The 57,671-nt window shown below is 68.6% G+C and carries 50 protein-coding genes (2 of these 50 cut by a window edge); 22 read left to right on the top strand and 28 right to left on the bottom strand.

Going from position 1 to position 57,671, the window contains the following annotated elements; translation table 11 throughout:
• Together MLGJGCBP_RS21075 and MLGJGCBP_RS21070 are read left to right on the top strand one after the other, a co-directional pair.
• Window positions 1-378, top strand: the 3' portion of a protein-coding gene (locus tag MLGJGCBP_RS21075) for an ATP-binding protein (protein ID WP_160097864.1). 1,917 nt of this gene lie to the left of the window's left edge; only the last 378 of its 2,295 coding nucleotides appear in the window; its start codon lies off the left edge, out of view; the stop codon is at window positions 376-378.
• 111 nt (window positions 379-489) lie between these two features.
• Window positions 490-777, top strand: a complete 288-nt coding sequence (locus MLGJGCBP_RS21070; RefSeq protein WP_160097863.1) for a CD225/dispanin family protein — start codon at window positions 490-492, stop codon at window positions 775-777.
• On the opposite strand, the gene MLGJGCBP_RS21065 is transcribed toward MLGJGCBP_RS21070, so the two are convergent.
• The 3 genes from MLGJGCBP_RS21065 to MLGJGCBP_RS21055 form a co-directional block, all read right to left on the bottom strand.
• Complete coding sequence (locus MLGJGCBP_RS21065; RefSeq protein WP_160097862.1) at window positions 774-2,387, bottom strand: glycosyltransferase family 87 protein; 1,614 nt, start codon at window positions 2,385-2,387, stop codon at window positions 774-776. The two genes, MLGJGCBP_RS21070 and MLGJGCBP_RS21065, sit on opposite strands and share 4 nt — an antisense overlap.
• A gap of 22 nt (window positions 2,388-2,409) precedes the next feature.
• Window positions 2,410-4,680, bottom strand: a complete 2,271-nt coding sequence (locus MLGJGCBP_RS21060) for a transglycosylase domain-containing protein (RefSeq protein ID WP_328799579.1) — start codon at window positions 4,678-4,680, stop codon at window positions 2,410-2,412.
• A 375-nt stretch (window positions 4,681-5,055) separates the two neighbouring features.
• Window positions 5,056-5,487 carry a DUF5318 domain-containing protein gene (locus MLGJGCBP_RS21055; protein WP_072947293.1) on the bottom strand — a complete coding sequence of 144 codons (432 nt, stop codon included), beginning with the start codon at window positions 5,485-5,487 and terminating at the stop codon, window positions 5,056-5,058.
• An 88-nt stretch (window positions 5,488-5,575) separates the two neighbouring features.
• Between MLGJGCBP_RS21055 and MLGJGCBP_RS21050 the strand changes: the two genes are divergently transcribed.
• The 6 genes from MLGJGCBP_RS21050 to MLGJGCBP_RS21025 all read left to right on the top strand — a co-directional run bounded on the left by MLGJGCBP_RS21050 (window position 5,576) and on the right by MLGJGCBP_RS21025 (window position 11,300).
• Window positions 5,576-6,430: a DUF1707 SHOCT-like domain-containing protein gene (locus MLGJGCBP_RS21050; protein ID WP_160097861.1), complete on the top strand. Its 855-nt coding sequence runs from the start codon at window positions 5,576-5,578 to the stop codon at window positions 6,428-6,430.
• Between the two features lie 24 nt (window positions 6,431-6,454).
• On the top strand, window positions 6,455-7,279 hold the full coding sequence (locus tag MLGJGCBP_RS21045) for a DUF1707 SHOCT-like domain-containing protein (RefSeq protein ID WP_160097860.1): 825 nt from the start codon (window positions 6,455-6,457) through the stop codon (window positions 7,277-7,279).
• 7 nt (window positions 7,280-7,286) lie between these two features.
• Entirely contained in the window at window positions 7,287-8,078 is a 792-nt protein-coding gene (locus MLGJGCBP_RS21040; RefSeq protein WP_160097859.1) for a DUF1707 SHOCT-like domain-containing protein, read from the top strand.
• 179 nt (window positions 8,079-8,257) lie between these two features.
• Window positions 8,258-8,815, top strand: coding sequence for a PadR family transcriptional regulator (locus tag MLGJGCBP_RS21035; protein ID WP_012690437.1), 558 nt, complete (start codon window positions 8,258-8,260; stop codon window positions 8,813-8,815).
• On the top strand, window positions 8,808-9,893 hold the full coding sequence (locus tag MLGJGCBP_RS21030; protein WP_087555593.1) for an inositol-3-phosphate synthase: 1,086 nt from the start codon (window positions 8,808-8,810) through the stop codon (window positions 9,891-9,893). The genes MLGJGCBP_RS21035 and MLGJGCBP_RS21030 overlap by 8 nt, the downstream gene beginning before the upstream one ends.
• 156 nt (window positions 9,894-10,049) lie before the next feature.
• Window positions 10,050-11,300 carry a T3SS (YopN, CesT) and YbjN peptide-binding chaperone 1 gene (locus MLGJGCBP_RS21025; protein WP_160097858.1) on the top strand — a complete coding sequence of 417 codons (1,251 nt, stop codon included), beginning with the start codon at window positions 10,050-10,052 and terminating at the stop codon, window positions 11,298-11,300.
• On the opposite strand, the gene MLGJGCBP_RS21020 is transcribed toward MLGJGCBP_RS21025, so the two are convergent.
• From MLGJGCBP_RS21020 to MLGJGCBP_RS20995, 6 genes are all read right to left on the bottom strand, one after another.
• The gene (locus tag MLGJGCBP_RS21020; protein ID WP_160097857.1) at window positions 11,297-13,519 is read right to left on the bottom strand and encodes a transglycosylase domain-containing protein; all 2,223 of its coding nucleotides are present in this window, start codon (window positions 13,517-13,519) and stop codon (window positions 11,297-11,299) included. The genes MLGJGCBP_RS21025 and MLGJGCBP_RS21020 overlap by 4 nt on opposite strands.
• A gap of 132 nt (window positions 13,520-13,651) precedes the next feature.
• A complete protein-coding gene (locus MLGJGCBP_RS21015; protein WP_087555590.1) occupies window positions 13,652-13,843 on the bottom strand; it encodes a hypothetical protein in 192 nt (63 codons plus the stop codon).
• Window positions 13,844-13,856: 13 nt separating this feature from the next.
• A complete protein-coding gene (locus MLGJGCBP_RS21010) occupies window positions 13,857-14,750 on the bottom strand; it encodes a carbohydrate ABC transporter permease (RefSeq protein WP_087555589.1) in 894 nt (297 codons plus the stop codon).
• Window positions 14,747-15,796: a carbohydrate ABC transporter permease gene (locus MLGJGCBP_RS21005; protein WP_160097856.1), complete on the bottom strand. Its 1,050-nt coding sequence runs from the start codon at window positions 15,794-15,796 to the stop codon at window positions 14,747-14,749. The genes MLGJGCBP_RS21010 and MLGJGCBP_RS21005 overlap by 4 nt, the downstream gene beginning before the upstream one ends.
• Before the next feature lie 15 nt (window positions 15,797-15,811).
• Window positions 15,812-17,086 (bottom strand): ABC transporter substrate-binding protein, encoded by a 1,275-nt coding sequence (locus MLGJGCBP_RS21000; RefSeq protein ID WP_087555587.1) that lies wholly within the window; start codon window positions 17,084-17,086, stop codon window positions 15,812-15,814.
• A gap of 148 nt (window positions 17,087-17,234) precedes the next feature.
• Window positions 17,235-18,308, bottom strand: coding sequence for an ABC transporter ATP-binding protein (locus MLGJGCBP_RS20995; protein WP_087555586.1), 1,074 nt, complete (start codon window positions 18,306-18,308; stop codon window positions 17,235-17,237).
• Between the two features lie 275 nt (window positions 18,309-18,583).
• Here MLGJGCBP_RS20995 and MLGJGCBP_RS20990 point away from each other — a divergent pair, with 275 nt between their 5' ends.
• Both MLGJGCBP_RS20990 and MLGJGCBP_RS20985 read left to right on the top strand, forming a co-directional pair.
• A complete protein-coding gene (locus tag MLGJGCBP_RS20990) occupies window positions 18,584-19,402 on the top strand; it encodes a DUF2786 domain-containing protein (RefSeq protein ID WP_160097855.1) in 819 nt (272 codons plus the stop codon).
• Window positions 19,399-19,923, top strand: a complete 525-nt coding sequence (locus MLGJGCBP_RS20985) for a TIGR04338 family metallohydrolase (RefSeq protein ID WP_160097854.1) — start codon at window positions 19,399-19,401, stop codon at window positions 19,921-19,923. Before MLGJGCBP_RS20990 ends, MLGJGCBP_RS20985 begins: the two co-directional genes overlap by 4 nt.
• A 6-nt stretch (window positions 19,924-19,929) precedes the next feature.
• On the opposite strand, the gene MLGJGCBP_RS20980 is transcribed toward MLGJGCBP_RS20985, so the two are convergent.
• On the bottom strand, window positions 19,930-20,409 hold the full coding sequence (locus MLGJGCBP_RS20980) for a nitroreductase family deazaflavin-dependent oxidoreductase (RefSeq protein ID WP_160097891.1): 480 nt from the start codon (window positions 20,407-20,409) through the stop codon (window positions 19,930-19,932).
• A 93-nt stretch (window positions 20,410-20,502) separates the two neighbouring features.
• On the opposite strand from MLGJGCBP_RS20980, the gene MLGJGCBP_RS20975 reads away from it, so the two are divergent.
• Entirely contained in the window at window positions 20,503-21,297 is a 795-nt protein-coding gene (locus tag MLGJGCBP_RS20975) for an LLM class F420-dependent oxidoreductase (protein WP_160097853.1), read from the top strand.
• 68 nt (window positions 21,298-21,365) lie between these two features.
• Here MLGJGCBP_RS20975 and MLGJGCBP_RS20970 read toward each other — a convergent pair whose 3' ends face one another.
• The gene (locus MLGJGCBP_RS20970; RefSeq protein WP_160097852.1) at window positions 21,366-22,580 is read right to left on the bottom strand and encodes an acetyl-CoA C-acetyltransferase; all 1,215 of its coding nucleotides are present in this window, start codon (window positions 22,578-22,580) and stop codon (window positions 21,366-21,368) included.
• 254 nt (window positions 22,581-22,834) lie between these two features.
• Here MLGJGCBP_RS20970 and MLGJGCBP_RS20965 point away from each other — a divergent pair, with 254 nt between their 5' ends.
• From MLGJGCBP_RS20965 to MLGJGCBP_RS20950, 4 genes are all read left to right on the top strand, one after another.
• Entirely contained in the window at window positions 22,835-24,301 is a 1,467-nt protein-coding gene (locus tag MLGJGCBP_RS20965; protein WP_160097851.1) for a class I adenylate-forming enzyme family protein, read from the top strand.
• A gap of 66 nt (window positions 24,302-24,367) precedes the next feature.
• Entirely contained in the window at window positions 24,368-26,173 is a 1,806-nt protein-coding gene (locus MLGJGCBP_RS20960; RefSeq protein WP_160097850.1) for a DUF3556 domain-containing protein, read from the top strand.
• Complete coding sequence (locus tag MLGJGCBP_RS20955) at window positions 26,170-27,603, top strand: phytoene desaturase family protein (RefSeq protein ID WP_160097849.1); 1,434 nt, start codon at window positions 26,170-26,172, stop codon at window positions 27,601-27,603. The genes MLGJGCBP_RS20960 and MLGJGCBP_RS20955 overlap by 4 nt, the downstream gene beginning before the upstream one ends.
• Window positions 27,600-28,913: a PucR family transcriptional regulator gene (locus MLGJGCBP_RS20950; RefSeq protein ID WP_442972113.1), complete on the top strand. Its 1,314-nt coding sequence runs from the start codon at window positions 27,600-27,602 to the stop codon at window positions 28,911-28,913. Before MLGJGCBP_RS20955 ends, MLGJGCBP_RS20950 begins: the two co-directional genes overlap by 4 nt.
• Window positions 28,914-28,973: 60 nt before the next feature.
• Here the strand turns inward: MLGJGCBP_RS20950 and MLGJGCBP_RS20945 are convergent, their stop codons facing one another.
• The 3 genes from MLGJGCBP_RS20945 to MLGJGCBP_RS20935 are packed head-to-tail and all read right to left on the bottom strand — an operon-like array spanning window position 28,974 to window position 32,662.
• Window positions 28,974-30,665 carry an acyl-CoA dehydrogenase family protein gene (locus MLGJGCBP_RS20945; protein WP_160097848.1) on the bottom strand — a complete coding sequence of 564 codons (1,692 nt, stop codon included), beginning with the start codon at window positions 30,663-30,665 and terminating at the stop codon, window positions 28,974-28,976.
• Between the two features lie 18 nt (window positions 30,666-30,683).
• The gene (locus tag MLGJGCBP_RS20940) at window positions 30,684-32,006 is read right to left on the bottom strand and encodes a class I adenylate-forming enzyme family protein (protein ID WP_160097847.1); all 1,323 of its coding nucleotides are present in this window, start codon (window positions 32,004-32,006) and stop codon (window positions 30,684-30,686) included.
• Between the two features lie 20 nt (window positions 32,007-32,026).
• The gene (locus MLGJGCBP_RS20935) at window positions 32,027-32,662 is read right to left on the bottom strand and encodes a TetR/AcrR family transcriptional regulator C-terminal domain-containing protein (RefSeq protein WP_160097846.1); all 636 of its coding nucleotides are present in this window, start codon (window positions 32,660-32,662) and stop codon (window positions 32,027-32,029) included.
• A gap of 134 nt (window positions 32,663-32,796) precedes the next feature.
• Between MLGJGCBP_RS20935 and MLGJGCBP_RS20930 the strand changes: the two genes are divergently transcribed.
• Complete coding sequence (locus tag MLGJGCBP_RS20930; protein ID WP_160097845.1) at window positions 32,797-34,608, top strand: ABC transporter substrate-binding protein/permease; 1,812 nt, start codon at window positions 32,797-32,799, stop codon at window positions 34,606-34,608.
• A gap of 4 nt (window positions 34,609-34,612) precedes the next feature.
• The gene (locus MLGJGCBP_RS20925) at window positions 34,613-35,338 is read left to right on the top strand and encodes an amino acid ABC transporter ATP-binding protein (protein WP_087560898.1); all 726 of its coding nucleotides are present in this window, start codon (window positions 34,613-34,615) and stop codon (window positions 35,336-35,338) included.
• Window positions 35,339-35,408: 70 nt separating this feature from the next.
• Here the strand turns inward: MLGJGCBP_RS20925 and MLGJGCBP_RS20920 are convergent, their stop codons facing one another.
• The 6 genes from MLGJGCBP_RS20920 to MLGJGCBP_RS20895 are packed head-to-tail and all read right to left on the bottom strand — an operon-like array spanning window position 35,409 to window position 43,203.
• The gene (locus MLGJGCBP_RS20920; RefSeq protein WP_160097844.1) at window positions 35,409-38,801 is read right to left on the bottom strand and encodes an NAD-glutamate dehydrogenase domain-containing protein; all 3,393 of its coding nucleotides are present in this window, start codon (window positions 38,799-38,801) and stop codon (window positions 35,409-35,411) included.
• Window positions 38,802-38,844: 43 nt separating this feature from the next.
• Window positions 38,845-39,708, bottom strand: a complete 864-nt coding sequence (locus tag MLGJGCBP_RS20915) for a biotin-dependent carboxyltransferase family protein (protein ID WP_160097843.1) — start codon at window positions 39,706-39,708, stop codon at window positions 38,845-38,847.
• Window positions 39,705-40,346: a 5-oxoprolinase subunit B family protein gene (locus tag MLGJGCBP_RS20910; protein WP_160097842.1), complete on the bottom strand. Its 642-nt coding sequence runs from the start codon at window positions 40,344-40,346 to the stop codon at window positions 39,705-39,707. The genes MLGJGCBP_RS20915 and MLGJGCBP_RS20910 overlap by 4 nt, the downstream gene beginning before the upstream one ends.
• Window positions 40,343-41,098, bottom strand: coding sequence for a LamB/YcsF family protein (locus MLGJGCBP_RS20905; protein WP_160097841.1), 756 nt, complete (start codon window positions 41,096-41,098; stop codon window positions 40,343-40,345). The genes MLGJGCBP_RS20910 and MLGJGCBP_RS20905 overlap by 4 nt, the downstream gene beginning before the upstream one ends.
• Window positions 41,088-41,876 carry a putative hydro-lyase gene (locus tag MLGJGCBP_RS20900; RefSeq protein WP_087560893.1) on the bottom strand — a complete coding sequence of 263 codons (789 nt, stop codon included), beginning with the start codon at window positions 41,874-41,876 and terminating at the stop codon, window positions 41,088-41,090. The genes MLGJGCBP_RS20905 and MLGJGCBP_RS20900 overlap by 11 nt, the downstream gene beginning before the upstream one ends.
• A complete protein-coding gene (locus MLGJGCBP_RS20895) occupies window positions 41,869-43,203 on the bottom strand; it encodes an MFS transporter (RefSeq protein WP_268960763.1) in 1,335 nt (444 codons plus the stop codon). The genes MLGJGCBP_RS20900 and MLGJGCBP_RS20895 overlap by 8 nt, the downstream gene beginning before the upstream one ends.
• 103 nt (window positions 43,204-43,306) lie before the next feature.
• Between MLGJGCBP_RS20895 and MLGJGCBP_RS20890 the strand changes: the two genes are divergently transcribed.
• On the top strand, window positions 43,307-44,005 hold the full coding sequence (locus MLGJGCBP_RS20890) for a GntR family transcriptional regulator (RefSeq protein WP_087560892.1): 699 nt from the start codon (window positions 43,307-43,309) through the stop codon (window positions 44,003-44,005).
• A gap of 67 nt (window positions 44,006-44,072) precedes the next feature.
• Here the strand turns inward: MLGJGCBP_RS20890 and MLGJGCBP_RS20885 are convergent, their stop codons facing one another.
• Window positions 44,073-44,756, bottom strand: a complete 684-nt coding sequence (locus MLGJGCBP_RS20885; RefSeq protein WP_160097840.1) for a FadR/GntR family transcriptional regulator — start codon at window positions 44,754-44,756, stop codon at window positions 44,073-44,075.
• Window positions 44,757-44,835: 79 nt separating this feature from the next.
• Here MLGJGCBP_RS20885 and MLGJGCBP_RS20880 point away from each other — a divergent pair, with 79 nt between their 5' ends.
• The 3 genes from MLGJGCBP_RS20880 to MLGJGCBP_RS20870 are packed head-to-tail and all read left to right on the top strand — an operon-like array spanning window position 44,836 to window position 47,677.
• A complete protein-coding gene (locus MLGJGCBP_RS20880) occupies window positions 44,836-45,591 on the top strand; it encodes a (Fe-S)-binding protein (protein WP_087560890.1) in 756 nt (251 codons plus the stop codon).
• Window positions 45,588-47,069, top strand: coding sequence for a LutB/LldF family L-lactate oxidation iron-sulfur protein (locus tag MLGJGCBP_RS20875; protein WP_160097839.1), 1,482 nt, complete (start codon window positions 45,588-45,590; stop codon window positions 47,067-47,069). Before MLGJGCBP_RS20880 ends, MLGJGCBP_RS20875 begins: the two co-directional genes overlap by 4 nt.
• Window positions 47,066-47,677 (top strand): LutC/YkgG family protein, encoded by a 612-nt coding sequence (locus MLGJGCBP_RS20870; protein WP_160097838.1) that lies wholly within the window; start codon window positions 47,066-47,068, stop codon window positions 47,675-47,677. Before MLGJGCBP_RS20875 ends, MLGJGCBP_RS20870 begins: the two co-directional genes overlap by 4 nt.
• Window positions 47,678-47,720: 43 nt before the next feature.
• Here MLGJGCBP_RS20870 and MLGJGCBP_RS20865 read toward each other — a convergent pair whose 3' ends face one another.
• A complete protein-coding gene (locus MLGJGCBP_RS20865) occupies window positions 47,721-48,530 on the bottom strand; it encodes an alpha/beta hydrolase (RefSeq protein ID WP_160097837.1) in 810 nt (269 codons plus the stop codon).
• Window positions 48,527-49,543: a PHP domain-containing protein gene (locus tag MLGJGCBP_RS20860; protein ID WP_087560887.1), complete on the bottom strand. Its 1,017-nt coding sequence runs from the start codon at window positions 49,541-49,543 to the stop codon at window positions 48,527-48,529. The genes MLGJGCBP_RS20865 and MLGJGCBP_RS20860 overlap by 4 nt, the downstream gene beginning before the upstream one ends.
• A gap of 156 nt (window positions 49,544-49,699) precedes the next feature.
• Between MLGJGCBP_RS20860 and MLGJGCBP_RS20855 the strand changes: the two genes are divergently transcribed.
• Entirely contained in the window at window positions 49,700-51,769 is a 2,070-nt protein-coding gene (locus MLGJGCBP_RS20855; RefSeq protein WP_160097836.1) for a PhoX family protein, read from the top strand.
• A gap of 39 nt (window positions 51,770-51,808) precedes the next feature.
• Here the strand turns inward: MLGJGCBP_RS20855 and MLGJGCBP_RS20850 are convergent, their stop codons facing one another.
• The 5 genes from MLGJGCBP_RS20850 to cutA all read right to left on the bottom strand — a co-directional run.
• Window positions 51,809-52,612, bottom strand: a complete 804-nt coding sequence (locus tag MLGJGCBP_RS20850) for an NmrA family NAD(P)-binding protein (protein WP_160097835.1) — start codon at window positions 52,610-52,612, stop codon at window positions 51,809-51,811.
• A gap of 4 nt (window positions 52,613-52,616) precedes the next feature.
• The gene (locus MLGJGCBP_RS20845; RefSeq protein WP_160097834.1) at window positions 52,617-54,566 is read right to left on the bottom strand and encodes a hydantoinase B/oxoprolinase family protein; all 1,950 of its coding nucleotides are present in this window, start codon (window positions 54,564-54,566) and stop codon (window positions 52,617-52,619) included.
• Window positions 54,563-56,665 (bottom strand): hydantoinase/oxoprolinase family protein, encoded by a 2,103-nt coding sequence (locus MLGJGCBP_RS20840; RefSeq protein WP_160097833.1) that lies wholly within the window; start codon window positions 56,663-56,665, stop codon window positions 54,563-54,565. The genes MLGJGCBP_RS20845 and MLGJGCBP_RS20840 overlap by 4 nt, the downstream gene beginning before the upstream one ends.
• A 169-nt stretch (window positions 56,666-56,834) precedes the next feature.
• Window positions 56,835-57,491: an SRPBCC family protein gene (locus MLGJGCBP_RS20835; protein ID WP_160097832.1), complete on the bottom strand. Its 657-nt coding sequence runs from the start codon at window positions 57,489-57,491 to the stop codon at window positions 56,835-56,837.
• Window positions 57,488-57,671 carry the end of an aerobic carbon-monoxide dehydrogenase large subunit gene (cutA, locus tag MLGJGCBP_RS20830; RefSeq protein WP_160097831.1) on the bottom strand. The gene runs 2,318 nt beyond the window's last position, so the window shows 184 of its 2,502 coding nt (coding positions 2,319-2,502); its start codon lies off the right edge, out of view — the gene reads right to left on this strand; the stop codon is at window positions 57,488-57,490. Before cutA ends, MLGJGCBP_RS20835 begins: the two co-directional genes overlap by 4 nt.

The raw sequence follows: 57,671 nt of genomic DNA, 5'->3' as shown, positions 1-57,671 counted from the left end.
ATCACCGACGACTCACAGTCGTCCGAGCGGGACGCCGCCCGCATGGTGGGGCCCGGCGAGTTCGCCCAACTCGCAACGCCCGCGGTCCGGCTCACCATCGAGCAGGCGGTCGACCTCGCGCTCGGCACCCGAACCGAGGACGCGGCGGCGCCCGTCGCCGAGGCGTCGCCGCTGACGAAGCGGGAACAGGAGATCGCCGAACTGCTCGCGCAGGGTCTCAGTAATCGGCAGATAGCCGAGGGCCTGGTGATCTCGCGGCGCACCGTCGACGGGCACGTCGAGCACATCTTCGACAAGCTGGCCGTCAGCTCCCGCACCCAGGTGGCGGCGTGGGTCGCGGCCCGGGCGCATCCGCCCGCCGTGGAGACCGGCCGGTAGCCGGGCCGTAACCGCAGTCCCCGCGAAAGGCACTGCACAGTCGGGGATCTCGACGGTCTATACTCCACGTCGTCGCCCACGGTCGTGGGCACCACCACGGGGAGGCAACGCATGACGTCGCAGCAGCAGGACACCGGGGCGGACTACCGCGGGCCGCTGGCACCGCCGCCGGCCAGCAGTCTGCCGCTCGCCATTCTTGCGATTATCGCGTTCGTGCCGTTCGGCATCGTCGCGCTGCTGCGTGCGCGCACCGTCCACCGACTGTGGGAGCGCGGCGAGTACGACCTGTCGGTGCGCGCCGCCGCCGACGCCCGCCAGTGGTCGATCCGCGCGATCGCCCTCGGTCTCTCGATCGCCGTGTTCGCGGTCGGGGCGGCGCTGGTGCTGTCGAAGCCCTAGCCCGGCGAAACGCCGTGAGCGGGAGCCGCTTCTACCGGTGGCCGCGGGCGTAGCCAGGCCGGCAGCCACCGCGGTTGCGCATCGGGCGCCTGGTCGAGCACCCCGCCCGCCGGATCGTCGATGAAGCCGTACCGCACGAGGTCCTCGCCGGGCCGGTAGATCTGGCGGAGGATGAGCGCGCAGATGACCACGACCGCGACGTCGCGGACCACCACCGCGGCGGTGAACCACTGCTCGGGGAGCCCCTTGTTGGACACGCCGAGGTAGTAGAACATGCGCGGCACCCACACGAGTGCGTCGATCGTCATCCAGGCCAGCAGGATCCGCCGGTGCGGGAACGCGAGCACGGCCAGCGGCACGAGCCACAGCGAATACTGCGGGCTCCACACCTTGTTGGTGAGGAGGAAACCCGCGACCAGCAGGAAGCACAGTTGGGTGAGCCGCGGCCGTCGCGGCGCCGTCAGCGCGACATACCCGATCCCGACACACACGAGCGCGAACAGCAGGAACGACACCGCATTGAGCACGGTGGGCGCCTCACCGGCCGCCAGGATTCCGTCGAATCCGGTCCAGCCCGTGAATGAGGAGATGACGTTGTAGACGGAATCCGGGTCGGCGCCGCGTTCGGAATTGAGCCGGAAGAACTCGGCCCAGCCGCGCGGGAACAGCACGGCGATCGGCAGATTCACCGCGATCCACGCACCGACCCCGGTCAGTGCCGTCACCGACCAGTCCCGCACCCGGCCCGTGCGCAGGCACAGCACCAGCAGGGGTCCGAGCAGGAGCAGCGGATACAGCTTGGCGGCGCCGCCGAGCCCGAGCAGGATCCCGGCCAGTACCGGCCGTTTCCGCGACCACGCCAGCAGCCCGCCCGCGGCGAAAGCCGTTGCGAGGGGATCGAAATTCGTGAACGCGTGCACGATCACGAGCGGGGACGCGGCGATCAGCGCGGCATCCCAGATCCGGCGTCCGGCCAGCAGCGCACTCGCCCAGACGGTGACCAGCCAGGCCAGTGCCAGACCTAGCGCGACGACGTTGAAATAGATCGCGACCTGCAGGGCACCGGGCAACCAATGCACCGCATCCCACGACTTCGCGATCGTCATCGCGCCGTACTGGTAGAGCCCGGAGATCACCGGGTATTCCATGTAGCGGCGCTGGATCTGACCGTTACCCGCGGTCTCTTCCCACCACTTCTTGTAGGGGAACGCGCCTTCGTTCAACCGTTCCGCCCCGTACAGGGGGACCGTGTCCGAGTAACACATCGCGACGTACTGCCTGCTGCCGCTCCAGTCGAGTCCGAGCGCACCGTTCTCGCCGACGGGAGCCTGCTGGATGCACGGCGCCTTCGCGAACCAGCCGAGCGCGAGAAACACGATCGCCAGCAACAGGATGGCGCGCATCGGCGTGAAGAACCGGCTGCGCCCGACGACTGCGTGCCGTCCGACCGGACCGCCGATCATGCCGGACAGATCGGCGGTCAGCGGGTCGGTGCGCCCGGGAAGATCCCGCCAGTCCGCGGAACGCCGATCCTTCGCCAGCGGCGCGGGCGAGACGAATTCCGTCTCGCCCGCGTCTCGGACGGCGTGCGCGTCACGGTTGTCGGCCACTCCGCGAGGCTACCGGTCGCCGTTAACGGGTCGGAACCTGCTGCTGGCCGTTACCGGCGTTCGGCGGTGTCGTCGTCTCCGGTTCCGCCGGCACGGCCGGGGCCGGGGTGGTCTGCCGCGGTGCCAGACCCGGAATCGGGATGGTGATGCCGGGCAGGATCTCGACCGGCGACGGCGTCACGACCACCGGCGGCACGAGTTCCGTCGGCAACTGGAACGTGCTCGACGGCGGCGCCGACGTCTTGGTCGGTGCGGGCGCCGAATAGGCCGGGACACCCGACTGACCACCGATGGAACCCGGCTTCGGGAACTTCTCGACGTCGGTGCCGTCGAGGGCGCCGTCCATCGTGTCCTTCCAGATGTCGGAAGGCAGACCGGAACCGTAGATCATGGCGCCGCCGCTGTTCTTCAGCGCCTGACCGTCGGTGGTGCCGACCCACACCGCCGTGGACAGCGACGGGGTGTACCCGACCATCCAGGCGTCCTTGTTCTGGCCGGTGTCGCCGAGCTGCGCGGTACCGGTCTTCGCCGCCGACGGGCGTCCGCCTGCCAGGTTGTGATTGCGCGAGTACCCGGCGATCGGCTCCATAGCCGACGTCACGTTGTCGGCGACGTCCTTGTCGATGCGGTCCTCACCGGTGTCGCCGCCGCGGTCGAGCAGCACCGTCCCGTCCGCACTCACGACCTTCTGCACGAAGTGCGGGGCGTGGTACGTGCCCGACGCGGCCAGCGTGGCGTACGACGACGCCATGTCGAGGACCCGCGACTGGTACTGGCCGAGCACGATGCCGTTGTTGGGACCACTGCCGTCGGGCTCGGTCAGCGAAGGTCCGACGCCGGGGATCTCCTTGGGGATGCCCGCCTTGTGGGCCATGTCGGCGATTGCCTGCGGTCCGCCGTCGAGTTCGAGTTCCTGACGGTAGAAGCTGGTGTTCAGCGACCGCTTCAGCGCCTCGGCGATGGTGCAGGTGCCGCAGCCCTCGCCCTCGACGTTGCTGATGGTGATGCCGTTGACGGTCAGCTCCGAGCTGTCGTACATCTGCGACAGCGGGATGCCCTGGTCGAGGGCCGCGGCGAGACCGAACACCTTGAACGAGGAACCGGTCTGCAGGCCGGCGTTCGCGAAGTCGTAGCCGCCACCGTCCTCGCCGCCGTAGTACGCCCGCACCGCGCCGGTCTTCGGGTCGACCGACACGACACCGGTGCGCAGGTTCTCCGGCTCACCCTCCATGTTCGAGCGGACCGAATCCACAGCCGCCGCCTGAGCGACCGGGTCGATCGTGGTGGTGATCTCGAGGCCCTCGGTGTTGAGCAGCTGCTCGCTGATCCCGGCCTCACCCAGCTCCCGCAGAACCTGGTTCTTGATCAGGCCCTCCGGTCCGGAATCCTGGTTGCCGTTGTCGACCTGAGCGATCGGCACGTACGGCGGGTACTGCATCACCGACCGGGCCGACTGCTGCAGCGTTCCGGCCGACACCATGCCGTCGAGCACGTAGTTCCAGCGCGCCTGCGCACCCTCCGGGTTGGTCTCCGGGTCGAGCAGCGACGGCAGCTGGATCGACGACGCCAGCACCGCGCTCTCCTCGACCGTCAACTGGTCGACGGGCTTGTTGAAGTACGCCTTCGACGCGGCCGCGATGCCGTACGCACCACGCCCGAAGTAGATGGTGTTCAGGTACGCGGCGAGGATGTCGTCCTTGGACCACTCACGCGCCATCTTCGACGAGATGACGAGTTCCTTCATCTTTCGCGTCAGCGAACGCTCGGAACCGACCATCGTCTTCTTCACGTACTGCTGTGTGATGGTCGAGCCACCACCGGCGCTGTCCTTGCCCAGGACGTTGTCGCGGGCGGCACGCGCGAAACCACCGATCGAGAAGCCGGGGTTCGAGTAGAAGTCCCGGTCCTCGGCAGCGAGCACCGCGTCACGGGTGTGCTTCGGGATCTGGTCGAGCGTCACCTCGGTGCGGTTGCCCTCCGGCGGCACCACCTTGCTGAGCACCGACGTGCCGTCGGACGCGTAGATCGTGGCCACCTGGTTGGTCTTGAGGTCGCCGGGACGCGGAACGTCCTGGACGACGTAGGCCGCCATGAACAGCAGGATCGGGATGATCAGACCCAGCGCGACACACGCGTACGCCGTCCGGCGCACGATCTTCCACCGCGACTTCTTCACAGCCGTCTTCTTTCCACCCTTCGGCGGTTCGCCACCGCGGCCGCCACCGGTCTTGCGGCCGTTCGACGGCGGCGGTCCCGGTGGGCGCCCACCGGGGCCCGACTGGTTGCGCACCACCGGGGGCGCACCCGCGGGACGTCCGGGCGGGGGACCGGGACGGCGCGGCGGGGGACCGGGCGGCCGGCCACCACCCTGCGGCGGCGGACCGGGACGACGCGGCGGCGGGCCGGGGGGACGGCCACCACCCTGCGGGGGCGGAGGCGGCATACGACGCGGCGGGGGACCACCCGCAGGCTGTCCGCCGCGGGGTGGTGGACCTCCGGGGCGCCCCTGTGGCGGGGGGCCACTCGGTCGTCTCGGTCCGTTCGGTCGATCACCCGGGGCGTTGCTGCGGGGGGAACTCACGTACAAATCTCCAGTGGTTGTGGACCGGCTTCAGTCCTGCGTTACGTCTGTGGGCATTCTTCGGCCCGCGTCCGTGTTCGGGCGTGTCTACTCGCTCGCGGTGCGACGGCTCGGGGGCCGAGGCCGTGGCGACGACCGCCTGGGCCGTTTCGGTGCGGGAACGGTACCGAGAACATAGGACTGAACCAAATGGTTCCAGCTGCATGTCCTGCACACCTCGACCACGTGAACCGAGAACTCCTCCTGAGTGGACGCGAGACGCACCAACTCCTCGGCCGTACGAGCCGAACCCGACACCGGGCCCAACTTGTCGCCGAAGACCCAGGAAACCAGAGTCAACTGCTCCTTACGGCAGATCGGGCACACCACGTCACTGCCCTTGCCGTGGAACTTTGCGGCACGAAGCAGGTAGGGGCTGGCGTCACAGACCTCCTTGACACCCGTCCTGCCCGAGTAGACCTCGGCCAGGAGAGACCGGCGCTGAAGCGCATAGTCCACCACCTGCCGCTGTATCCGCACGGAGACCAGAGTACGTGCGTCGCGTTCGGAGAGAAGGGGTCGGTCGAGTGACGCTGGTCAAACCCGGTTGCCGCACTACGATGCCGATGTGGCCTCAGGACCGTCCTCGCAGACTCGCGCACGTGACCTCGACCGGGTCAACGCATGCAGCCAACTCGACGCCGCGTACGCCGACGGCCAGCTCGGCGCCGGCGAGTACCACGACCGGTCCGCGCAGGCCATGTCCGCGAAGACCCTGGCCGAGCTGAACCTGCTGATCAGCGACCTGCAACTGCCGTCGGCGGTCACGGATCAGGCACCCGTCCGGACCCCGGGATCACCCCGCCTGGCGCTGCGGATCGCGGTCGCGTGCGGGGCGGTGATCGCGGTCGGCGCGATCGGTCTCGCGCTCACCGAGCAGGACGGCCCCGACCCCGTCGTCACACCCGTCCCGGCGCAGGTCGAAAAGCCCCTCGCCCAGCCGGAGGTCGCGGTACCCGCGGTCGAGCCGATCATCGTCGGCGCGGCGCAGCCCCTCACCCAGGACGGGATCTACGCCCTCTTCGAGCAGTACCGGCAGAAGTTCGGCGACCTCACCGTCCACGAACTGGGGTTGTACGACCAGTACGCGATCCTGTCGCGGACGGCGCCGGACGCCCCCGACAAGGTCGACCGGTACGACTTCCGCGGCGGATTCAAGACGTCGGACACTCGCACGCAACGCCTCCCCGGAACCGGCGAGGTCGACCTCGCCCAGGTCGACGTCCCCAAACTCGTCGCGCTCATCGCCGACGCACCCCGGCTGGTCGGCGTCCCGGACGGCAGCATCGGGCACGTCCTCCTCGCCGACGGCGGCAAGGGACCCGCGATCAACGTGTACGTCTACGACAAGGCCCAGACCGGTGGGGGTTATCTGCGGGCGACCCTCGGCGGAGACGTGTGGCAGGTGAATCCCGCGAACTAGCTGTCCGGGCTCTAAGATCCTCGGGTGGCCAGCCGATACCCCGCGAACACGCGGGCGCGAGACGTCGATCGAGCCAACACGTCCGCACTGCTCGATGCCGCGTTCGGCGACGGCCAGATCAACAAGTCCGAGCACCGTGCGATGTCCGACCTAGCCTCGGAGGCCCGCACCCTCGCCGACCTGGACGTTCTGGTCGGTGACCTGCAACGGCCCGCCGACGCACCACCGGACGCACGGCCCCCGCGCGACACCGCCAAGCCCTGGTTCCCGCTCGCCGTCGCCGCGGTCGCGGTCGTGGCGGCGGTCGGCGCCTTCACCCTCGCCGCCGGCGAAGACGCGGAGGCCACCGTGACGCCCGTCGCGCAGCAGATCGATTTCGATGCCGTCGAACCACTGGTCGTCGCGACCCCGAACCCCGTGTCCCCCGAGGGCATGAAGGTGTTCCTCGACCGGTACCGCGCCAAGTTCGGCGACCTGATCGTCGACGACCTCACCCTCTACGAGGGCGGCCACGCCAGCCTCGAACGCGCGCTCCCACTCGAACCGAACCGGATGGTGAGCTACGGCTACCGCGGCGGCTTCACGGCGTCCGGCACCCCGACAACCCGGAAGGTCGACACCCCCGTGTTCGACCTGACGACGCTGAACCTCGACAGGATCGGCGGGACGGTCGCGGGTGCCCCGGTGAGCCTGAACGTCCCCGACGGAAAAGTCAGTCACATCTCGTTCCAGACCGACAGCGGCGGCCCCACCGTGTCGATCTACGTGACCAACGAGTTCAGTGAGAGCGGATACATGGAACTCGCCCCGTCCGGCGAACCCCTGAGCGTCCGTCCCTTCGGCCGATAGGACGCAGATGCCCAGGACCACACTCGCCGGTGTCCGCGCCCGCGACTCCGACTGCGCCGATGCGTGCGGGTTGCTCGACGCCGCCCTCGCCGACGGTCAACTGTCCGCCTCGGAACACGCCTCGCGCACCTCCACTGCGATGCGGGCGAAGACGTTCGACGAACTCGAACGCCTGATCGGGGACCTCCAGATCCCCAGCAGGCTCGCGGCCAGTCCCGTCGTGTCGCCGCGCCGCCGACGATCGCCCCGGCGGTGGGTGTACGCCGCGATCCTCGTCGTCGCCGCGGCCGCCGTCGGCGGCATCGCCGGGGCCGTCGCGAACAGCGATCTCGGCCCGTCGAAGTCGGTGCCGAACCTGACCACCGGCGCCGGCCTGCACTTCTTCCTCGACGAGTACCGCGCCGAGTACGGCGACACCGTCGCCGACGACCTCGGCCTCTACCCGGAACACGCCGTCGTCGACCGGCCGGCCTCCGGAAACGCGAGGCAGTCCGATTCCTACCTCTACGACGGCGAGTTCGACGACTGGGGCAGTTCCTCCAGCCGCGCCGCCGACGAGAGGTCCTTCGACCTCGGCACCGTCGACCAGGTCGCGATCGCCGGACTGCTCGCCGGGGCACCCGAAACGCTGCATGTCCCCGACGGTGCGGTGGAGATCGTGTCCTTCGGCTACGAACCCGGCTCCGACGACGGACCGCCGACCATCTCCATCCACGTGAAGAACGCCGACGGCGACAGCGGGCACATGGTCGTCGGATTCGACGGCGAGCCGTTCGACATCTACCCGTTCGAGGACTGAGCGTCCGGGTGGCTGTCCCGCCCACTGACGCATCGTCGGCGATTCCGCGCGCCCGGACCAGGGTCAATAGCCTGTGACGGCTTGTCCCATGTATCGAGCGGGCGTATCGTCCTATATATCGGTGCGATATAGTTTTGAATCGCATCACACGGTTAGGTCGGGCGACTCAGGGGGTGGACATGCTCGAATTGGCAATTCTCGGGCTGCTCCACGAGTCACCCATGCACGGATACGAGCTACGCAAGCGGTTGACGGGACTCCTGGGTGCATTCCGCGCCTTCTCCTACGGTTCCCTCTACCCGACGCTCCGACGCATGCAGGCAGACGGATTGATCGCCGAAGACGCAGGTCCTCCGGGGACCGTCAAACGTCGCGCCCGCCGCGTCTACCAGCTCACGCCGATCGGCAAGGAGCGGTTCAAGGAACTGGTCGCCGACACGGGTCCGCAGAACTACACCGACGATGGATTCGGCGTTCATCTCGCCTTCTTCAGCCGCACCCCCGCCGAGGCGCGGATGCGGATTCTCGAAGGCAGACGACGCCAGGTCGAGGAGCGCCGGGAGGGGCTTCGAGACGCGATCGGCAGAGCAAGCGGCACGCTGGATCGCTACACCAAGCAGCTCCACCAGCTCGGCCTCGAATCCAGTGAGCGTGAAGTGCGCTGGCTCAACGAGCTGATCGCCGCCGAGCAATCGACAGCAACACCTAAGAAAGAAGGAGAACCCGACCATGGGTGAGAACAGCACCGCGGTGCGCGTAGCCATTGTGGGCGTGGGGAACTGTGCCTCGTCCTTGGTTCAGGGCGTGCAGTACTACAAGGACGCCGACGAGACGGCGACCGTTCCCGGCCTCATGCACGTCAAGTTCGGCAAGTACCACGTGCGCGACGTGCAGTTCGTCGCCGCGTTCGACGTCGACGCCAAGAAGGTCGGATTCGACCTGTCCGAGGCCATCTTCGCCAGCGAGAACAACACCATCAAGATTGCCGACGTCCCGCCGGCCGACGTTCCGGTGCTGCGCGGCCCCACCCTCGACGGCATCGGCAAGTACTACGCCGAGACCATCGAGATCTCCGAGGCCGAGCCCGTCGACGTCGTCAAGGCTCTGAAGGACGCCAAGGTCGACGTGCTGGTCTCGTACCTGCCCGTGGGTTCCGAGGACGCCGACAAGTTCTACGCCCAGTGCGCCATCGACGCGAATGTCGCGTTCGTCAACGCCCTGCCCGTGTTCATCGCCTCCGATCCCGAGTGGGCCGCGAAGTTCAAGGACGCCGGCGTCCCGATCGTCGGCGACGACATCAAGTCGCAGGTCGGCGCCACCATCACCCACCGCGTGATGGCGAAGCTCTTCGAAGACCGCGGCGTGCAGCTCGACCGCACCATGCAGCTGAACGTCGGCGGCAACATGGACTTCAAGAACATGCTCGAGCGTGACCGCCTGGAGTCGAAGAAGATCTCCAAGACGCAGGCCGTGACGTCGAACCTGACCCGCGACCTCGGTCCGGGCAACGTGCACATCGGCCCGTCGGACCACGTCGGCTGGCTCGACGACCGCAAGTGGGCGTACGTCCGCCTCGAGGGTCGCGCGTTCGGTGACGTTCCGCTGAACCTGGAGTACAAGCTCGAGGTCTGGGACTCCCCGAACTCGGCAGGCATCATCATCGACGCCGTCCGCGCAGCCAAGATCGCCAAGGACCGCGGCATCGGCGGACCCGTCTACCCGGCGTCCGCGTACCTGATGAAGTCCCCGCCGGTCCAGATGGCGGACGACAAGGCTCGCATCGAGCTCGAGGCGTTCATCATCGGCGCGGAGTAATCCACGCAGCTTTACCGAGCGCATAGGTCGCTCAGCTCCCGGCGAATGCACCTTTCGTCGTCTTCATGGCGACGAAAGGTGCATTCGCCTTTGTGTTCGACTTCTTGTCAGACCCTCCCTCTACGGTGACACCCAGGATTCATCGAGGGAGGCGTGATGTCCGACAACACTTTCGATCGCGAGATCGACGACGCCTGGACCGAGCTCCAGGACCGTCTGACCGGCTACGTGCACGCGATGGAGGACGACGACGAACTGGTGCTGCAGTCGCAGTACGACAGCGTCGACGAGGGCCTCGTCGAGACCGCCGCGTGTGTGCGGTTCTTCGCCTGGGCCGGCGACAAGGTGCGGTGCGAGGTGCCGTCCAACCGCTTCCTGCACCCGGCGCGGGCGCTCACCGCGGAGGAGCACGAGCGGCTGATCGAACTCGGCTGGAACCGCCCCGACCTGTGCGAGCACGTCGACGAGGGCAACGGTTCCGCGTCGTACTACCTCGACGCCGACCGGGAGGACGCCCACCTGCTGGCGTCGATGACGGTCACCGTGTTCCGGGAGATCTGGGACCTTCTGCACCCCTCGTTCCTGAAGGCGATCACCGGCGGCCGGGACGAGACCGCCGAGTTCGGTACCGCCGACGTCCCCGCCCAGCTGCGCGACGGCACCGGGTTGCGCGACCGTGTCGACGCCGCGGTCGAGGCCATGCTCGAGCAGGAACCGGGCAAGGACGCGGACGGCGACATCCTCGTGTGGGTCGGCGACCTCCCCACGTATGTGCGGGCGATCGAGGAAGACGCCCGCGTCGAGGTGTTCGCCCGCGTGGTCCACACGATCAGTGATCGCACGCGCACGGCGGAAGCTCTCGCCGACCTCAACCGCCAGTGGCCCGACATCAAGTTCCTGCTCATCGTCGACAACGTGGTCGCCGTCATGCGCATCGACGGGTCACCGTTCGTGGCCGATCATCTGGTGTCGGTGTTCCGGATGTTCGAGCATTTCGTGGACACCATCGACGACGCGTTCGCCGAAAAGCTCGGCGGCAAACTCAATTCCACGCCCGAGGCCACGTCCTCGTCCGCCGAGCACGAATGCGCGGACGAGTTCCCCGCCGCCCTCGTGACCCTGATCCACCTCGACTCCGAGAGCGGCCTCGACCCCGACGACGTCGCGGAAATCTGCGGACGCGACCGCGACACCATCCTTGAATTCCTCCGCCTCTGCTCCGAGCAGGAGATCGAGTGGCGCCACAATGCCGAACTCGCCCGCGAGGAGGACGCCGAAGAGGCAGCCATGTGCGAGGACGAGTCGCGGGCGTGGGCCAAGACGAAGGAAAGCCTGCGCGCCGCGCTGCGAGTTGTGGTGCTGCCGCACCGGACTCCGCCGCGCGGCGGGTTCCAGAACCTCGGCTAACCCGGCAGCGGGATGATGACGCCCGGCAGGATTTCGATCTGGGTGGGCGCCGGGACCGGTGCGGGTACCGGCGGGACGGGCGGCACCGGGACGGCCGCCGGGGGCGGAACCTCGACGGGTGCGGGGGTTGGCGCGCCGGGCGGCGGGACGACCCCGCTGGTGCCGGGAGCTGTTCCGTCGCCGCCGGTTTGACCGCTCCACGTCGGCACGCCGGCCTGACCGCCGATCGGGTCGGGCCACGGGAAGTCTTCCCAGTCGGTGTCCTCGAGCGCGCCGTCCATCGTGTCTTTCCAGATGTCGGACGGCAGACCCGAACCGTAGATCAACCCGCCCCAGGTGTTGTTGATGGCGGTGGCGTCGGCCTTGCCGATCCACACCGCCGTCGACAGCGACGGTGTGTAGCCGACCATCCAGGCGTCCTTGTTCTCACCGGTGTCACCGAGTTGCGCGGTGCCGGTCTTCGCCGCGGACGGGCGTCCCCCCGCCAGCGCGTGACCCCGCGAGTAGGAGGCGATCGGCATCAGTGCCTGGCTGATGTTGTCGGCGACGGCCGGGTCGAGTCGCTGTTCGCCGGGGCTGGGTGCCCGGTCGAGGAGCACGACACCGTCGGCGGTCACGACGCGCTGCACGAAGTACGGCTGGTGATAGACCCCGGACGCGGCGAGCGTCGCATACGCCGACGCCATGTCGATCGGCCGCGACAGGTACTGGCCGAGGACGATGCCGCCCTCCGGTTCGCCGCCGTTCTCGCTGAGCGTCTTGCCCTGCACTCCGGGGATGAACTCCGGGATCCCCGCCTTGTGGGCGGCGTCGGCGATGGCCTGCGGGCCGTTGTCCAACGACATCATCAACCGGTAGAAACTCGTGTTCAGCGACCGCTTCGTCGCCTCCGCGATGGTGCACGTGCCGCAGGACTCGCCCTCGACGTTGCCGATCTGCACACTGCCGACGGTCAGCGGGGCGCTGCTGAACCGGGCCGAGAGCGGTATGCCCTGATCGAGTGCGGCGGCCAGGCCGAAGACCTTGAACGACGACCCCGTCTGCAGCGGCGCCTGCGCGTAGTCGAAGCCGGCGCCGTCCTCGCCGCCGTAGTACGCGCGCACCCCGCCGGTGCGCGGGTCGATGGACACGACCGCGGTCCGCAGCGCCGGATCCTCACCTTCGAGGTTGTCGTGGACGGCGTCGATCGCGGACTGCTGCGCCTTCGGATCGATCGTGGTGGTGATCTGCAGGCCCTCGGTGTTGAGGGTCTGCTCGGAGATCCCCGCATCCGACAACTCGTGCAGCACCTGGTTGCGGATCAGGCCGTCGGGGCCGGGCGCGGAGTTGGCGTCGGTGGGCCGATTGGACGGCGCCGTGACCGGGAACTCCGCGGCACTGCGATCCTGCTGGCTCAGCACACCCATCGAGACCATGCCGTCGAGGACGTAGTTCCAGCGCGCCTGCAACTGATCGAGGTTCGCTTCGGGGTCGAGGTAGGACGGGCTCTGGATCACGGAGGCGAGCACCGCTCCCTCGGCCACGGTGAGATCGCCGACCGGCTTGTCGAAGTACGCGCGCGACGCCGCCTCGATGCCGTACGCGCCGCGACCGAAGTAGATGGTGTTCAGGTAGGCGGCGAGAATCTCGTCCTTGGACCACTCGCGGGCCATCTTGGTGGAGATCACGAGTTCCCGCATCTTCCGGTACACGTTGCGATCCGCGCCGACCAACACGTTCTTGACGTACTGCTGCGTGATCGTCGACCCACCGCCCGCGCTTTCCTTGCCGAGAACATTGTCGCGGGCGGCGCGCATGAAACCGGTGACCGAGAACCCGGGGTTGGAGTAGAAGTTGCGGTCCTCCGCCGACAGGACGGCGTCGCGGACGTGCTGCGGGATGGCGTCGAGCGCGATCTCCGTGCGGTTGCCTTCCGGCGGGATCACCTTGGTCAGCTCGGTCGTGCCGTCGGCGGCGAAGACGGTCGCCACCTGGTTGGTCTTCATGTCCGACGGTCGCGGGACCTCGGCGCGGATGTAACTGACCAGGAAGACGACGAGCGGGATGACCAGCAGCAACGCAATCACGACCAGGCTCACCCGGCGGACCGCGCGCCACCGGGTGCGCTTCTTCTTCCCGTCCGGTGGTGGGGTGGTCGCCTCGGCCGAACCGTCGTCTGCGGGCGGTGTGTCTCCCGGATCGGAGGCACGATTGTCCGTCGCGTCGTTGCCAGAACTCACTTACACACTCCCGGTCAGTTATCCGGTCACGGAGGATCGTCGCACCCACCCGTACGTATGTTATGTGAACGACCGGGGGCGTGGCGCGCGGCGCGCTACCGCTCAGCAACTATCCGTACCGACCGGACTGTTTCAGTGCACCCGGTTCCGCGCGGTGATCGCCAGCCCCGACAGCACCAGACACCCGGCCAGCACCAGCGCGGGGGTGACGCCGGGGTCGTCGCGGAACACCTCGACGACCGCGGCGACGAACGCCATCACCGTGAAGAACCCGAGAATCCCGATCAGAACCTCGAGCCGCTGCCGCTTCGCCACCGGATGCACTACCGATACCTCGTCAGCTCTTCACGCCGCCGGCCGTCAGGCCCGACACGATGCGACGCTGGAACAGCAGCACCATGATCACCAGCGGAATGGTGACGATCGTGCCCGCCGCCATGATCGCCGCATACGGCACGACATGCGGGTCGTTGCCGGAGAACCGGGCGATCGCGACGGTGACGGGTTCGGTGGCGTCACTGGAGAGCTGGCTGGCCAGCAGGTACTCGTTGACGGTCGCGATGAACGCGAGGATGGCCGTGGTGAACAGGGCCGGCGCCGCGAGCGGCAACATCACCAGCCGGAACGCCTGACCGCGGCTGGCACCGTCGATGCGGGCCGCCTCCTCGAGTTCCCAGGGAAGTTCCTTGAAGAACGACGTCAGCGTGTAGATGGTGAGCGGCAGGACGAACGAGATGTTCGGGATGATCATCGCCTGGTACGTGCCGATCCAGCCGATGTTCGTGAACAGCTGGAACAGCGGGGTGACCAGAGCGACGACGGGGAACATCGACGCCCCGAGCACGATGCCGACCACCACGTATTTGAACCGGAACTCGATGCGGGCCAGCGCGTAGGCGGTGAAGATGCCGACGGCGAGGGCGATGACGGTGGTGATTCCGCCGATGATCATGCTGTTGACGACGGCGCGGGTGAAGTTGTTGCCGCTGCTCGTCGACAGTGCGTTCTGGAAGTTCTCGAGCGTAACGTGTGTGGGCCACGGGGTGGTGTCGAACGTGTAGTCCGGGTCGCGGAACGCCGTCACCATCATCCAGTAGAACGGCGCGAGCCCCCAGACCAGGATGATCGCGACGCCGATGTAGATGCGGGAGTTCTTGAACGCGAGCCGCGTCGGACGGTTGCGGGCGGGGGGTTTGCTCGGGAGTTCGAGCTCCGGGGCGCGGTGGGTCACGGCTTCGGCCCCTTTCGCTGGGCTTCCTGCGTTTCGACGGCGTTGGCGCCGAGGAACTTCACGAGCACGAATGCCACCGCGAAGATCAGGAGGAACGTGATGGTCGAGAGTGCGGACGCGCTGTTGAACCCTTGCCGCACCTGGTCGACGACGAGGATCGACACCGTCGTGGTGGCCGGGTTGCCACCCGTCAGGATGGCGGGCAGGTCGTACATGCGGAGGGCGTCCATGGTGCGGAACAGGATCGCGACCATCAGCGCCGGCTTCACCAGCGGGAGCGTGATCTGCCGGAACCGCTGCCAGGCGGTGGCACCGTCGACGCGCGCCGCCTCGTACACGTCCTGCGGGATCATCTGCAGGCCGGCGAGGATCAGCAGGGCCATGAACGGGGTGGTCTTCCAGACGTCCGAGATGATCACCGCGAACCGGGCCGGCCAGGCGTCCGACGTCCACAGGATCTCGGTGCCGAGGAGGCGGTTGGCGATGCCGTCGTAGGCGAAGATGAAGTACCAGAGCTTGGCGGTGACCGCGGTCGGGATGGCCCACGGGATCAGGACCGCAGCGCGCAGCAGGGCGCGGCCCTTGAACGTCTTGCCCATGATGATCGCCATCCACAGGCCGATCGCGACCTCGAGAGTCACCGTGACGACCGTGAAGAACGCGGTGTTCCCGACGGCCGACCAGAACTGGGAGCCGAGCGTGCCGGGCGGGCACGCCACCGACACTCCGCTCGGGGACGTGCACTGCTGCAGAATCCAGTGCGTGTAGTTGGTGAATCCGGCCCAGCCGCCCTCGACGAACATGCCGGTCGTCGGATCGAGTCCCGCGTCCTTCTGGAACGACATCACCACTGCCCGGACCACCGGGTAGCCGATGACGACGGCCAGCACGACCAGGGTCGGTACGACCAACATCCACGCGCGACGACCGCTCAGCCCGGAGCTTCGCGTGTTCTCGCTCTTCTCACGCGAACCGCGGCCGGGGTCGGAACCCCCGGCCGCGGGACGGGCCGGCGCTCCACTGGAGGTCCCAGTCGGAACGGCCATGTTCACTCCTGTGCTCTACGAGCCTGCGGACTGGATACCGGACTGCATGTCCGTGATCGCCTGATCCACCGACTTCTCACCCTTGATGGCAGCGTAGGCGTTGTCCTGCACGGCCTTCGACACCGCCGGGTAGAACGGCGTGACGGGACGGGGGACGGCGTTCTCGATCGACACCTTCAGCGTCGGCATGAACGGGAAGGCCGCGATGATCTCCGGGTCGTCGTACAGTGCGGCGCGGACCGGCGGCAGCGAGCCCATGGCGATGATCCGCTGCGCCTGCTCACCCTGCAGGAACGTGAGGAAGTCGCGGGCCGTCGCCTTGTTCTCGGAGTACGCGCTGATGGCCGCGTTGTAGCCGCCGAGCGTCGAGGCGCCGATACCGTCCTTGCCGGGCAGCGGGGCGACCGCGAACTTGCCCTTCACCGCGGACGAATCCTTGTCGGCGGTGCCGTACACGTACGGCCAGTTGCGCAGGAACAGCGACTTGCCGTCCTCGAACGCCTTCTGGCTCTCGGGCTCCTTGAACGTGGTGTCCTGGGCCGGGATGTCACCGTTCTTGAAGTTGTCGACCAGAACCTGCAGGCCGGCGCGGGCCTCGGGGCTGTCGACGGTGGGGGTCTTGCCGTCTTCGCCGACGAACGAGCCGCCGTACGCGTTGATGACCTCGGCGGTGTTCACCGTCAGGCCCTCGTACGGTGCGAACTGACCGGCGTAACAGTCGATGTTGTTGGTCTTCGCGACCTCACACGCCGCGGACAGCTCGGCCCACGTCTTCGGTGCGGCGGGCAGCAGGTCGCTGCGGTAGTACAGCAGGCCGCCGTTGGTGTTCTTCGGCGCCGCGTACTGGGTGCCGTTGTAGGTGGCGCTGTCGACCGTGGCGGGGAGGATTCCGGTGTTGTCCACCGCGAACTCGCCGGTCAGCGGCTGCAGCCAGCCCTTGGCCGCGAACTCCGCGGTCCAGGGGACGTCGAGTGCGACGACGTCGTAGTCGGACTGCTTGGCCTGCAGGTGCTGGACCAGGTCGTCGTGCGCCTGATCGGCGTCGTTCGACTGCTCCTTGAACGTCACCTGCTCGTCCGGGTGCTCAGCGTTCCACGCGTCGATGATCTGGCGGACGACACCGGTCTCGGTGGTGTCCTTGCCCTCGACGTACGTGATGGGTCCGCGGCCGTCGAGGTTCTCCGACGTGGAATCGCTGCCGCTGTCGCTCGAGCAAGCGGTGAGCGTGACCAGCGAGGCGGCGGTGGCAAACACCGCGGCGCGCCGGACCGCTCTCGAAATCTGAACCATGGAGTCTCCCCGTAGGTAGATGTGGATGAACCCGTTACCGGCACGACAGAACTCGCGGCACCGGCGCGGTGTCGAGACATACTGTGGCATGGAACACCGTCGAAAGCCTGCATTACCCCCGTCCTGAATCGGTCAGGAGGCGCCGCGATCAGCTGAGCCGGTAGCCCTCGGACGCCGAGAACAGGTGCACCTGCGACGGGTCGACGTGCAGTTTCACCAGGTCACCCTTGCGGGGCGGGTTCCGCCAGTCGGCGCGGGCCACCAACTGCTGCGTCTCACCGTTGACGGTGCTGCGGCCGTAGATGTAGGCGTCGGATCCGAGTTCCTCCACCACCGCCACCTCCATCGGGATGCCGGTGGTCGACAGTTCCAGATGCTCCGGGCGGATCCCGACGACCACCTGGCGCTCGTCGGTGTCGGACCGCAGCTGCCGGGGCAGCGGGATGGTCGCGTCGCCGAGCAGCACCCCGTCGGGGGTGATCGGCAGCGTGAAGAGATTCATCGAAGGCGAACCCATGAAACCGGCGACGAACACGTTCGCGGGCCGGTTGTAGAGGTCGCGCGGCGACGCGCACTGCTGCAACACCCCGTCCTTCAGCACGGCCACCCGATCGCCCATGGTCATGGCCTCGACCTGGTCGTGCGTCACGTACACCATCGTCGTCTCGAGGCGCCGCTGCAGCTGCGCGATCTGGGTGCGCGTCTGCACCCGGAGCTTGGCGTCGAGGTTGGACAGCGGCTCGTCCATCAGGAACACCTGCGGCTGCCGGACGATGGCGCGTCCCATCGCCACGCGCTGCCGCTGACCGCCGGACAGCGCCTTCGGCTTGCGGTCCAGGTACGGCTCGAGGTCGAGGAGTTTCGCGGTCTCCTCGACGCGCGTGCGGATGTCGTCCTTCGCGGCGCCGGCGAGCTTGAGCGCGAAACCCATGTTCTCGGCCACCGACATGTGCGGGTACAGCGCATAGTTCTGGAACACCATCGCGATGTCGCGTTCCTTGGGTTCCTGCGTGGTGACGTCGCGGTCACCGATGAGGATCCGCCCGCTGTGGACGTCCTCGAGTCCCGCCAGCATCCGCAGCGACGTCGACTTGCCGCAACCGGACGGGCCGACGAGGACCAGGAACTCGCCGTCCTCGATCTTCAGGTCGAGCGTGTCGACGGCCGGCTTGTCCGAGCCGGGGAACAGGCAGGTGGCACCGTCATAGGTCACTGTGGCCATGAACGTCGAAGTCCCTTCTACCCGGCGCCGCGCTCAGGTGCGTGAAAATGTACCTGTTGACACACTTTCTCACTCACCTGTGGGTAGTCCGGTACGAATTCCCCTCGGTCCGAATCATGTTGGTCGGATTCATGTACAGGTTTCTCCACAGCTGGGGATGAACGCCCCAATGAAACGGGGTCGTGAATACCGTGTGAACGCAGAGCGCTTCGCGCCCGTGCGCCTTTTTGGTAGCGGGAACGACCAGAAAGGCGCACGGGCGATAGCCTGCCCTGGTGAGTTCCGACAAGATGCTGACCCGCATCGGTGGGCTCCTCCGGCAGGCGGAATCCACCGACAACCCGCACGAGGGCGAGGCCTTCATGGCGGCGGCCCAGCGGCTCGCCACCGCCTCCTCGATCGACCTCGCGGTGGCGCGCGCGCACGCGGCAGGCCGGGAAAAGCAGGCGACGCCCACGCAACGGCTGATCACGATCGGTGAACCGGGCAAGAAGGGTCTGCGGACGTACGCGCAGCTGTTCCTGGTGATCGCCGCCGCCAACGACGTGCAGTGCGACATCGCCCAGACGTCGGCCGTCATCTACGCGTACGGGTTCGCCGGCGATATCGACGTCTGCGAGGCCCTGTATGCGAGCCTGCTGATCCAGATGGTCCGGGCGTCGGACGCCTACATCAAGTCCGGGGAGTACCGCGGCGAGACGACGGTCCGGACACAGGTCGAGACGCGTGGACGCCGCCGGGTCTCGACCCGGGTGCGACGCCCCGTCGCCGGCGTTACCGCCCGGTTGAACTTCCAGCTCGCCTACGCCGCGCGGATCGGGCAGCGCCTCGCCGACGCCAAGAAGGAGGCCGAGGAGCAGGCGGTGTCGGTGCCGGAATCGTCGGCGGAGACGGCGCTGGTCCTGCGCGACAAGCAGCTCGAGCTGAAAGACTACTACTCGGAGAACTCGCAGGCCCGGGGCACGTGGCGGGGTGGCCGGGCGTCCGCCGGACATTCGTCGAGTGCGCAGCGGGCGGGGGATCGCGCCGCCCGGACCGCCCGGTTGAGCAACTCCCCCGAACTGTCGGTCGCGCGCAGACAGATCCCGTCGTGAAGCGACCCCGCGACACCCAGCGCACCGCCGTGTACGACGCGGAGGCGTTGGTGCGCACCATGTTCGACCGCGCCGACGAACGCGGCCTGCGGGTCGTCGACGTCCTGGGTTCGCAGGTGACGCTGCCGGTGGAACGCAAGTTCGCGTCCATCGATTCGGTGCAGGACTACGTCGACCGCGTCCTCGCCCTGAACTGGGTGCGGTCCACGTGGACGCGGGCGGCCACCCCGATCCACGTCCGGGCGAGGTCCGGCAACAAAGCCGCGCACTACGAAAGCGATTGCGCGACAATCGCGGTACCCGAGCACCGGAATGGCAACGCCTGGGCGTTTCGCGAATTGGTGGTGCTGCACGAGATCGCCCACCACCTCGACCCGTCCGATCCCGAATTCCCGACGGTCGCACCGCACGGCCCGGAGTACGTGGACCGCTACCTCACCCTGGTCGGGGAGATCATCGGCCCCGAGGCGGCGTTCGTCCTGCGGACCATGCTCCTCGCCGGCGGGGTGCGGCTGAACTGAGGACCGTCAGTCGCGGGGGCGCAGCCTGACGAACCGGATCTCGCGGCCCGCGGCCCGGAAGTCGGACGCGCTGCCGTCGACGTCGAAGCCCATGCCCCGGGCGATCCGCATCCCGAGTTTCGGATGCTCTGCCGCGTAGTGCGCCATGAAGTCCGCGCCGGTCTCGGCATCGAGGAATTCGGCTGTCACGGACAGTCGCCGACGGCCCACCTGGACCGTCGCGTTCGGCTGCGCCCGCAGGTTCCGGTACCAATCGGACTTGGGACCGAACCCGGCGGCCAGCACGTACCCGTCGCCGACGGCGTCGTGGTTGACCACCTCGAGCACGACCTGCCTGCGGGCGCCGGACTTGCGCCCCACGTGTTCGAGGAGCAGAAATCGGCCGCCGAGCAGGAACCCGAGGTGGCAACGGTAGAGATAGATCGGCGCGCGGAAGAATGCCCGCCGGAAGCCGGTTGGCGGGTCAGGCCGCTGGGTGACCTTCACACGCCCAGTCTTCCACGGCAGTTCGTTGTGCGCCCGGCCGTCGCGCGAGCAGTATGGATCGAGAAGGCCCACCGTCTACTCCGAGGAGCCAGAATGACTCGTCCAGTTCGCATCGGCGTCCAACTTCAGCCGCAACACGCGCCCGACTACGGGATGATCCGCGACGCGGTGCTGCGGGCCGAGGACGCCGGCGTCGACATCGTCTTCAACTGGGATCACTTCTACCCGCTGTCCGGTGACCCCGACGGCGCGCACTTCGAATGCTGGACGATGCTCGGGGCGTTCGCCGAACAGACGGAACGGGTGGAGATCGGCGCGCTCGTCACATGCGCCGGCTACCGCAACCCGGATCTCCTCGCCGACATGGCCCGCACCGTCGATCACATCAGCGGCGGACGTCTGATCCTGGGCATCGGCGCCGGCTGGTTCGAGCGCGACTACGACGAGTACGGCTACGAATTCGGCACCGCCGGGTCGCGCATCAATCTGCTCGGCGAGTACCTCCCGCGGATCACCGCCCGCTTCGAGAAGCTGGAACCCGCACCCACCCGGCACATTCCGATCCTCATCGGTGGCGGCGGCGAGAAGAAGACGTTGCCGCTGGTCGGCAAATACGGCGACATCTGGCACAGCTTCAGCGACGTGGACACCTACCGACGTAAGTCGGGGATCCTCGCCGAGCACGCCCGCAGCGCCGGGCGCAGCCCCGACAGCATCCAGCACTCGACGTCGTGGCCGGGCGTCGACGACGCGGCGGCCCGGGTCGACGCCGGCGTCACCCTCTTCACCGTGGGCGTGGGTGGTCCCGACTACGACCTCGGCACGCTGAAGGAGGCCATCGCCTGGCGCGACGAGAACACCCCGCCGCCGCTGTCGGGCCTGGCCTAGGCGCTTCGCGCTCGTGCGCCTTTTTGGTAGCTGGAACAACCAGAAAGGCGCACGGGCGGCGGAGCCGCCTACAGCCGCTCGAGGACCATGGCCATGCCCTGACCGCCTCCGACGCACATGGTTTCGAGGCCGAACTGCTTGTCGTGGGTGGTCAGGTTGTTCAGCAGGGTGGCGGTGATGCGGGCGCCGGTCATGCCGAACGGGTGACCGAGGGCGATCGCGCCGCCGGAGACGTTCAGCTTGTCCTCGTCGATGTTCAGCTCCCGCGCCGACCCGATCACCTGCACCGCGAACGCCTCGTTGATCTCGACGAGGTCGATGTCGGAGATACCCAACCCCGCGATCGCGAGGGCACGCTTCGACGCCTCGATCGGGCCGAGGCCCATGATCTCCGGCGACAGACCGGACACCCCGGTCGACACGATCCGCGCCAGCGGCGTCAGACCGAGTTCCTTGGCCTTGGTGTCGGACATGATCACCAGGGCGGCGGCGCCGTCGTTGAGCGGGCACGCGTTACCGGCGGTCACGGTGCCGTCCGGGCGGAACACCGGCTTCAGCCGGGAGACGGCCTCGTAGCTGGTACCGGCGCGGGGGCCGTCGTCGGCGGAGACGACGGTGCCGTCGGGCAGGGTGACCGGGGTGATCTCCCGTGCGAAGAAACCGTTCTCGATCGCTTCCTCGGCGCGGTTCTGGGAGCGCACCGCCCAGCGGTCCTGCTCCTCGCGGGTGATGCCGGTGACCTGGGCGACGTTCTCGGCGGTCTGGCCCATCGCGATGTAGGTGTCGGGGACCAGACCCTCCTGCCGGGGGTCGACCCAGGTCTGGCCGCCCTGGGCGAGCTTCTCGGTGCGGGTCTGCGCGTCCGCGTAGAGCGGGTTCTGGGTGTCGGGCAGCGAATCGGAGTTGCCCTTCACGAACCGGGACACCGTTTCGACGCCGGCGGAGATGAACACATCCCCCTCGCCGGCCTTGATGGCGTGCAGCGCCATCCGGGTGGTCTGCAGCGACGAGGAACAATAGCGGGTGATGGTAGTGCCGGGAATGAAGTCGTAGCCGAGCTGGACGGCGACGTTGCGGCCCATGTTGAAGCCCTGCTCACCGCCGGGCAGGCCGCAGCCCAGGATGAGGTCGTTGACGTCGGTCGGGTCGAGGGCGGGCACCTTGTCGAGGGCCGCCTGCACCATCTGCGCGGCGAGGTCGTCGGGGCGCATGCCGACCAGCGACCCCTTCATGGCGCGACCGATCGGGGAACGGGCAATGGAAACGATGACGGCCTCGGGCACGGGTAACTCCTACCGATTGACGTGGTGGACGGCAGTCGGTGCGGACCTGCAGCCCCTCAGTTCTAAGCATATGCTTATTTTCTAAGCGTTTGCATATATTGACCACGGCTGCGGCACGGTGTCAACCCCTGGATGCCCGCGGTTGTGCTCAACCGACAACGCGGCGCGCGAACTCGAGCCCCCGAGACCGTTTCTCATCCTCACACCCGCCGATAGTGTCGTGGATCACACCACCACTTAAGGGGATCGAAATCGTGTCGCACATCGGCTATTTCGCTTGGGACCTCGCCGCGCAGCGCGCAGATGCGCCGTGCCTGCGCGACGACCGCCTCGACCTGACCTACCGGCAGTTCGCGCAGCGGGTCGACGCGTTCGCCGCGCAGTTGTCCGGGCACGGCGTCGGTCGCGGTGACGTCATCGCGATCATGCTGCCCAACCGCGCCGAACTGCTCGTCGCTCTCATGGCCGCCTGGCGGATCGGAGCGACCGCGACCCCGGTCAATCCCACCTTCACCGCGACGGAGGCCGCGTATCAGATCGCGGACGCCGCGGCAGTTCTCGTCGTCAACGAGGGACCGGACGCACCCACCGGCGGCCGGCAGGCGATCGCCGTCGACGACATGGCGACCACTCCCGACCCCGACTGGGCGCCGGGCGCGACCTCCAGCGCAGACGACGTTGCCCTGCTGATCTACACGTCCGGTTCGACCGGACAACCCAAGGGCGTGATGCTCACCCACGACAACCTGCAGTTCATGAGTTCGTCGATGGTGCAGCACTTCTCGCTCACCGCCGACGACCACTGCCTGCTGATTCTGCCGCTATTCCATGTCAACGCGATCTGCGTCAGCTTCCTGACCCCGATGCTGGCCGGCGGTCAGCTGAGCGTCACCGGACGCTTCTCTCCGGCCCGGTTCTTCGACGACGTCGCCCGCCTGCGCCCGACGTACTTCTCCGCGGTCCCGACCATCTACGCCCTGCTGGTTTCCCAGGACGCCGCCACCGACCTCTCGTCGCTGCGGTTCGCGGTGTGCGGGGCCGCCCCGATCTCGAAGGAACTCCTCGACCGCGCCGAGCAGCGTTTCGGTCTCGCCATCGTCGAGGGCTACGGGCTGACCGAGGGGACGTGCGCGTCGGCGTGCAACCCGCCGGGCGGTGTCCGCAAGCTGGGCACGGTCGGCCCCGCGCTGCCGGGTCAGACCATCGCGATCGTCGACGAGTCCGGCGCACCGGCACCGGTGGGGACCGTCGGGGAGGTGGTGATCCGGGGCGCGAACGTGATGCGCGGCTACCTCGGACGGCCCGAAGAAACCGAACGTACCGTCGTCGACGGGTGGCTGCACACCGGCGACGTCGGCCGCCTCGACGAGGACGGGTACCTCACCCTCGTCGACCGCATCAAGGACATGATCATCCGCGGCGGCGAGAACATCTACCCCAAGGAGATCGAGAACGCCCTCGCCACCCACGACGACGTCCTCGAGGCGGCCGTGATCGGCGCGCCGCACGAGGTGTACGGCGAGGTCCCGGTCGCCTACGTCGTCGCCTACCCCGACAGCCCGGTCACCGACGAGCAGCTCGACGAGCACCTGCGCGACCGGCTCACGAAAGTCAAACTGCCCGTGGCCATTCACGTCGTCGACGCGCTGCCCCGCAACCCCGTCGGCAAGATCGACAAGCCCGGACTGCGCAGCAGACACCGGACCGCCGCCGTCAACTGATCCGGCACCACCCCAGACCTCGGGCGCCACCCGAGGCGATGACCCCTACCCACAAGGAGCCTCCCCATGGGATTCAAGACCGGGAACTTCCCCGAAGTCGACCCCGCCACCTTCCTCGACCGACCCTTCTTCGACCGGATCCGCGCCATGTCGACGCATTGGGTCGACTACGGCTTCGGTACCCCGAAGATGGTGCACACCATCTACATTCTGAAACTGCTCGTCCTCTACCTGGGCGCCGGACTGTCGATCGCGACGTTCACCTCCGGGTACAACGTGCTCGACGTCGGCGCGTGGTGGAACGCACCGATCGTGTACCAGAAACTGATCCTGTGGACCCTGCTGATCGAGACCATTGGCCTGGGCGGTTCCTGGGGTCCGCTCGCCGGCCACTTCAAGCCGATGATGGGTGGCGCCCTGTTCTGGCTCCGGCCCGGCACCATCCGGCTCCCACCGTGGCCGGGGAAGGTACCGCTCACCTCCGGGGACACCCGCACCGTGTTCGACGTCCTGATCTACGCCGCAATTCTGATCAACATCGTGCTCACGCTCGGGTTCGCCGGCGTGCACACACCATCCATCGACGCGGTGCTGCCCGGCAACCACGGCCTGGTCGACCCCACGCTCCTGTTGCCGCTGATCGCACTGCTGATCGTGATCGGGCTGCGAGACAAGGTCATCTTCATCGCCGCCCGCGGCGAGCAGTATTTCCCGGCGGTCGTCTTCTTCGGAGTCCTGCCGTTCGTCGACATGATCATCGCGCTCAAGCTGCTCATCGTGTCGGTGTGGGTCGGCGCCGGGATCTCCAAGCTCGGACACCACTTCTCGATGGTGGTCCCGCCGATGCTGTCCAACACCCCGTGGATGCCGTTCAAGAAGATCAAGCGCGCCCACTACCGCAATTTCCCCGAGGACCTGCGACCGTCGATCGTCGCCGGTGGTGTCGCCCACGTGCTCGGCACGGTCGTGGAGGTGGTGACGCCGCTGGTGCTGCTGTTCTCCACCAATCGCACGCTGACGCTGCTCGCGGTCGCGTTGATGGTGGCGTTCCACCTGTTCATCTTGTCGACGTTCCCGCTCGCGGTGCCGCTCGAATGGAATCTGCTTTTCGCCTACGCGTCGATCTTCCTGTTCGTCGGATTCCCCGCCTGGGACGGGTACGGTGTCGCCGACATGTCCTCGGTGTGGCTGACCGCGGTGATCGTCGCCGCCCTGGTGTTCTTCCCGATCCTCGGCAACCTGCGCCCCGACCTCGTCTCGTTCCTGCCGTCGATGCGCCAATACGCCGGCAACTGGGCGTCGGCCACCTGGGCGTTCGCGCCGGGCGCCGAGGAGAAGCTCGACCAATTCGTGAAGCGGCCCAGCCAGAACACCCGCACCCAGTTGCTCGCCACCTACCCGCCGGAGGTCGCGGACGTGGTGATGCATCAGCTGCTCGGCTGGCGGTCGATGCACAGCCAGGGCCGCGCCCTGCTGTCGCTGATGAGCCGGCACCTCGGCGACGACATCGACACGTACTCGCTTCGGGAGGCCGAGTTCAGCTGCAACTCGCTGGTGGCGTTCAACTTCGGTGACGGCCACCTGCACAACGAGTTCCTGATCGCCGCACTGCAGCGCCGCTGCAACTTCGCGCCGGGCGAATTCGTGATCGCCTGGATCGAATCGCAGCCCATCCACAAGGGCATTCAGGAGTACAAGGTGATCGACGCCGCCCTCGGGGTCATCGAACGGGGCACCTACAAGGTGTCGGACGCGATCAACGAGCAGCCGTGGCTGCCGAACGGGCCCATTCCGTTCGACGTGCAGTGGAGACTGGAGGGAAAGGACAAGGAGAGCGGGTTGCCGAAGTCGAACGTGGCGGTGCGGCCGTGACGACCGCGGTCGTGGTCGGTAGCGGGCCCAACGGGCTCGCCGCCGCGGTCCACCTCGCCCGGCACGGCGTCGACGTCCAGGTCCTCGAGGCCGCCGACACCATCGGCGGCGGCACCCGCTCCGGCGAACTCACCATCCCCGGACTGCTGCACGACGAGTGCTCCGCCTTCCACCCGATGGGCGCCGGGTCGCCGTACCTGCGGACCCTCGACCTCGAACGGTTCGGGCTGACGTGGAAGTGGCCGGAGATCGACTGCGCGCACCCCCTCGACACCGGCGACGCCGGGCTGCTGCACCGCTCCGTCGAGGACACCGCCGCCGGCCTGGGCGACGACGGAACCCGCTGGCAGCGGATGTTCGGCGGACTCGCCGACGGCTTCGACGACCTCGCCGCCGACCTCATGCGCCCAATCGCCAACGTCCCCCGGCACCCGATCAAGCTCGCGAGTTTCGGCCCGCGCGCCCTGCTCCCGGCCACCGTCACGGCCCGCTGGTGGCGCACGGAGAAGGCCCGCGCACTGTTCGGCGGCGTCGCCGCGCACGCGTACTACCGTCTCGACCGGCCCGCGACGTCCGCGGTCGGGTTGATGATCGTCGCCGCCGGGCACCGCTACGGCTGGCCGGTCGCCGAGGGCGGGTCGCAGTCGATCACCGCCGCGCTCGCCGCGATGTTCACCGACTGGGGCGGCAAGATCACCACCGGCACCCGGGTCCGCAGTGTGCGGGACATTCCGCAGGCGGACGTCGTCCTCCTCGACCTCGCACCGTCCGCCGCCGCCGACATCCTCGGCGACCGGTTGCCGCCGCGGGTCGCCAAGGCCTACCGCCGGTACCGGCACGGACCCGCCGCGTTCAAGGTCGACTTCGCCGTCGACGGCGGGGTGCCGTGGACCGACCCCGCCTGCGGTCGTGCCGGAACCGTGCACCTGGGTGGCACTTTCGCGGAGATCGCCGACGCCGAACGCGCCGTCGCGACGGGCCGGATGCCGCAGCGGCCGTTCGTCCTCGTCGGACAGCAGTATGTCGCCGACCCCGGACGGTCGAACGGGAACCTGCACCCGCTGTACGCGTACGCCCATGTCCCGCACGGGTACTCCGGGGACGCGACCGAGGCGGTGGTCGCGCAGATCGAACGGTTCGCCCCCGGGTTCCGGGACCGCGTCGTCGCCACCGTCAGCAGTGGTCCCGTGCAACTGGCCGCGTCCAACGCGAACTATGTCGGCGGCGACATCATCGGCGGCGCCAACACCGAAACCCAGGTAGTGCTGCGGCCCCGGATCGCCCTCGACCCGTACAGCACCGGGATTCCGGGCACCTACCTGTGCTCGGCGTCCGCACCGCCCGGCGCCGGCGCGCACGGCATGTGCGGGTACAACGCCGCCCAGTCCGCGCTACGTTATCTGCGCCGCGCCGGAGGGGACGTGCTGTGAGCAGTCCCGCCCCCAGTGACCGCCGCGCCGGTGCCCGTCGCCGGATGGCGCGGGTGCCGGCGATGGCGGAGACCGAGGTCCTCGACATCGTTGCCGGCATCGCACGGAAACTCGATGCGCGGCAGGCGGAGATCACCCGCGCGATGAGCGCGCTGCTCGCGCACGAGATCGACCAACTCGACGAGGACCCGCAACTCGTCGAACTACTCGAGGCCAGTGTGCACGGCAACGTCTCGACAATCGTCCACGTTCTGGCCAACGACATTCCCGTCGACCATCTCCAGCCCACCACCGCCGCCGTGGAGTACGCGCTGCGGCTGGCGCAACGCGACGTGTCGTCGAACTCGCTGGTGCGCGCGTATCACATGGGCCAGGACGATCTGATGAAGATCTGCTACGACGAGGTCGGCGCCCTCGAACTGCCCGGTCCGCTGACTCTTGCTGTGCTCAAACATATTTCGGAGGTAGTGTACAGCTACATCGACTGGATCACGCTGTACGTGTTCGACGCCTACGAGCAGGAACGGCGGCGGTGGCTGGGGGCCCGCGGCAACGTGCACTCGTCGACCATCCACACCCTCCTCACAGGAACCGGCTCCGACGGGTCCGCGTTCGAGACCGAGACGCAGTACCGACTCGACCAGACACATGTCGCGATGATCCTGTGGTCCACCGGTGCCGACACCGAGGCGAGCCTCAACGCGCTCGACCACTACGTGCGCGACCTCGCCCGCCACCTCGCCACCGACTCGGCTCCCATCGTCACCGCCATCGACCGTCGAACCCTCTGGGCTTGGCTCCCTTTCGGTCGCCGCAAGCCGGTCCTCGACACCACCGAACTCGCCGCCACCCTGCCGTCGAAGCCCGGCATCCGGACCGCGATCGGCCTGCCCGCGCCCGGGGTCGCCGGATTCCGGCGGTCGCACGAACAGGCGCGGGCCGCCTACTCCGTCGCCACCGTGCCCCACACCCAGGTCCGGCCGATCGTCGGTTTCGGCGACCGCGGCGTCGCCGTCGTGTCCCTCCTCGCCGAGAACCTGGACTCCACCCGCGCGTGGGTGTGGGAGGTCCTCGGCCCGCTCGCGGAGAACACCGACCAGGCCGCGACCCTGCGGGCCACGCTGAGCACCTACTTCGCGACCGGCGAAAGCCACCTCCACACCGCGCAGCAGATGAACCTGCACCGCAACACCGTCAAATACCGCATTACCAAGGCACTCGGCGACCCAGCCACCGGCACACACAGCAAGCTGGATCTCGCACTCGCCCTGCAGGTATGCGAGTTCCTGGGCCCGACGGTCCTGCGGTAGGCGGCTCCGCCGCCTGTGCGCCTTTCTGGTTGTTCCGGCTACCAAAAAGGCGCACGGGCGCTACGCGCGTTTCAGGATCGCCCGCAGGTCGGCGGCCGGGGAGAGGGTGCCGTATTCGTGGCCGCGGTCGGGGCCGAGGCGGGCGTCGACGAAACAGTCCGCGACGGCGGCGGGCGAGAACCGGGTGAGCAGCGACGCCTGCAGCGCGAGGGCCATCGATTCGACGACGGCGCGGGCGCGGCGTTGGGCGTCGGCGGGGTCGAGTCCGGCGAGTTCGCCGAGTTGCGTACGGACCCGGTCGAGGTGCGCGTCCAGCACGGTGTTGGCGCCGCGAGCCAGGTTCACCTCGGTGTCGAACGCGGCGACGCTGTCGGGTTCGCGGGTCATCGCGCGCAGGACGTCGAGGGCGATGACGTTCCCCGATCCCTCCCAGACGGCCATGACGGGCTGTTCGCGGTAGCGGCGGGCGAGCGGGAAGTCCTCGGTGTAGCCGTTGCCGCCCAGGCATTCCAGTGCCTCGTAGGCGTGGTGCGGGCCGCGCTTGCAGATCCAGTACTTCGCGACGGCGGTCGCGAGCCGGCGGAAGCTGCGTTCCTGCTCGCTCGCGTCCTCGTCGTGGGCGCGGGCGAGTCGCAGGGCGGTGACGGTGGCCGCCTCGGACTCGAGCGCGAGGTCGGCGAGCACCGACGTCATGGCGGGCTGATCGGCCAGGACGGCACCGAACGCGGCACGGTGCCGGGCGTGCCATACGGCCTCGGCGACGGACTGCCGCATCCCCGCCGCGCTGCCGAGCACGCAGTCGAGGCGGGTGCGCGCAACCATCTCGATGATGGTGCGGACCCCGCGACCGGGTTCGCCGACCATGACGCCGACGGTGCCGTCGAGTTCGATCTCGGACGACGCGTTGGACTTGTTGCCGAGTTTGTTCTTCAGCCGCTGGATGCGGAAGACGTTGCGGGTGCCGTCCGGGAGGATCCGCGGCAGCAGGAAGCACGAGAGACCTTCGCCGCCTGCACCTTCCGCCTGCGCGAGCACGAGGAACGCGTCGGACATCGGTGCGGAGCAGAACCACTTGTGGCCGGTGAGCAGGTAGTCGGCGCCGGGACCGCCGCGGCCCGCGGGCTTCGCGACGGTGGTGTTGGCGCGGACGTCGGAGCCGCCCTGCTTCTCCGTCATCGACATGCCGAAGATCGCGGACGCCTTGCCCGGTGCGTCGAGTTCCGGGGTGTAGCTGCGGGACAGGGCGCGCGGCTTCCAGATCGCGGCGACGTCGGGTTGCAGTTCGAGGGACGGGATGACGGCGTTGGTCATCGAGATCGGACAGGAGTGGCCCGGCTCGATCTGCGCGAACAGCATGAATGCGGCTGCACGAGCGACATTTGCGCCGGGTTTCGGATCGGCCCACGCCGACGTGTGCGCGCCGTGTGCGACGGCCGCGGAGATGATCCGGTGGTAGGACGGGTGGTATTCGACCTCGTCGATCCGGTTGCCCCAGCGGTCGAACGTCTTCAGTTCGGGAATGATCGTGTTGGCGAGTTCGGCGTCGTGCTGGAATGTGGCGCTGCCGACGAGCGCGCCGATGTCGGCGAGTTCCGCAGTGGCCCAGTCGGCGTCGTGGCGGCGCACACCTTCGGACAACACCGTGTCGAGTGTGAACTCGTTGACGTCGATGCGGGGCACCGACTGGTTGAGCACGGTGTGCGTCCGGTGGGGTGCGGGATGGGTGACGTTCGTTTCGGAAAAAGTAGTCATGGCGGTGTCTTTCGTGAGTCAGCTCGCGGTGCGGATCAGGTGCTTCTGGATCTTGCCGGTGGGGGTGCGGGGCAGCACTGTGGCGAACACGTAGTCGCGGGGAATCTTGTAGCGGGCCAGCTTGTCCGACAGGTAGTCGCGGAGGTCGTCGGCTCCCACGACGTCCGGTTCCCGCCACACGACGTGCGCGACGACGGTCTCGCCCCACTCGGGGTGCGGGCGTCCCACGACGGCGACGTCGACGACGTCGGGGTGGCCGGAGATGGCGTCCTCCACTTCCTTGGAATAGACGTTCTCACCGCCGGTGATGATCATGTCCTTCGCGCGGTCGACGATGAAGAGGTAGCCGTCGTCGTCCGTGCGGGCGAGATCGCCGGTGCGGTACCAGCCGTCGTCGGCGAAGACGGCCGCGGTGGGGTCGGGGTCGTCGAGGTAGCCCTGCATCACGGTATCGGTGCGCACCCAGATCTCGCCGATCCCCCCGGCGGGCACGTCGGCGCCGATCGGCCCGCCGCCGTACAGCCAGGCCCGGACACTCGACAGGTCGTAGGCGGCGAAGTCGGGGACCGCGTTCAGTGCCGTCGTGTAGATGACCGGCGGCCCGAAGCACAATGTGATGCGTTGCTGCTGAACCGCTTCCAGGAACCGGACGGGGTGATATTCGCGCAGGAGCACCACGGTGCCACCCATGTACAGCGTGGCCATCAGCCCGTTGTTCAGCGGGGACGCGTGCCAGATCGGGACGGCCATCAGCAGCCGCTCGTCGCGGGTGATGGACAGGCCGAGTGCCGCCGTGGTCGCGACGCGCACGAGGGTGCGGTGGCTGTGCACGCAGCCCTTGGGCGCGCCGGTGGTGCCGGACGTGTAGAGGATCTCGGCGGGGTCGTTCTCGTCGACGTCGATGCCGTCGATCGGGTCGAGGTCCGCGATCGCGTCGTCGAAAAAGGTGCACCCGTCCACTGCGGTGTCGGTGGACAGCAGCACCACCGACGTCTGCAACCGCTCGATCACGGGCGCGAGTTCGCCGTCGAAGACGCACACCTGCACGTGCGCGTGCCGCAGGACGTAGTCGACCTCGGGCGCCTGCATCTTGTGGTTGACCGGCACCACCACCGCGCCGATGCGCCAGGCGCCGAGCATGGCGTAGACGAAGCCGGGGGTGTTGAAACACATGAGGGCGACGCGGTCACCGCGCCCGACCCCCAGTTTCCGCAGGAGTGCCGCGGCGTGGCGGCTGCCGTCCTGCACGGAACCATACGTATGGTTCCGGCCCTGGAAGTGGAGAAACGCCTTGTCGGGCGTCTTGCGGACGTTGCTGTCGAATACGCGAACGACGTTCATCGCGCTCCTTGAAGAGGGGTTCAGTCGATGGAGGTGTTGAGGACGGTCTCGGGGATCTGCAGGTTCGCGAAGATGACGGCGACGGCCTCCTCGAGCGAATAGCCGAAGCTCTCGCCGGTGGCGGTCTTCTGGATCACCAGTCCGAAGATCGCCGACCAGAACGCCTTCGCCTCGACGTCGATGCCGGCGCGCAGCTGCCACCCGGTGCGCATCAGGGTGCGGATGAGTGCGTCCTCGCCCGAGGAGTGCAGGGTGCGGAGAGTGTCGGTGATGAGGTCGCGGAGTTCGCCGCGGCGGCCCGTCATGAGCATCGCTTCCACGAACAATTCGACGCTGGGTGCGCCCGCCCCGAGCAGGGAGCCGACGAGCTTCTCCGTGTAGTCGCCGACGGTCTCCGCGGTGGCGGCGTCGTCCTCGGCCCGCTTGCCTGCGCGCAGCACGGCAGCGCAGGCCACCTCGACGAAGAGCCGCTCCTTGGACCCGTAGTAATACGTCACCTGGTTGGGGTGGGCGCCGGCGGCGGCGCAGATCTGCGTGATCGCGACGCCGTCGCCATGCTCGAGGAACAGTTCGGTGGCGGCGGTGAACAGGGCGTCGCGGGTCTGCCGACCGGACTCCCGGGTTCCGCGCGCTGCTCGGCCCGTCTGCGACGCCATGGCTGCCCTCCAAGTTGTTTGTACGACAAACAATAACTTCTTCTTGTTTGTATGACAAACAAGGAGAGTGACGGGCGTCGCCGAGGCGTCCTCCGAGCCCGGAGATCCCGCCTGCCAGGGTTACGCTGCTCACCATGTTTTCTTCCGTCGGAGCGAAGATCCGTGTGGTGGTGGCGTTACTGCTCACCGCCCTGCTGGCGTTGACCCTGTCGTCGTGTTCGAGCGGCGGCGACAACTCGGGGTCGGCGCCGCAGGATCTGTGTTCCCCGCCGGGAGTCGGCGCGGCCACCGCCGCCCCGACCAACCTCGCCGCCTCGGGTGCCGCGGCCGAAGACCGCTACACGACGCCGTCGACCACCCCGCTCGACCAGATCGACACGTCGAAACTGAACCTCATCACCCCCGGGGTGCTCACCGTCGGCACCCTGTCCGACGCACCGCCGAGCATCTGCGTGAACTCGGACAATCAGTTCACCGGCTACGACAACGAACTGCTGCGGGCCGTCGCCGACAAGCTGGGCCTGCGTGTCGACTTCGTCGGCACCGAGTTCGCCGGGCTTCTCGCCCAGGTGGCCGGGCGCCGCTTCGACGTCGGGTCCTCGTCCATCACCACGACGGACGAACGCCGCAACACCGTCGGCTTCACCAACGGCTACGACTTCGGCTACTTCTCGCTCGTCGTTCCCAACGGCGGACCGATCCAGAGCTTCGACGACCTGAACGCGTCGACCCGCATCGGCGTCGTCCAGGGCACCGTCCAGGACGACTACGTCGTCAACACGCTGAAGCTGAACCCGGTGAAGTTCCCCGACTACGCCACTGCGTACGCCAACCTCAAGACGGGGCAGATCGACGCCTGGGTCGCGCCGTCGCAGCAGGCCGAGGGCGCCATCGCACCGGGCGATCCCACGTCGATCGTCGAGAACACCTTCAGCGTCAACAACTATGTGGGCTGGGCCGTCAACAAGGAGAACCAGCCGCTCGTCGACGCACTCAACTCCGGGCTCGATGCCGTCATCGCCGACGGCACCTGGGCCCAGCTGTACTCCGACTGGGTGCCCCGCGAACTGCCCGAGGGCTGGAAACCGGGCAGCAAGGCGGCGCCGGCGCCCGACCTCCCGGACTTCGCCGCGCTCGCCGCCCAGAACGCGAACAACACCACCGAAACCCCCGTCGCCGAACCCAAGTCGACACTCCAGCAACTGAAGGACACGTTCTTCGACTGGAACCTCTACACGCGGGCCTTCCCCGACCTACTGAAGACCGGTCTGCCGAACACGCTGATCCTGGCGTTGGCATCCGGCATCGTCGGCACCGTCCTCGGCATGCTGCTCGCGATGGCCGGCATCTCCCGCACCCGCTGGCTGCGCTGGCCCGCCCGCGTCTACACGGACGTGTTCCGCGGTCTGCCCGCCGTCGTCATCATCCTCATCGTCGGGCTCGGCGTCGGGCCCGTCGTCAAGGGACTCACCGGCAACAACCCGTACTGGCTCGGCGCCGCCGCGCTGTCGCTGCTGGCGTCCGCGTACATCGGTGAGATCTTCCGGTCCGGCATCCAGAGCGTCGAACCCGGGCAGCTCGAGGCGTCCCGGGCGCTCGGCTTCAGCTACCGGAAGTCGATGACGCTCGTCGTGGTCCCGCAGGGTGTGCGGCGGGTGCTGCCCGCGCTGATGAACCAGTTCATCTCGCTGATCAAGGACTCGTCGCTGATCTACTTCCTCGGCCTCCTCGTCAGCCAGCGGGAACTGTTCGCCGTCGGCCGCGACCTCAACGCGCAGACCGGCAACCTGTCACCGCTCGTCGCCGCCGGCCTGTTCTACCTGGCGCTCACCATCCCGCTGACGCACCTCGTCAACTACATCGACAACCGTCTGCGCACCGGCCGCGCCGATACGTCCGGCACGCTCGACCCGGTGGAACAGTCCATCGTCGTGGAAAGGGGATAGGGCGATGGCCGTCTCTCTCACTGGAACCAACCTGCACCTCGCGTTCGGCACCAACCAGGTGCTGCGCGGCGTCGACCTCCACGTCGACGCCGGCGACACCGTCACCGTCATCGGACCGTCCGGCTCCGGCAAGTCCACCCTGTTGCGGGTCCTCAATCGGCTGCACGAACCCGACCAGGGCGACGTCCTCCTCGACGGCAAGTCCGTGCTGCAGGACAACCCCGACAAGCTGCGGCAGCGCATCGGCATGGTGTTCCAGCACTTCAACCTGTTCCCGCACAAGACCGTCGTCGACAACATCGCCCTCGGCCCCCGCAAGCTCAAGGGCATGTCGAAGGACGAGGCGCGGTCGCTGGCGCTCGAGCAACTCGAACTCGTCGGCCTCGCCAACAAGGCCGACTCACGGCCCGGCAACCTGTCCGGCGGGCAGCAGCAGCGCGTCGCGATCGCCCGCGCCCTCGCGATGAAACCCGAAGTGATGTTCTTCGACGAGGCCACGTCGGCGCTCGACCCCGAACTGGTGAAAGGCGTGCTCGCCCTGATGGCCGACCTCGCCAAGGGTGGCATGACGATGGTCGTCGTCACCCACGAGATGGGCTTCGCCCGCGAAGTGTCCGACACCGTGCTGTTCATGGACCACGGCGCCGTCGTCGAGACCGGCACACCGGACCAGTTGTTCGACAAGCCCGAAACCGAACGGCTGCAGCAGTTCCTGTCGCAGGTGCTGTAGAGGCCGCTCCGCGGCTCGTGCGCCTTTTTGGTAGCTGGAACAACCAGAAAGGCGCACGGGCGCGAAGCGCCTACCGCGTCATCGCCCGGATCCGCCTGGCCGCGACGGAGATCAGCGCCAGGGTGGGTGCGGTGGCGACCTCCGACTCGATCTCGGTGAGCAGTGCCCGCGCGCGGGCGAGCCGGGCGGCGTTGTGCTGCTCCCACTGGTCGACCTTGTCGGCCGCGTCGTCGCCGGGTTCGCTGACGGACAGCGCGTCGAGGGTGATGGCGCGCAGCGAACTGTAGAGGTCGTCGCGCAGGGCGAGGCGGGCGAGGGCGTGCCACCGGTCCAGCCGTGGCAGGGCGGTGACGGCGGTCAGCGCGGTGTTGATGTGCAGGTGCGCCGACAGCGCGAAATACAGTTCGGCGACGTCCTCCGCGCGGTGCTGGGAGATCTCCGCGATGTCCACGATGTCGAGGAGGCAGTACGTGTGCAGGAGATCCGCGACGTCGGCGGCGATCCCGGCGTCCGCACCCCGCGACGTCAGGGCCTCGGTACGGCCCTCGACCGCGGTGATCTCGTCGCCCTGCAACCATTCCCGCACGCGGGGTCCGAGTTCGCGGACCACCGGCCGGTAGCGGGCGATGGTGGCCTCGAGCGGCAGCGGTTGCGGCCGGTGCGTGGTCAGCCACCGCGACGCCCGGTCGATCAGCCGCTGGGTCTGCACGGTCAGCGCGTTCGTCCCGGACGCCGGGGTCGTCTCGGCCGCCGCCCGGATCCGCCCGAAAGTCGCTCCGAGGCCGAAGATCTCGGTGACGGCGGTGAAGGCGTTCACCGCCTCCGCCGAGTCGGCGCCGGTCTCCTCCCGCAGCCGGAAGGCGAACGTCATCCCCGCACGGTCGACCATGTCGTTGACGACCGACGTGGTGACGATCTCCCGGCGCAGCGGGTGCACGGCGACCGTGTGCGCGTACTCGCGGCCGAGCCGCGGCGGGAAGTAGTCGTGGAGCCGCCCGGCGTAGACCTTGTTGTCGGGGAGCGTCGTGCCCGACACCTCGCTCTTGATGAACCGCTTGACCTGCGCGGTGAGCTGCGCCAGTTCCGGGCTGGTCAGGCCCTTCTGCTCGCGTTCGAGGGCGCCGAACTGCGCGGACGTGGGGAGCACGTCGATGGCGCGGTCCACGTGGCCGCGCCGTTCCAGGTCGTCGACCATGCGGGAGTGGAAGCTGACGAGCGTCGCCGCCTGCGCCCGGTTGAGGCTCATCATCTCGTTCTGGCTGCGGTTGTCGGCGAGGACGAGCCGGCTGACGTCTTCGGTCATGTCGGACAGCAGTTCTCGGCGGTCCTGCGCGGTGAGCGTGTTGTCGGCGGTGGCACCTGCGAGGGCGATCTTGATGTTGACCTCGTGGTCGGAGCAGTCGACACCGGCGGAGTTGTCGAGTGCGTCGGTGTTGATGCGACCGCCGTTGCGCGCGTACTCGATCCGGCCGAGCTGGGTGAGGCCGAGGTTGCCACCCTCGCCGACCACCCGGGCCCGCAGCGCGGACGCGTCGAGCCGGACGGCGTCGTTCGACTTGTCGCCGGCGTCCGCGTGACTTTCCGACGTGGCCTTCACATACGTGCCGACGCCGCCGTTCCACAGCAGGTCCGCGGGCGCACCGAGGACGGCGCGGACGAGTTCGACGGTGGTGAGCGCCCGATCCGTTTCGATCCCCAGCGCGCACCGCGCCTGCGGTGTGAGGCGAACCGACTTCGCCGCACGGTCGACGATCATCGCGCCCTCGCTGAGGACCGCCCGGTCGTAGTCCTTCCAGCTGGACCTGCCGAGGCCGAAGAGCCGCGCCCGCTCGTCCCAGGACGTCTGCGGGTCGGGATCGGGGTCGATGAAGACGTGCCGGTGGTCGAACGCCGCGACGAGGCGGATGTGCGGGCTGAGCAGCATCCCGTTGCCGAACACGTCGCCGCTCATGTCGCCGATGCCGACGACGGTGAAGTCGTCGGTGCGGGTGTCGACACCCATCTCACGGAAGTGCTGCACGACGCTCTCCCACGCGCCGCGGGCGGTGATGCCCATCGCCTTGTGGTCGTAGCCGACGGACCCGCCGGACGCGAATCCGTCGCCGAGCCAGTACCCGCGCGCGAGTGCGACGGCGTTGGCGACGTCCGAGAACGCCGCGGTCCCCTTGTCCGCGGCGACCACGAGGTAGGTGTCGTCGCCGTCGCGGCGGACGATGCCGTCCGGCGCGATGACGTGCCGGGTCGCGATGTCGAGGTTGTCCGTCATGTCGAGGAGGCTCGAGATGAATTCGCGGTAGCAGGAGATTCCGGCCGCCAGCATCGCCTCCCGGTCGGCGGCGGCGTCGCCGGTCGGCGCGGGCGGGTTCTTGACGACGAAGCCGCCCTTCGCCCCTGCGGGGACGATGACGGCGTTCTTGACCGCCTGCGCCTTCACGAGTCCGAGGATCTCGGTGCGGAAGTCGTCGCGCCGATCGGACCACCGGAGGCCGCCGCGGGCGACGTCGTCGAACCGCAGGTGCACACCCTCCATCTGCGGCGAGTACACGTAGGCCTCGTATTTCGGCCGGGGCAGCGGCAATTCGTCGATCGACGCGGAGTCGAACTTGAACGCGAGGGCGCGCCCGGGCCGGGGGTCGTCGGCGTAGTAGGTCGTGCGGGTGGTGGCGCGGATCAGCGACAGCAGGGCCCGCAGAATTCGGTCGGCGTCGATTCCGGCGACGGCGTCGATCGCGGCCGAGATGCGCTCGTCGAGCGCGGTTTCCGCTGCGGCGTCCCGGTCGAGGGCCGGGTCGAGCCGGAGCGCGTGGAACTCGACGAGCAGTTGGGTGATGCCGGTGTTGCCCAGCAGGACTCGTTCGACGTTGCTGCGGCTGTACGGGAGCCCCGCCTGACGCAGGTACGCGACGTACGCCCGAAGAACCGTCACCTGACGCCAGCCGAGCCCGGCGTGCAGGACGAGCGCGTTGAACCCGTCGACCTCGGTCTCACCCGTCCACGCCGCGCGGAACGCGTCCGCGATCCGGCCGTCCCGCGTCGCCCCGTGGCCGTCCGTGACAGCCGGCAGGTCGACGGTCAGGTTGTAGATCCAGGCGCGACTGCCGTCCGGCCGGGTCAGCGCGGCCGGACGCTCGTCGAGGGCGTTGACGCCCAGGCTGGACAGGATCGGCAGAACCTCGTTGAGCGGTGCGGGTTTCCCGACGGCGTAGATCTTGAGGTTCTCGTACGGCGCGGACGCCTCGGTGGTGGTGAACGTCAGCGCCACACTGTCGACGTCGAGCCGTTCCACCTCGGCGACGTCGCGGATCGCCTGTGCCGGATCGGTTTCGGTGGCGTAGCTGATCGGCAGCGCGGACGCGTAGTGGCGTGCGACCGCGGTGCCCTGACGGTGCGGTTCCGCGAGCAGCGTGGTGCGCCACGACTCGTGGGACCAGGGTGTGTCGAGTTCCGTGCCGATGCTGTTCATGGCGATGGGGTGATCTCCTGTAGTGGGATCGGCGCGAAGCCGATCACGCAGTGGTGAAGCGAATCAATTGGCCTGGGCGGGCCTGGGCGATCCGGTCGATGTCCTCGTCGACGACGACGCCGATGACGGGGTAACCGCCGGAGATGGGATGGTCCGCGAGGAACACGACGGGCTGCCCGCTCGGCGGAACCTGGATGGATCCGAGTGCGACGCCCTCGGTGGGGAGTTCGGCCTCGGACGTCCGCTGCAGGGTGGGTGCGCCGGCGTGCCGGTTCAGGCGGGCGCCGATGCGGTCGGTGTCCGGGGAGACCGCCCACGCACCGGTGGTCAGTGCGTCCGGGTTGGTGAACCAGTCGTCGCGGGGGCCGCCGATGACGCGCACCGACAGCGGTCCCGGGTCCATCGCGGCGAGGGGTGCGACGTCGACGTTGGGGAAGTTCCTCGTCCACGTGCCGACGGGCAGAATGTCGTTGGGCTTCAACGCTTCCGGGCCGATCCCGGAGAGGGTGTCGGTGCTGCGGGAGCCGAGCACGTCCGACACCGCGAGGCCACCGCGCACCCCCACGTAGCTGCGCAGCCCGACCTGCGCGTACTGCAACCGCAGCGTCTGCCCCGGCTCCATCACGATGACGCTCGCGTGACCCATCGGGATGCCGTCGAGCAGCGCCGCGGCGGGTGCACCGGTGACGGCGACGGTCGTCACAGCCCGTGCACGCAGGGCGAGCCCGCCCATCAGCACCTCGATGCACGCGCCGTTCTCGTCGTTGCCGACCAGCCGATTCGCGAGTCTCGCGGACCCGCGGTCGGCGGCGCCGGACACGCCGACACCCGAACTCAGGTAGCCGGGGCGGCCGAGGTCCTGGATCAGGCTGAGCGGACCCGTTTCAAGCACTTCGAGTTCACTCACAGCGTTTCCTCGTCGACGAATCGGACGCGACGTCCCGGCTGCAGCAGCGCCGGGGGTTGCGCGTCGAGGTTCCACATCGGGGAGTCCGTGGTTCCGATGATCTGCCATCCGCCGGGTGAGGACCGCGGATACACGGCGCCGTAGCCGCCGGCGAGGGCCACGGACCCGGCGGGCACCACGGTGCGGGACTGCGCGCGCCGGGGCACGGTGAGCCGGTCGTCGCCGCAACTCAGGTAGGCGAAACCCGGTGCGAATCCGATGAATACACAGCGCCAGGTGGCCGCGGTGTGGGCGGCGATCACGTCGTCGCGGCTCATCCGCAGAAGGTCGGCGACGTCGGCGAGATCGGCGCCGTCGTAGCGGACCGGGATGGTGACCGGTTCCGATTCGGGGACGCCGGTGTGGTCGTGCGCCTCGAGGTCGACGGTCAACGTCCGCAGGGCGCGGCGCACCTCGTCGAGGTCGGTCCGCGGTGTGGTGGTGACGAGCACCGTGCGCGCCGCGGGCAGCACGTCCTCCATGCCGGGAACCGGCGTCCGGCGCAGGCGTTCGGTCAGCGACACGACCAGGGGTTCCGAGTCGAGTTCGACGAGCAGGGCCCGATCGCCTGCCGGGAGGATCCGGGTGGGGGTGGTCATGTGAAGGATCCGAGCGTGACGTCGGCACTCTCCAGGGCGTGACGGACCCGGCGCGCGGTGTGCACGGATCCGGGCGTGTCGCCGTGCACGCAGATGCTGCGCACCGCCACCGCGACGTCGTCCCCGTCGATCGATTCCACCGTTCCGGTCGACACCATCCGCACGGCCTGGGCGGCGGCGACGTCGGGATCGTCGATGACGGCGCCGGGCACCGAGCGCGGGGTCAGCGTGCCCGCGGCGGTGTAGCGGCGGTCGGCGAACCCTTCGGCGACGAACTCGATGCCGTGCGCCTCCGCGGCCCGCTGCAACTGCGATCCGGGTGGTCCCATCAGCGTGAGCGGCTCGGCGAACTCGTCGATGGCCGACGCGACCGCATCGGCCCGCTCGAAGTCGAGTGCCGCGGAATTGTAGAGCGCACCATGCGGTTTGACGTACGTCACCGAGGATCCGGCGGCGCGGGCGAACCCGGCGAGCGCACCGATCTGGTACAGCGTCTCGTCGCGCAGATCCGCGGGCGACACCGCCAGTTCCCGCCGGCCGAATCCGGCCAGATCCCGGAACCCCACGTGCGCCCCGATCGCGACGCCTCGCCCGGCCGCGCTCTCGCAGGCCTTGCGGATGATCATCGGATCGCCCGCGTGAAACCCGCACGCGATGTTCGCGCTGGTGATGACGTCGAGGAGGGCCTCGTCGTCGGCCAGCGTCCACTGCCCGAAGCCCTCGCCGAGGTCGCAGTTCAGGTCAACGCGCATCGGGGACCTCCAGGACGTACTCGCTGTCCGGGGTGTCGGTGATCAGCATGTACCCGGGTGCGTGGGTGATCGCGAACGGCAACCGGGACGCCATCACCGCCGCCTGCGGGGTGACCCCACAGGCCCAGAACATCGGGACGTCGCCGGGCTCGAAGTTCACCGGATCGCCGAAGTCGGGGGCCGCGAGATCGGCGATTCCGAGTTCCGCGGGATCACCGACGTGCACGGGCCCGCCGTGGACGGCGGGCATCCGCGCCGAGATCGCCGCCGCGAGCGCCACCTGGTGTTCGGGGACGGGTCGCATCGACACGACCATCGGTCCGCTGACCCGCCCGGCGGGCCTGCACTCGCGGTCGGTGACGTACATCGGGACGTTGCTGCCCTGCTCGACGTGCCGGAGCGGCACCCCGGCCGCGGCCACCGGGTGCTCGAACGTGAAGCTGCACCCGATGTGGAACGCGACGAGGTCGTCGCGCCACAGCGAGGACACGTCCGTGGTCTCGTCCGCGAGTTCGCCGTCCTTCCACACCCGGTACAGAGGCAGGTCCGTGGTGATATCGGCGCCGGGGGCGAGCATCGTCGTCCGGGAGCCGGGGTCGCCGACGTCGAGGACGGGGCACGGCTTCGGGTTGCGCTGGGTGAACAGCAGCACGTCGTACGCCCAGTCCTGCGGGACGGCGATGAGATTCGTCTGCGCGAATCCGGGCGCCAGACCGGCGGTCGGAGTGACGCGTCCCGAGCGGAACGCGGAGCGGAGGTCGGTCGGCGAGTCAGGCAAGTTCGCTCCCGCGGGTCTCGGGGAGGAAGAACAGGGCGAACACGGCGATGGCGTAGCCGAGCGCGCCGAAGATCATCGCGCCGCCGATACCCAGCTGAGTGGCGGCCAGGAAACCGACGACGGCGGGGAACACGGCGCCGACCGCGCGGCCGAAGTTGTACGTGAAGCCCTGGCCGGTGCCGCGGGACTGCGTCGGGTACAGCTCGGACAGGAACGATCCGAATCCGCTGAAGATCGCCGACGTGCAGAAGCCGAGCGGGAAGCCCAGGATCAGGATCAGCGTATTCGCGCCCTCGGGCACCTGGGTGTAGCCGACCATGAAGATCGCCGACAGGAACGCGAACAACTGCATGGTCCGCTTGCGGCCCAGCTTGTCGGTGAGGATGCCACCGCTGACGTAGCCGAGGAACGCGCCGGAGATGAGGATGGCCAGGTAGCCGCCGGTGCCGACGACGTCGAGTCCGCGGGAGGTCTTGAGGAACGTCGGCAGCCAGGACGCCAGCGTGTAGTAGCCGCCCTGCACACCGGTGGCGAGCAGCGACGCGAACACCGTGGTGCGGAGCAGCCCGCCGCGGAAGATGGCGGCGAACGAGCCCGTCTGCTTGCCCGCGGACTCGCGGCGCTCCGTGACGACCTCGGGGTCCTTCAGATTCCGGCGAACCCAGATGATGAGGAAGGCGGGCAGCACACCGGTGAAGAACAGCACGCGCCACGCGACGTCGGGACTGAACAGCTGGAAGACGACGGTGTAGACGATCACGGCCAGCGCCCAGCCGACGGCCCACGCGCTCTGCACGAAGGCGACGGCCCGGCCGCGGTACTCGGCGCGGGCGTATTCGGCGACGAGGATCGCGCCTGCCGCCCACTCACCGCCGAAGCCGAGGCCCTGGAAGGCGCGGAAGATCAGCAGCGTCTCGAAGTTCTGCGCGAAACCGCACAGCACCGTGAAGATCGTGTACGTCGCGACGGTGACCTGCAGGGTGCGGACCCGGCCGATCTTGTCGACGAGGATGCCGGCGAGGGCGCCGCCGAGCGCGGACACCACCAGCGTCACCGTGGTCAGCAGGCCTGCCTGACCGGTGGTGAGGCCGAAGTAGGCGGCGATGGCCGCGAGGCCGAGCGGGAGGACCTGGAAGTCGTAGGAGTCGAGCCCGTATCCGCCGAACGCCCCGACGAACGCTCTTTTTCCCTTCGGCCCGAGGGTGCGGAACCAGTCGAAGGGGCGCGCCTGCGCGACCTCGGTCTGTGTATCTGTGGTCATGGCACCTCGCCTGAAGAAGGGATGTAACTGCTCGAAGAATCCGATGTAACTCCCATCACGGTACAAATCGTTCAACGATCCTGCAATACCTCGAGGGGATTGTTATCCTGGAAGAAATCGCGGAACCGAGCTGACAACTATGATTGCGGTCGAGATCGAAACCTGAGGAGTGGACTTGACCAGCTCGAATGCCCTTCGCGGCGATGCGCATTCCCGCCTGGCCGCTCACCGCGGCCTGCTCGAACGCACCAGCAGGACCACCCGGGTCGCGGGCATTCTGCGGGACGCCATCATCGACGGAACGTTCCAACCAGGGGCGCGACTGTCCGAACCCGACATCTGCGCCGCCCTCGACGTCTCCCGCAACACCGTCCGCGAGGCCTTCCAGATCCTGATCGAAGACCGACTCGTCGCGCACGAACTCAACCGCGGCGTCTTCGTCCGCGTACCCACCGCCGAGGACATCACCGAGCTCTACATCTGCCGGCGCGTCGTCGAATGCGCCGGCGTCAACGGATTCGACCCCGAGACCGGCGACCTGTCCGGCGTCGCCGAGGCCCTGAACCTGGCTGACGAGCGGTTCGCCGTCGAGGACTGGACCGGCGTCGGCACCGCCGACATCTACTTCCACAGCGCCCTCGCGAGCCTCAACAACAGCAACCGCATCGACGAACTCATGCGCAGTGTCTGGAACGAGGCGCGGCTCGTCTTCCACGTCATGGACGACGCCCACCGCTTCCACGGGCCCTACCTCACCCGCAACCACGAGATCTACGACGCCCTCGTCGCCGGCAACACCGAAGCCGCAGGTCAGCTGCTCAAGACCTACCTCGAAGACGCGGAGGCGCAGATCCTCGAGGCGTACTGAGGCACTCCGTGCTCGTGCGCCTTTTTGGTAGTTGGCGCAACCAGAAAGGCGCACGGGCGCGAAGCGCCTAGCGGATCAGCCCGTAGAACCCCTCGATGTGCTCCCGCACCAGGCCGGCGGCCTCGGCGCCGCGTCCGCCGCGGAGGGCGGCGACGATGCCGCGGTGCTCGCAGCGGAGGTGGGTCGCGACCGCGGGCCAGTCGTCGAGCAGTGGAACCGCCTGGATGACGTAGCCGTGGATGGAGTCGCGGAGCGAGACCATCATCGCCTCGACGAGGACGTTGCCTGCGAGTCCGGCCATCGCGACGTGCAGGTCGGCGTCGAGGCGGTGGAACGCCTCCGGGGACAGGTCCTCGTCGTCCATCGCGTCGAGCAGCGCGTCGATGGCCGAGAAGTCGAGGTCACCGGACTGCCCGGCGGCCTCCTGCACCGCCCACGACTCGAGCAGCGTGCGCGTCTGGACGACGTCGCGGATCGGCAGGGTGCGCGTCGCCATGTGCAGTCGCAGGGCCGCGCCGATAGACGCGGCCGGGTCGGCGGCGACGATCGCGCCCGCGTCCGGCCCGGAGCCGACGGCGGTGCGGACGATGCCCATCGCCTCGAGCACCCGCATGGCCTCGCGGACGGACGAGCGTCCGACGCCCAGTTCCTCGGCGAGTGCGCGCTCGGCCGGCAGACGACCCCCGACGGTGAGTTTGCCGGCCACCAGATCCTGCTCGATGCGGTGCAGGACGACCTCGTGTGTGCGCACGACCGAAGTTTACCTGGTGTGGTCTGACCACAGTGCGCTACTGTGGTCAGACCACAGCCCAGCCCGGTTGGAGTACCCGATGAGAATCGCCCTGTTCGCCACCTGCCTGGCGGATGCCCTGTTCCCCGAATCCGCCACCGCCACGGTCCGCCTCCTCGAGCGGCTCGGCCACGAGGTCGTGTTCCCGCCGAAGCAGACGTGCTGCGGGCAGATGCACGTCAACACCGGCTACCAGGCCGAGGCGCTGCCGCTCGTGCGTCACCACGTCGAGGCGTTCGAGAGCGGACCGTCGTGGGACGTCGCGGTGGCCCCGTCCGGTTCGTGCGTCGGATCCGTCCGGCACCAGCACGCCATGGTCGCCCGCCGGTACGGGGACGAATCGCTCGCGACCCGCGCCGAGGACGTCGCGTCCCGGACGTACGAGCTGTCGGAACTGCTCGTCGACGTCCTCGGTGTCACCGATGTGGGCGCGTACTACCCGCACCGGGTGACGTACCACCCAACGTGCCACTCGCTGCGGATGCTGCGCGTCGCCGACAAACCGCTGCAACTGCTGCGCGCGGTGCGGGGAATGACCCTGATCGAGCTGCCCGCGGCCGAATCCTGTTGCGGCTTCGGCGGAACGTTCGCGCTGAAGAACTCCGAGACGTCGACCGCGATGCTCGCCGACAAGATGGGCAACGTCCTGAGCACCGGCGCCGAGGTGTGCAGCGCGGGCGACTCGTCCTGCCTGATGCACATCGGCGGCGGGTTGTCCCGGCTGCGCAGCGGGGTCCGCACCGTCCACCTCGCCGAGATCCTGGCGAGCACCGAGAAGATCGGGAGCAACGCATGACCACGTTCCTCGGCTCACCCACCTTCCACGCCGGCACCGGAAACATCCGGGGCACAGAATCTTTCCCCGACGCCGCCCGGAAGGCGCTCACCGACACCCAACTGCGTGCCAATCTCGGCGCCGCGACCACCACCATCCGCAACAAACGGATCGCCGCGGTCGCCGAGGTCGACGACTGGGAGGAACTGCGCCGGGCCGGCAGCGCCCTGAAGGCGGACGTGATGGCCCGGCTCCCCGAACTGCTCGTGCAGTTCGAGGAGAACGTCACCGCCCGCGGCGGCACCGTCCACTGGGCGCGCGACGCGGACGAGGCGAACCGGATCATCACCGACCTCGTCCGGGCCACCGGCTCCGACGAGGTGGTGAAGGTCAAATCGATGGCCACCCAGGAGACCGGCCTCAACGAACATCTCGAGGAGAACGGGATCGCGGCGATCGAAACCGACCTCGCCGAACTCATCGTCCAACTCGGCGACGACAAACCGAGCCACATCCTCGTTCCCGCCATCCACCGCAACCGCGCCGAAATCCGCGAGATCTTCCTGAACGCGATGCCGGGCGTCGACAAGGACATCACCGACGACCCCCGGGCGCTGGCGATGGCCGCGCGGGCACACCTGCGGCGAAAGTTCCTGTCCGCCAAGGTCGCGATCAGCGGCGCGAACTTCGGGGTCGCGGAGACCGGGACCCTCGCGGTGGTGGAGTCGGAGGGCAACGGACGCATGTGCCTGACCCTCCCCGACACGCTCATCACCCTCATGGGCATCGAGAAACTAGTCCCCACGTTCACCGACCTCGAGGTGTTCATGCAACTGCTGCCGCGGTCGTCCACCGCCGAGCGGATGAACCCCTACACCTCTATGTGGACCGGGGTTCATCCCGGCGACGGCCCGCAGAACTTCCACGTCGTCCTCCTCGACAACGGTCGCACCAACGTCCTCGCCGACGAGACCGGGCGGTCCGCGCTGCACTGCATCCGCTGCAGCGCCTGCCTGAACGTGTGCCCCGTGTACGAACGGGCGGGCGGGCACGCGTACGGGTCGGTCTACCCCGGGCCGATCGGCGCGATCCTCAGCCCGCAACTCACCGGGACCACCGGTCACGACGACCCGAACGCCTCACTGCCCTACGCGTCCACCCTGTGCGGCGCCTGCTTCGACGCCTGCCCGGTCCGCATCGACATCCCCAGCATCCTCGTGCACCTGCGCGCGGAACAGGTCGACTCCGAACGGCACGGACTGCCGGGCGGCCAGGACCTCGCCATGAAGGCCGCGGGCTTCGTGATGGGGTCGGAGAAACGGTTCGCCGCCGCCGAGACGGCGGCCAAGGTCGGCCGGGTGCTGGGCGGCCGGTCCGGACGCATCACGTCGCTGCCGTACCCGGCGTCGAAATGGACCGCGAGCCGCGACCTGCCCGCCCCACCGAAGGAAACGTTCCGACAATGGTGGGCCCGCACACACGAGGACACGACACGATGACCGCACGCGCAGAGATACTGTCCCGGATCCGGTCGGCACTCGCCGACGCACCGGTCCCCGAACCCGTTCCCCGCGACTACCACCGCGAGCCCGCGTCCGGCCCCGGCGACGTCGAGTTGTTCGCGCACACCGTCGACGACTACCGCGCACAGGTCCACCGCGCCGACACGAGCACCGTCGCCGAGATCGTCACCGGACTCATCGCGGAAGGGAAGCGGGCCGTCGTCCCACCGGACCTGCCGCAGTCGTGGCGGCCGCGCGGTGACGTCGTCGTCGACGGCGCACCCGCCGAACTGTCGACGCTCGAACTCGACGCCGTCGACGTGGTCGTCACCGGCTGCACCCTCGGGATCGCCGCCACCGGGACCATCGTGCTCGACGGCGGCGCAGGTCAGGGACGCCGGGCGCTGACTCTGGTCCCGGACCACCACATCTGCATCGTGCGCACCGACCAGATCGTCGACACCGTGCCACAGGCCTTCCAGACCCTCGACGCGACCGCACCGCTGACGTTCATCAGCGGTCCCAGCGCCACCAGTGACATCGAACTCAACCGCGTCGAAGGCGTGCACGGTCCCCGGACGCTGGACGTCGTGATCGTGCGCTGACGCGCCCGTGCGCCTTTCTGGTAGCTGGAACAACCAAAAAGGCTCACGGGGCGCGGAGCGCCAGATCGACGGTGGCGCGAACGATCTCCGGGCCGCCGAACATCACGTCGTCGTTGTGCCCCGCACCGGCCAGCACGACGGTGTCGACGTCGCCGGCCGCTTCGGCCACGCGGGCGCTCTGCTCCGGCGGGACGATCGTGTCCGCCGTCCCGTAGACCACGGTGACGGGCACGTCGATGCGAGCGATGAACTCGGCGACGGGAAAACGGTCGCGCAGCAGCAGCCCGACCGGCAGGAACGGGTAGTGCGCCCTGCCGACGGCGGCGAGGTCGACGAACGGGGACCGGAGCAACAGGCCCGCGGGCGGATACTCGGTCGCGAGTTCGGTCACGACGCCGGTTCCGAGGCTCTCCCCGAAGTAGAGCAGCCGCTCCGGCGGCACGCGACGCTCGTCGACGAGGTGCCGGCGAGCGGCCCGGACGTCGAGGGCCAGCCCCTCCTCGGTGGGGTGACCGGGGTTGCCGCCGTACCCGCGGTAGTCGAAGAGCAGCGTGGCGAAACCCGCGGCGGCGAGGTCGGAGGCGAGTAGCGCCCGGTCGGCCCGGTTGCCGGCGTTCCCGGCGGCCACGAGGACGGTCATGCGCGGCTCGCCGACCGCGGGCGGGACGTACCAGGCACCGAGTTCGAGGCCGTCCGACGTGGCCAGTGTGACGTCCTCCGCCCCGGCGATCAGCCGGCCTGCGGGTGGCACCGGGGTGGTGTCGGGGTAGTAGATCAGTTTTCGCTGCAGCACCCACGCGGCGCCGATCAGCAGGGCGGCCACCGCGGCCGCGATCAGCACGACCCGGATCATTGCCGAATCGGCGCGCCGGTCCACTCCAGCAACTCGGCCACGGGCAGGGTGTTGATCACATCCGACGGCTCGACTCCGCGTTCGGCGGCGCGCTCGCACGCGTAGCCCTGCCAGGCGAGGTGCCCGGTGGTGTGCGCGTCGGTGTCGATGGAGAACTTGCAGCCGCTGTTCAGTGCGAGGTCGATCAGCCGTCCCGGCGGGTCGCGACGCTCGGGGCGGGAGTTGATCTCCACCGCGGTGCCGTACTCCCGGCACGCGTCGAACACGCGTTCCGCGTCGAACTTCGATTCGGGCCGCGGTCCCCGGACCCCCTCGACGAGCCGGCCGGTGCAGTGCCCGAGCACGTCGACGTGCGGGGACTTGACCGCCTGCAGCATCCGCTTGGTCGTCGTCGCCCGGTCGGTGTCCAGGTGCGAGTGCACGCTCGCGACCACGATGTCCAGTTCGGCGAGCAGGTCGTCGTCCTGGTCGAGGGAGCCGTCGTCGAGGATGTCGACCTCGATGCCGGTGAGCACCCGGAACGGCGCCAGCTCGACGTTCAGTTCGGCGACCAGATTCAATTGGACGAGCAGTTGCTCCGAAGACAGCCCGTTCGCGACCGTCAACCGCGGCGAGTGGTCGGTGATCGCGCAGTAGTCGTGCCCCAGCGCGGCCGCGCGCCGCATCATTTCCCGGAGCTGGCACCGGCCGTCCGACCAATCCGAATGGGTGTGCAGGTCGCCGCGGAGGGCCTCGAGCAGCTCCTTTCCGCCCAGCCCGATCGGCTCCGCGGAACCACGCAGATACGTCAGGTACAGCGGCACCGCATCGGCGCACTCACGGATGATCGCGGCCGCCTCGGGACCGATGTCGGGCAGATATACCCAGCCGTTCGCCGCCAGGGCTTCCCGCTCCTCGACGGTCGAGAACTCGAGCACATCGGCCGCCCGTCGGAAGGCACCGATCCTGGGTCCCTCGTCGCGCGAACGCTCGAGCCAGAACGCAATTTCCCGCAGCGCATCGACGGCGTCCATCTATCCATCGTGCACGCCGTCCGGGCTGCTGGCTAGACGTAAATCACTCCAGACTTAGGGTCGCCTCGTTGTCCGCGCGTTCACACATACGTTCCCTTTCCCTCGCTTGCAACTTCTACGGTGCCGGAGTTGTCCGCATTCGAATCGGGAGCCACGGTGAGATTGAAACCCCTCGCACTGTTCGTCAACCATGACGGCGCGTCCTCGCGCGCTTCCGTCACCTGCCAGTACAAATGCGGAAACGCGTGCACCCACGACGTGCCCAACACCTCGCACGGCGAGTATTTCCGCGACATCGCCCGCACCGCCCTGTCAAGGCGCGGAATGCTGCGCGGGACGGGGATGGCCGTCCTCGCCGTCGGCGCGGGCAGCGCGCTGGTGGCCTGCTCCGACGACTCCGGCAGCGGAAGCGCCTCCGGCACGGTCGGTTCGGACGGTGTCACCCCGGCGGGAACGAACTTCGGCGCCGTCGCCCCCAACACCGAGGACGCCGTCGTCGTCCCCGAGGGGTACGAGCAGGCCGTCGTGATCCGCTGGGGCGACCCCGTGCTGCCCGGGGCCCCCGCGTTCGACTTCGACAACCAGACCGCCCAGGCGCAGGCGCAACAGTTCGGGTTCAACAACGACTTCGCCGGACTGCTGCCGGTCGAGGGGCAGCCGAACACCTTCCTGCTGGTGGTCAACCACGAGTACACCACCGAGCCGTTCATGTTCAAGGGATACGACGCCGAGAACCCGTCACCGGAGCAGTTCCAGACGGCGCTCGCCGCCCACGGACTGTCCGTGGTGCAGGTGAAGGGTGAATCCGGCTCGGGCGCGCTCACTCCCGACTTCGGGCCGTACAACCGGCGCATCACGGCGACGATGGAATTCGTCGTCACCGGCCCCGCCGCGGGCAGCGACTTCCTGAAGACGTCCGCGGACCCGACGGGCACGAAGGTGCTGGGCACGCTCAACAACTGTTCCGGTGGCGTCACCCCGTGGGGCACGGTGTTGTCGGGCGAGGAGAACTTCAACCAGTACTTCGCGAACGCCGAACTGGTCACCGACCCCGCCGTCGCCGCGCGGCTGAAGCGGTACGGCGTGGAAGGCGCTGCGTCCGAACGTAAGTGGGAGCGTTTCGACAAGCGTTTCGACCTCGCCCAGGAGCCGAACGAGGTCAACCGCTTCGGCTGGGTCGTCGAGGTCGACCCGTGGGACGCGACGTCCGCACCCGTCAAGCACACGGCGCTGGGCCGGTTCAAGCACGAGGCCGCCACCATCCACGTCACCGACGACGGCACGGTGGTGGCGTACAGCGGCGACGACGAACGCTTCGACTACATGTACAAGTTCGTCTCCAGCCGGAAGATGATGGACGGCAACAGCCAGGCCGCCGTCCGCAACAACATGACGCTGCTCGACGCGGGCACGCTGTACGTCGCGAAGTTCGCCGGCAACTCCGCCGACCAGATCGACGGGTCGGGGACACTGCCGGCGAGCGGCACGTTCGACGGCACCGGTGAGTGGATCCCGCTGCTGCGCACCGGTGAGGACGGCCGCGGCGAGTCGCTCGTCGACGGCATGAGCGCCGAGGAGGTGGCGGTGTTCACCCGGCAGGCCGGCGACAAGGTCGGTGCCACCAAGATGGACCGCCCCGAGGACTTCGAACCCAGCCCGACCACCGGCAAGGTGTACGTGGCGCTGACCAACAACAGCAAGCGCGGCATCGACGGCGCGGCGGCGGCCGACGAGGCCAACCCGCGGAACAACAACAAGAACGGCCAGGTCCTCGAACTCACCGACGACCACGCCGGCACCGCGTTCACCTGGAATCTGCTGCTCGTGTGCGGCGACCCGACGGCCGCCGACACCTACTTCGGCGGCTTCGACAAGGAGAGCGTCAGCCCGATCTCCTGCCCCGACAACCTGGCGTTCGACCCCCACGGCAACCTGTGGATTTCGACCGACGGCAACGCGCTGAAGTCGAACGACGGCCTGTTCAGCGTCGTCCTCGACGGCGCGAACCGAGGCGAGACCAAGCAGTTCCTCTCCGTGCCCAAGGGCGCCGAGACGTGCGGTCCGATCGTCAGCGCGGAGCGGGTCACGGTGTGCGTGCAGCACCCGGGTGAACTGGACGACGCGAGCGCCGACAATCCGGCGTCGCACTGGCCCGACGGCGGCGACACCCAGCCGCGTCCCGCCGTCGTGGCGGTGTGGAAGTCGGGCGGCCGGATCGGCGTCTGACAGGTGAGCGGCAAAGTGTGCCCTGGCACGCTTTGCCGCTCACCTGGGTGGGCGGCCGAGCAGCGACTCGAACACGGCATTGCCCGCGGTGAACCCGTGCCGGTCGTAGAACTCGAACATCGCCGACAGCCGGGCACGACCGTCCTCGGACAGCGACTGCCCGTGCCGCGACATCCACTCGTCGACGGACACCTGCTTCACCGACACCGGCCCGCTCGCCCGGTCGCACAGGTCCCGCACGCTGAGGGCCTGCGGGCCGCCGAGTTCGTAGGTGGCGCCGTGGTGGACATCCGCGCCGTCGACGAGGACGCGGGCCGCGACCTCCGCGACGTCGGCGAGACGCACGAACGAGAACCGGGCGTCGGGGCTGTACGGCACGTCGACCGCGGTGCCCGTGCCGTCGAGGACCGCGGCGAAGTTCTCAGCGTAGGCGCACGGCTGCAGAACGGTCCACCGGAGCCCGTCGAACGTCCGGAGTTCGTCCTCGCACCGCGCCTTGTCGACGTGGTGCGGCATCGCCGGGGTGTACGGCCACGCGACCGAGTGGTAGACGAAATGCTCGACACCGGCGGCGGCAGCGGCCGTGAGAAACCGGCGCACGAGGGCGGGCTCGTCCGGATGCACATTCGGGGCGATGAAGTACACGCCCCGGCACCCCGACAGCGCGTCGGCCAGACCCGCCCCGGTCTCGAGGTCGACGGCGTGATCGCCGGAACGCCGGGCGGTGTGCACCACCCGGCGTACGTCGGCGAGTCCCTCGAGCGCCGCCACGACGGCGGCTCCGGTCTTCCCCGCGGCGCCGACGACGGCGATGCCGGCGCAGCGGGAGAGTGACTCGGTCATCGGATCACCGGTCGATGAAGTCGAACTCGGCGAACTTCGCACCGCCGGAGAGGCGTTCGTAACCCGGACCGCGGTCGAAGAACGGCTCGTCCAGGCCGCGGCTGTCGCGCATCTGCTCGCGCAGCGCGTCGGTGGCGTCGACGTCCGCGACCGGCTCCCCGGCCGACGACGTCAGCACCACACCGTAGTCGGCGCGGGCGCCCTCCGCGGACACCTTGCCCCACAGCACGTCCCGGACGACTTCCTCGATCGGACGGTCGAGGGGGTCGCCCCAGCCGCCGCCACCGGTCGTGCGGATCCGCACCACCTCACCGGCCTTGATCGGTTCGGCGTCGGTCAGCGCGTCGAACTCGCGCTCGTTCGGGCCGCCCGGGTCGAGGACCACGGAGAAGGGCCGTCCGGCCTTGCCGCCCTTCACTCCCCAGCAGGAGAGGATCGAGCGGTCGGCGATGGACATGAAGTTCGCGTCCTTGAGCATCCGGATGTGCTTCTCGTAGCCCAGGCCGCCGCGGTAGCGTCCGGCGCCGCCGGAGTCCCTCGCCAGGCCCAGCTTCTCGACGATGAACGGGAACCGGCTCTCGGTGAACTCGGTCGGCAAGTTCCGCGAGTCGGGAACGACGTGGATGGTGTCCTCACCGTCCGCGTAGTGCCGGCCACCGGAACCGCCGCCGAGCACCTCCCGCATCAGGTACGAGTGCCCGTCGAAGTCCTCGCCGTACACCCCGGTGTAGCGGATGGTCTCCTGGTCGGCGGGCATGTTGCCGTCGACGGCCTTCGCGACGACACCCGCGAGCACACCGAGCAGCCGCAGGATCACGAACGTGCGGGCGTTGGTGGGCGCCGGGAAGATCGGCGTGATCAACGTGCCCTTCTCCGGGAACTTCATCTCGATCAACGGCACGACGCCCTCGTTGACGTCGAGTTCCGCCATCCGCTCGGGACTGTCGGCTAGGTTGCGCAGAATCGGCGCGAGCCACTTGATGAGGAAGTTGCCGTCGGCATAGTCACCGCAGTGGTTGATGGGACCCTTCGCCTGCGGGCCGGTGCCGTTGAAGTCGAGGATGAGGCGTTCGCCGCCCTCGTCCTCCGGGCCGGTCTTGGTGAGCGTGATCCGCTGCCGGTGCAGCATGGGCTCGTCGACGCCGTCGTGTTCGGCATAGTCCTCCCACGTGTACTCGCCCTTCGGGATCTTGCTGAGGATCTCCCGCCGGTACGTTTCGGTGGTCGCGTCCATCATCGCGTCGAAGCACGCCTCGACGGTGTCGCAGCCGTACCGCTCGAACAGTTCGGTGAGACGCCGGGCGCCCATCAGGCAGGCCGAGCATTCGGCATCGAGGTCGGCGGCCAGGGCGTCGGGCATCCGCGAGTTGCGGGTCATGATGCGCAGCGCGGCCTCGTTGGGCACGCCCTGATCCCACAGCTTGATCGGCGGGACCATCAGCCCCTCCTCGTACACCGTGGTCGCGCCGGACGGCATCGATCCCGGGCAGCAGCCGCCGATGTCGTCGTGGTGGCCGAACGCCTGCACGAACGCGACGACGGACGGTTCCGTGTCGCCCGGCCGGGTCGCGAACACCGGCACGGTGACGCAGAGGTCGGGGAGGTGGCCGATGCCGCCTTCGGACAGGTAGACGTCGTTGTGGAAGTAGACGTCGCCGGGCTTCATGGTGTCGAGCGGAAAGTCCCGTGCAACCGGGTGCACCAGTGCCGAATACGAACGGCCCGTGAGCTTCCGGAGGTTGCGGTCGTGGATGCCGGCGCGGAAGTCGTGCGCGTCGCGGATCATCGGGGAGCGGGAGGTCCGCGAGATGGACGTCTCGACCTCCATTTCGACGCTGGCGAGGTAGCCGGCGACGATCTCCACGAGCACCGGGTCGGGTGTCGTTCCGTCGACCGGTGTCAGCCGGTAGGGCTTGACCGCCTGCACTGCAACGGGTTCGGTGGTGACGGTCATCGGTTCGCTCCGTTCGAGTCGGCGATCTTGGTGATGCGGATGTTTCCGAAGGTGTCGATCCGCGCCCGGAAACCGGGGTGCACGGGGATGGTGGAGCTGAATTCCTCGATCACCGCCGGGCCCTCGAGCACGTCGCCGGCGCCGAGCCGGGCCCGGTCGTAGACCTGGGTGGTGACCCATTCGTCGAAGTACGCCGGACGGGTGCCGGTCACGGCGGACTCCGCTCCGGTGCCGGCCGCGATCTCGTTCAGCGTCGGGCGCTTGATCGGGCCGATGCCGCTGACGCGCAGGTTCACCCACTCCACGTGCTGATGCGGGTCGCCGCGGAAGTCGTACCCGTACAGCTCCTTGTGCGCCTGATGGAACCGCTCCGCGGCCTGGTCCATCAGCTCCGGGGTGACGGGACCGTCGCCGACGGGCACGCGCACCTCGAACGCCTGGCCGAGGTAGCGGAGGTCGGCCGACCGCGCGTACTTGCGCTCCGACTCCCCGAAGCCCTCGTCGGCGAGTGCGATTTCCGCCTCGGCGGCCAGCGCGTCCAGCCCCGACTGCAGTTCGGCGATCTCCAGCCGGTCGTGCCGGCAGACGTGGGTCTGCACGTAGTCGTTGCGGACGTCGACGGTGAGCAGTCCGAACGCGGACACGTTGCCCGGGTTCAGCGGGACCAGGACGTCCTTGAGTCCGAGGATGTCGACGAGCCGGCAGGCGAGCAGCGACCCGGATCCGCCGAACGTGACGAGGGTGAAGTCGCGGACGTCGAGGCCGCGCTTGACCGTGATCTGCCGCAGCGCGTTGGCCTGGTTCCACGCCGACACCTCGAGGATGCCGGTGGCGCAGGCCTCGAAGTCGAGTTTCAGCTGGTGGGCGAGCTGCTCGACGCCCTTGCGGGCCAGTTCGGTGTCGAGGGGGATCTCGCCGCCAAGGAGGTGGGGTGGGATGCGGCCGAGCAGCACGTGCGCGTCGGTGATGGTCGGCTCGCTGCCGCCCTTGCCGTAGCAGAGCGGGCCGGGGTCGGCGCCCGCCGACTGCGGTCCGACGCGCAGCGTGCCCTCGGGGGTCTGCCAGGCGATGGAGCCGCCGCCTGCGCCGACGGTGACGACGTCGATCATCGGGATCTTCGACGGGTACGCGCCCACCCGGCCCTCGGTGGTGAGCGCGGGCTCGCCGCGGACCACGACGGTGACGTCGGTCGACGTTCCGCCGCCGTCGCACGTGAGGACCTGCTCGACGCCGGCGACACTCGCGATGAGCGCGGCACCGAGCGCGCCGGCCGCCGGGCCGGACAGCACCGTGGTGATGGGCTGGTGCACGACCTCCTTCGCGGAGAGCACGCCGCCGTTCGACTTCATCACGTAGAACGGGATGTCGCGGGCCTCGCCCTCGTCGGAGGAGAATTCGCGCAGCCGGTTCGCGATGTTGTTCACGTAGTTGCGGATGTTCGGTTTCACGGCCGCGTCGACGAGCGTGGTGATGGACCGCTCGTATTCGCGGTACTCGCGCAGCACCTGGCTGGAGATGCTCACCGTCGCCTCGGGGTATTCCTCGAGGAGAATGTCCCGGACGCGGCGCTCGTGGCTCGGGTTGGCGTAGGAGTGCATGAGGCACACGCCGATGGTGCGGATGCCGCGGTCGGCGAAGAAGCGGGCGGCCTGGCGGACGTCGTCCTCGACGAGGGGACGGATCTCGCTGCCGTCGAACGCGAGCCGGCCGCCGATGGTGCGGACGCGGTCGGCGGGGACGATGCGGTCGGGCTTGACCCAGAAGTAGGAGTTACCGTAGCCGTCGGGGACGGACTGCCGGGCGATCTCGAGGACGTGCTCGTACCCCTCGGTGGTGATGAACCCGAGGTTCTCGACCTTGCCTTCGAGGAGTTTGTTGGTGGCGACGGTGGTGCCGTGGCTGACGGCGCCGATCGCGTCGCCGGTCTCGCCGAGCTTGGCGAGCACCTTCTCGATTCCGGTGAGGAATCCCTGCGCCGGGTCGGCAGGCGTCGAGGGTGTCTTGGTGGTGACGACGGCTCCGGACTCCTCGTCCACAGCCACGACGTCGGTGAATGTTCCGCCGGTGTCGATACCGACCCGAATCTTCCTGGATTCCACGATTCCTCCTGGGCTCGTCTCTGTAAGGCAATTGCACCGTTTCCGCCGCCCGGTTTCTTTGTCACATATCGCCGAACTCGGCGGTCCTCGTTCGGCGCTGCCCGCTCCGGACAGACGACGGCACCCCGAACCGGGCGGTTCGGGGTGCCGTGTTGAAGGTGTGCGCGGGTTACTTCGAGCAGGTGCCCCGCACGAGAATGCCGCCGACGAGAACACCGGCGAGGGCGATGCCGGCGCCCAGTGCGGCCGACGCGAGAACGGTTGCCGTGGAAGCCACCTCGGGTGCCCGCAGCCGGGCCGCGGCCGTCGCGGGGACCGGGGCTGTTTGCGCGACGCCGACGACCGCCGGGGCCTCACCCGCCGCCGCGGCGACCTCGGCCGGCGGGATGCCGTTGGCGATGACGCCGTCGATGCCCTTGAAGAACACCCCGGCCATCTTCTTCGCGACGCCGGTGATCATCCGCTGCCCGACGCCACCGACCATGCCGCCGACCACGGCGTCCGCGTCGTAGCTGAGCAGGGTGCCGCCGTCGCGTTCCTCGAGCCGCACCGTCACGTCGGCCTTGACCGTGCCGGGTGCGCCCGCCCCGGACGCCGTCATCACGAACGACTGCGGCCGATTCTGCTGCGACAGAATCACTTCGCCGTCGTAGGTGCCCTTGATGGATGCGACGCCCGCGGTGATGGACAGCTTGTAATGGTTGTCGCTGACCTGCTCGAGGGACTGCACCCCGGGAATGGTGGCCGCGAGGACCTTTCCGTCCTGCAGGTTGTCGTACACGGCCTCCGGCGGTGCGGTCAGTAGGGCGGTGCCTGCGATTCTCATTCGTTCTCCTTGCTCTGTGACGACGCGTGCGCGAGGCGAAGCTCGAACAACTCCGAAGGGGATATCGGCATGGATGTGATCGGGATGCCTTCCGCGTCCTCGATCGCGGCGGCGATGACGGCGGACGTCGGAATCACGCCCGCTTCGCCCGCGCCCTTCATGCCGAGGGGATTGAGACCG

It is taken from the genome of Rhodococcus sp. T7 (genome assembly GCF_009872365.1).
In the GTDB taxonomy this organism is placed as follows: domain Bacteria; phylum Actinomycetota; class Actinomycetes; order Mycobacteriales; family Mycobacteriaceae; genus Rhodococcus_F.
The sequence above is the reverse complement of the archived record's forward strand: the minus strand, read 5'-3'. Positions and strand labels throughout refer to the sequence as shown.

Bases quoted from the DNA above. Each gene is read 5' to 3' on its own strand.
- MLGJGCBP_RS21070 (WP_160097863.1), top strand. From the start codon at position 490: ATGACGTCGCAGCAGCAGGACACCGGGGCGGACTACCGCGGGCCGCTG.
- MLGJGCBP_RS21040 (WP_160097859.1), top strand. From the start codon at position 7,287: ATGCCCAGGACCACACTCGCCGGTGTCCGCGCCCGCGACTCCGACTGC.
- MLGJGCBP_RS21035 (WP_012690437.1), top strand. From the start codon at position 8,258: ATGCTCGAATTGGCAATTCTCGGGCTGCTCCACGAGTCACCCATGCAC.
- MLGJGCBP_RS21030 (WP_087555593.1), top strand. From the start codon at position 8,808: ATGGGTGAGAACAGCACCGCGGTGCGCGTAGCCATTGTGGGCGTGGGG.
- MLGJGCBP_RS21025 (WP_160097858.1), top strand. From the start codon at position 10,050: ATGTCCGACAACACTTTCGATCGCGAGATCGACGACGCCTGGACCGAG.
- MLGJGCBP_RS21005 (WP_160097856.1), bottom strand. From the start codon at position 15,796: ATGGCCGTTCCGACTGGGACCTCCAGTGGAGCGCCGGCCCGTCCCGCG.
- MLGJGCBP_RS21000 (WP_087555587.1), bottom strand. From the start codon at position 17,086: ATGGTTCAGATTTCGAGAGCGGTCCGGCGCGCCGCGGTGTTTGCCACC.
- MLGJGCBP_RS20995 (WP_087555586.1), bottom strand. From the start codon at position 18,308: ATGGCCACAGTGACCTATGACGGTGCCACCTGCCTGTTCCCCGGCTCG.
- MLGJGCBP_RS20975 (WP_160097853.1), top strand. From the start codon at position 20,503: ATGACTCGTCCAGTTCGCATCGGCGTCCAACTTCAGCCGCAACACGCG.
- MLGJGCBP_RS20960 (WP_160097850.1), top strand. From the start codon at position 24,368: ATGGGATTCAAGACCGGGAACTTCCCCGAAGTCGACCCCGCCACCTTC.
- MLGJGCBP_RS20945 (WP_160097848.1), bottom strand. From the start codon at position 30,665: ATGACTACTTTTTCCGAAACGAACGTCACCCATCCCGCACCCCACCGG.
- MLGJGCBP_RS20940 (WP_160097847.1), bottom strand. From the start codon at position 32,006: ATGAACGTCGTTCGCGTATTCGACAGCAACGTCCGCAAGACGCCCGAC.
- MLGJGCBP_RS20935 (WP_160097846.1), bottom strand. From the start codon at position 32,662: ATGGCGTCGCAGACGGGCCGAGCAGCGCGCGGAACCCGGGAGTCCGGT.
- MLGJGCBP_RS20930 (WP_160097845.1), top strand. From the start codon at position 32,797: ATGTTTTCTTCCGTCGGAGCGAAGATCCGTGTGGTGGTGGCGTTACTG.
- MLGJGCBP_RS20925 (WP_087560898.1), top strand. From the start codon at position 34,613: ATGGCCGTCTCTCTCACTGGAACCAACCTGCACCTCGCGTTCGGCACC.
- MLGJGCBP_RS20920 (WP_160097844.1), bottom strand. From the start codon at position 38,801: ATGAACAGCATCGGCACGGAACTCGACACACCCTGGTCCCACGAGTCG.
- MLGJGCBP_RS20910 (WP_160097842.1), bottom strand. From the start codon at position 40,346: ATGACCACCCCCACCCGGATCCTCCCGGCAGGCGATCGGGCCCTGCTC.
- MLGJGCBP_RS20905 (WP_160097841.1), bottom strand. From the start codon at position 41,098: ATGCGCGTTGACCTGAACTGCGACCTCGGCGAGGGCTTCGGGCAGTGG.
- MLGJGCBP_RS20880 (WP_087560890.1), top strand. From the start codon at position 44,836: ATGAGAATCGCCCTGTTCGCCACCTGCCTGGCGGATGCCCTGTTCCCC.
- MLGJGCBP_RS20875 (WP_160097839.1), top strand. From the start codon at position 45,588: ATGACCACGTTCCTCGGCTCACCCACCTTCCACGCCGGCACCGGAAAC.
- MLGJGCBP_RS20870 (WP_160097838.1), top strand. From the start codon at position 47,066: ATGACCGCACGCGCAGAGATACTGTCCCGGATCCGGTCGGCACTCGCC.
- MLGJGCBP_RS20865 (WP_160097837.1), bottom strand. From the start codon at position 48,530: ATGATCCGGGTCGTGCTGATCGCGGCCGCGGTGGCCGCCCTGCTGATC.
- MLGJGCBP_RS20860 (WP_087560887.1), bottom strand. From the start codon at position 49,543: ATGGACGCCGTCGATGCGCTGCGGGAAATTGCGTTCTGGCTCGAGCGT.
- MLGJGCBP_RS20850 (WP_160097835.1), bottom strand. From the start codon at position 52,612: ATGACCGAGTCACTCTCCCGCTGCGCCGGCATCGCCGTCGTCGGCGCC.
- MLGJGCBP_RS20845 (WP_160097834.1), bottom strand. From the start codon at position 54,566: ATGACCGTCACCACCGAACCCGTTGCAGTGCAGGCGGTCAAGCCCTAC.
- MLGJGCBP_RS20835 (WP_160097832.1), bottom strand. From the start codon at position 57,491: ATGAGAATCGCAGGCACCGCCCTACTGACCGCACCGCCGGAGGCCGTG.